Genomic DNA, 56,664 nt, shown 5'->3' with positions numbered 1-56,664 from the left:
CGCACCGGTCCGCGGCTGCCCACGTATCCGAGCTCGGCCACTGATCCGGGCCCGGCGGGGCATCCCCGTCGGGCCCGGGCCTGCCGGGAATCGCCGCCGGTCAGCTCACGGTGACCGTGTGCAGCAGGTTGTTGTAGCCGGTGGACGCCTCCCACGTGCCCTGGTTGGCGAGCCTGATGGAGTACTCCGCCCGCTGCGACAGCTGAGGGTCGGGGAGATTGAGCAGCAGGCTGTAGTCGCCCGCCGGCAGGTTGGCGGGCAGTGTCACGTTCCGGTCGATCGTGGTGGTGGTGCCGGCCGCCCAGGTCCGCGGGTCACCGGTCATCGGGACCCGGTACACCTGGGACGTGGCGGTGTTGCGCAGCACCAGTTCGAGACCGCGGGGATTGAACGGCGCCGCGAATCCGTCGTTCTTGACGGTGAGGTTCACCGGCAGGGAGCCGCCCCGACTCGCCGTGCTCGGGAAGGTCCCGTTCTGAAGGGCGAACCGGTAGCCCAGGTTCCGGGTGATCTCGGGCAGGCAGCCGCCGCTTCGCCATCCGCTGATGACGTTCGGCTCGTAGTCGGTGTTGATGTACGACCAGTGGAACATCTTCAGTTCGGAGAGGGCGGTGGGACAGCTGGTCCGCGGTGCGTTGACCCCGCAGGTCTCGCCGCCCATCGCGAGATAGGTCGTCTCGGCCGCCAGGTAGGGGTATTCGACGGCGGGGTTCTCATAGGTGCCGTAGTCGTCGGCGCTGGCGAGGAAGCAGTCGTTGTGGTGGCCGAGCCGCGCCGACGACGAGCCGTTGTACGCCTGTCCGGCCGGCAGCGGGGTGGTGCCGTACATCGTCCGCTTGTACTTGGGGGTGCGCAGCTGCACCATGCGCGTCGACGGCAGCACGCTGAGCGTCTTGTCGACGACGGCCTTGCGGTTGGCCCAGTCGGCGGTGGTCACATTGCCCGCGTCGCCGAAGTTCTTGGTGTAGTAGCCCTCGCCCCAGGCGCCCACGAAGCCGGCCTGCACGACGTTGATCACATCGCTGTTCGTCTGAAGATACGGCGCCAACTGGTCCAGGTGGGCGAGGACCCGGTCCTTGGGGGCATCGACGCCGTCGGCGGAATCGGTGTAGGCGAACCGGACGATCGTCTTGAGACCCGCGCTCCGTACGGCGTTGAACTGCCGCTGGAGCCGGTCCAGGGCGGTCTGGCTGATGGCACTGTTCTTGAAATCGGCCAGATAGAAGACGCACATCACCAGCGATATGCCCTCGTTGGTGCGGTAACTCCGCAGTGTGGCCGCGTTGAAGTCGTTCTGGTCGCAGCTGTCCGTGTGGTGGTAGAAGCCGCGCTCGGGGTTGGCGAAGGAGTCGGTGGTCTGGGGATACGACACCGAGGCGGCACGCGTGCCGCTCTCCCCGTCCATGCGGGCGACCTGGGCGGACACGGGGGAGGCGCCGACGAGCAGCGTACCCAACAGGCCCATCACGGTGAGCCCCTTGAGGAGCGCCGGGCGGCGGACTGGTCTCTTCATCGTGGTAAGTCCCTTCCTGGAGACCTGTGGAGACCCGGCCGTACGACGGCCGGGAGTGTGAGGGGAGGCATGGGGTTCAGCCCTTCACGCCGGTGTGCGCGATGCCCTGGATGAACTGGCGCTGGAGCAGCACGAAGACGGCGATCATGGGCAGTGAGGCGAGCAGCGAGCCCGCCATCAGCACGGGGTAGTCGGTCTGGAACTGCCTCTGAAGGGCCGTCAGGCCAGCCTAGAGCGTCATCTTCTCCGGATCGGTGTTGACCACCAGAGGTCAGAACAGATCGTTCCACGACCAGAGAAGTGCGAGTTCCCAGCTCCTCCAGCACCTTTTTCTGGTTGATGTCCCCGACCGCGTACGACAGTTCGGTCCTCCCGTCGCCGTTGGCGCCCCCGGAGGCACCTCCACTCGAACAGGCGGAAGCCGTCGGAACCACCCCCAGCACAGCCGCGCAGAGACGCGCCGACCTCTTCCCCATACCCGGACCACCTCCTGTGCGCGGCGCACAAGGCACCGCGCTCAACGGCCGGCCCAGGACAGCAACACACTGCGGGAGCCACAAAGTTGTACTAATAATGGAGACCAGGGAAAGTAAGTCAAGGCTCGATTGAGTCACGGGGGCGGACCTCGGAGTGACCCCGAACTCGCCGTCGGCCCGATCAGCGACGTCCCATCAGAAAGCTCTCGGGCGGAGCTATTTCCCCCGATGTGCTCAGGCCGCGGTCGACATGGTCCAGCGCCAGCCGCAGCGCCCCCAGGGCGACGCCCTCGTCGCCGAAGCCGGAGACCCTGACCTCGGGGGTGCGGAGGCACCAGCGGTCCAGTTCGCGCCGCAGCGGTTCGACGATGAGGTCGGCCGAACGGGAGAACCCGCCCCCGATCACGACCAGTTCGGGATCCAGCGTGAGTACGAGGGCCGAGGTGCCGACGGAGAGGTCGCGGACGTAGCGTCGTACGGCCGTCAGGGCCTTGCGGTCGCCCTCGCGGGCCGCCCTGAAGACATCCTCCGCGGCGGTGTGCGGATCGCCGGCGCCGTCCGTGCGGGGGGAGTCGGCCGGCCAGGAGCGCAGATGCCCGGCGGCCCGCACCCAGCCGGCCGCGGGCAGTGCCCCGATCTCGCCCGCCGCGTTCCCGAACCCCCGGTGGAGCTTCCCGTCGATGATCAGGCCGGTGCCCGTACGCAACCCCGCGAGCAGGAACACCACGTCCTTGGCGTGCCGGGCCACCCCGCGCCAGGACTCGGCCAGCGCCGCGAGCTTGCAGTCGTTCTCGACCAGGACCGGCCCCGACACCAACTCCCCGACATGGGCGGCGACATCGAGCCCCGTCCACTCGGGCAGCGCCTCCGACAGCATGACCCGGCCCGTCCCGTCGACCAGCCCCGTCGTGGCCACCCCGGTCACCCACACCCCGGTGGCGGCCGTGTTCGCCCCGGCCAGCGCCGCGCGGACGGCCTCGTCCACGGCGGCCAGCCGTTCGGTACGCCCCATCGACGGGGTGACGGCCACCCGGGCGCTGTGCTGGACCTCGCCGTCCAGATCCGCCACCAGAGCCAGCACCTTGTGGCCGCCGATGTCGATGCCGAGCACCCGGCCCGCGTCCGCGCGGAAGCGGTAGCGGCGTGCGGGGCGCCCCACTGTGCCCGACGTCGGCGCGGCCTCCACCACCCAGCCGCGCGCCAGTAGTTCCCGCACCACGTCCTCGGTGGACGCCCGCGACAGGCCCGTGCGCCCGGCGATCTCGGTGAGTGTGAGGGCCGGTTCGCCGCGCAGGGCGCCGATCGCGGCCAGCGCGTTGAGCCTGCGGAGCTGGGAGAGATCTCCCCCGCCCGGATTTTCGATCATGACACGCCCTTGAGGTCGACCTCGCGATGGCCAATAATCAGGGATTCCTGTGTAAATTCCGAAGGGGATCCCATGTCTGCGGTGACTCTAGCTCTCGTCGGTTCCGGCCTGCGCGGGCAGTCCTACGCACGTCACGCGGTGGCGTCCGGCATGGGGCGTGTGACCGCCGTGGCCGAACCGGACCCGTACCGCAGGGAGGCCGCCGCAGCCGAATTCGGGGTGCCGGCGGATCAGGTGTACACGGACTGGGCCGAGTTGGCGAAGCACCACCGGACGGCCGACGCGGCGATCATCGCCACCCAGGACCAGCTGCACGTCGAACCCGCCGTGCGACTGGCCGACCTCGGCTACCACATCCTCCTCGAAAAGCCGATGGCCACCGTCGAACGGGACGCCGTCGCGATCGCCGAGGCCGCCGAGCGCAACAAGATCCTGCTGGCCGTCTGCCACGTGCTGCGCTACACCCCGTACACCTGGAAACTGCGCCGACTGCTGGAGACCGGCACCGTCGGCCGTCTCGTCAGCGTCCAGCATCTGGAGCCGGTCGGCTGGTGGCACCACGCCCACTCCTTCGTACGCGGCAACTGGCGACGCCAGGACACCTCGGCCCCCATGCTGCTGACCAAGTCCTGCCATGACATCGACTGGCTGATCCACCTCTTCGGTGAACTGCCCGACCGCGTCGCCTCGTTCGGCGGGCTGACCCACTTCCGCGCGGAGGACCGGCCGGAGGGAGCGGCGGACCGGTGTCTGGACTGCCCGTTGGAGCCCAGCTGCCCGTATTCGGCGAAGAGGCTCTATCTCGGCTGTCTCGGCGACCCCGATCAGGAGTTCTGGCCGCTGTCGGCGGTCACCGAGGAACACACGGAGCGCGCGGTGCTCGACGCGCTCCGCACGGGCCCGTACGGCCGGTGTGTCTATGCCGGCGACAACGACGTGGTCGATCACCAGGTCGTCAACATGGAGTTTCCCTCCGGCGCCACCTGCTCCTTCACCATGAGCGCCTTCACCCCCATGGAGCACCGTCGTACCCGGCTGATGGGCACGCACGGCTTCATCGAGGGGGACGGACACACCCTGCGGGTCGTCGACTTCCGTACCGGCGAGGAATGGACCGTCGATGCCGGCGAGGACGGGGGCGCCACGGCGGGACCGTCCGCCGGGGACGGCCATGGCGGGGGTGACGAAGCCCTGACCGAAGCCTTCCTGACCGCCGTCTCCACCGGTGACGCCTCGACACTGCGCTCGGACGCGGCCGAAAGCCTGGCCACCCACCGGGTGGTGTGGGCCGCGGAACGAGCCAGGGTCACAGGCACGGTCGTCCGACTGGACGACGTCGCCCATCCGACGAGGGCGTGACAGCGCTCGCGCGACGGCCGGTACGGCCCCGGGGTGACGCACGCCCGCCCTCAGCGGGGTGCCTGGAGCAGTGTGGCCAGTAGCCGCCCGAACAATTCGGGTGAGGCGCTCTCCGGGTCGACCAGGTGTTCCAGGCCGAACCCGTTGAACAACGCGATGATCCCGGTGGCCAGTTGGCCGGCCGGCATCGGCAACTCGGTTTCCTCGGACTCCTGGTGTTCCTCCAGGAGTCCGATCACCGTGGCCCGGATCTCCTGACGGTGCGCCATGAAGTGCTCGCGTACGGCCGGGTCGCGAGCCGCGCGCAGCCAGAACTCCATCATCAGCAGATGGAGGTCCGGGCGTTGCCGCAGCGCCTGAGTCATCGACCTGTCGGCCCCCACCGCCCGCTCACGTGCGCTCAGCGCGGGGCGTACCGCATCGCGCAGCTGCCGCAGACGTTCGTTCACCGTCTCCCGGAGCAGAGCCAGGAACAGGTCGTCCTTGCTGGCGAAATTGGAGTAGATCGCGCCGCGCGACAAGCCGGCCGCAGCCGCGACCTGTTCCAGGGAGCTCTGGGCGAAGCCGTGCTCGCCGAAGGTGCGGACGGCGGCGGTCAGCAGGGCGGCGCGAGTGTCGGCGCGCGGTGCTCGGCGGACCCTGGCGGGTGTCGGCTCGGGCGTTGACATGCGACCTCCTCCAATTGGATACTCAAGCGTATTCAGTACCCAGGTGTATCGAATTTAAGGGTGCATTCGCAGCTGTCCAGGTCACAGAGCCTGTGAACGCTCTCGACCGTTGATGGTTCGATCGGTTCGGGCGCGTTGCGAGCGGTGTGCTCACCCGAGTGGGGAGCGGTCCGCTCACGGACCGGCTCACACACCGGTTCCCGCGTCGGTGGCCGGCGGCACAGCTGTAGCCCCTCCAGGATGGAGCCCCGTACATATGACGACCCCGCAGACTCCTCTCCGAGAGGCACGAGAGGCCCTGGTGCGCGAGCACTTCGAGTCCGAGAGCACGCAGGATTTCGATGTCACCCTCGCCACCTTCGACCACCCCCGCTACGAGATAATGACCACCGGTCAGGTCTTCGACGGTCCGGCCGAGGTGATGAGCTACTACAACCTCACACGGGCGGCCTTTCCCGACCAGCGGCACGAAAACGTCCGGCTGCACCACACCGACGACGCCGTCGTCGCCGAGTTCGACCTTCTTGGCACCCACCTCGGTGAGCTCTACGGCAACGCGCCCACCGGGCGCACTTTCCGCTGCCCCGTCGTCGCGTTCTTCTTCTTCGACGGCGAAGAGGGGCAGCGCATCGTCTGCGAGCGGGTCTACTTCGACAGCGGCACCATCGCCTCCCAACTCGGCATCGTCCCCACACTGCCGGCCGCCAAGGCCGACGCCCCCTGACCGGTCCGGCACCGTCGACCGGTGTGCCGCGGGCGTTCTCCGAGCCCGCGGCGCGCGGAGCGGGACACCGCACGTAGCGTGGTGAGGTGTGGCGCCCGCGTGAAGCCGGCCTGCCGCACCCGATCCCGTACCAAGCCCCCCACAACGCCCCTACGAAGCCTCACACGGAGCGGCATGACGATCCATCACCTCGACTGCGCCGGCATGTGCCCGGCCGGCGGCCGCCTGTTGCTCGGCAGCGGGCGACTGCTCACCGGCCGCTTCGTGAGCCACTGCCTGCTCATCGAGTCGGACGACGGTCTGGTTCTCGTCGACACGGGACTGGGAACGGCCGACGTCGCCGACCCCCGACGGCTGGGCCTCGCCTTCCGCGCCACCATGCGGCCCGAACTCGCCCCGGCCCGGACCGCCTTGACGCAGATCCGCGCCATGGGTCTCGACCCGCGCGACGTGCGCGACATCATCCTCACCCACCTCGATCTCGACCACGCCGGAGGGCTGGCCGACTTCCCGCACGCACGGGTCCACGTCCTGGCCGATGAACTGCGTGCCGCCGAAAACCCTCCGACCAGAGGCGAGCGGGTACGTTACCGACCCGTCCAGTGGGCCCACCATCCCCACTGGGTCGAGTACGAGGGCGCCCAGGACGAGTGGTTCGGCTTTCGAGCCGTCCGGCCCACGATGCCCGCGGCCACCCCCGAAATCCTGCTGCTCCCGCTGCCGGGGCACACCCGCGGCCATTGCGCGGTGGCCGTACGGAGCGGCGAGGGCTGGCTCCTGCACTGCGGCGATGCCTTCTTCTCTCCTGCCGATGTCCACCCCGATCGGCCGCCCCGCCCGCCGGGACTCTCCGTGGTCCAACGCCTGCTCGCCACCGACAACTCCGCACGACGGCACAACCGGCGGCGACTGCGGGAGCTGAGCCGCGCCGAGCCGGAACGGATCAGACTGTTCTGTGCCCACGACCCTCACGAGTTTCACCGACTGGCTCAGGCCGGCTGAAGTCCGGCCAGAGCCGCCAGCCGCCGGTAGGAGTCCAGCAGCGCGTCGCTGTCGTACGTACTCGTCGTGACCAGGTACTCGTCGGCCGCGCTGCGTGCGAGCAGTCTCTCCAGTCCGGCCGCCACCTCGTCCTCCGTGCCGTACAGGTGACCGCGCAGCGCGTCCTCGAACAGTGAGCGTTCCCGGTCGGTCATGCCGGTCGCGAGGACGGTGTCGACGGACGGGAGCTCCGGGAACTCCCCGCGCGTACGGGAGTAAGCCGTGGACCAGGCCTCCGGGATCAGCAGCCGGTGGGCCTCCTCGGTGGTGCGGGCCACCGCGACCGTGCCGGAGAGCACCACGTACGGGCGCTCGCCCCAGGCGGACGGGCGGAAGTCGCGGCGGTACTCCTCGATGGCCCGCAGCATCGCGTCCTCGCCCCGTACGGCCGCGATGACCAGCGGCAGGCCGGCCTCGGCGGCGGTCCGCGCGCCCTTCCCGGTGGCCAGGACGAACGCCGGCACGCGCAGGCCCTCGGCCGGGCGGGCGTGGACCTGGGGCTGAGCTGTCCGGGGGCCCTCGAAGTAACCGAGCAGCTCCGCGAGCAGGCGGGGGAAGTCCTCGGCATCCTGCTTGTCCCGGCCCAGGGCCCTGCGTACGCCGTCGGTGAATCCCACGGAGCGGCCCAGCCCCATGTCGATGCGCCCGGGGAAGAGGGACTCCAGCACCCCGAACTGCTCGGCGACGACCAGCGGCTGGTGGTTGGGCAGCATGACACCGCCGGTGCCGACGCGGATCGTGGAGGTCGCGGCGGCGACCGCCGCCGCGAACACGGTCGGCGCGGAGCCAGCCACCCCCGGCACACCGTGATGCTCGGAGACCCAGAAGCGGTGGTAGCCGAGCTCTTCGATCCGCCGGGCGAAGCCGACGGTGTCACGCAGGGCCTGCGGGCCCGCCTGCCCCTCCCGGATACGGGAGCGGTCCAGTACGGAGAATCTGGTCGTCGTCACGGTACTCACATCTACCGCAACACTCCGGCCGCGCCAGGATTCCCGAGCCCCGCGATCACCAATACGCCCCCGGACAGGGCCTAGAAGACTGATGAAGATCTTGTTGAGGGGCCGTCCGGCCTCCGGCCGGACGGCCCTTTTTTGTTATGTGGTGGCTGGGTCGAGGTGCCAGGCGCCGTCGATGTGGGTGAGTCCGAGGTTGATCAGGCGGCGGAGGTTGAGGGCGGCGGCTCGGGTGTGAAGCCAGGTGTCGTTCTTGATGGTGCCGCGGTAGCGGAGTTTTCGGTTGCCGTGGTGGACGAGCCAGGCGACGGCGCGTTCGACCGGTGGCCTCCACCGGCGGTAGTCGGCCTGCCAGTCGGGATCGGTGGCAGCCTGATGGCGGGCGGCGGCTTGGAGGTCGTGGTGCGGGCGGATGGTCAGGATGCGCCCGGCCTTGGCTCTGGTGCACTGCTCACGCAGGGGGCATTCGGTGCATAAGTCCCCGAAGGAGGCTTTGCGTTGCTGGTGCTGCCCGCTGGGGTCGGACAGAGCCACGGTGTGTCCGGCCGGGCAGGTCACGATGGCGGCGGTGGTGTCGATGGTGATGTCGTCGGGGGTGAAGCCGCCGGGGACGGCAGGCCGCAACGGTGCGGGTTTGATGAACAGCCGGTGTCACCGAAGGCGTCCACCGGGGTGTCCTCGTCGGCGAGCAGCTCAAGACCCACAGCGGCCTCATGATGCTCGGGCCCGGCGCCGGGCCGCAGAGCGACGGCGGTGTACAAACAGGTCTCGGGCTCGACGGCCAGGTGGGCCTTGAAGCCGTCCTGCTGGTGACTGCGGGTCTTGTGGCAGTGCCGGGCTTCGGGATCGACGGTGGAGACCGTCCGGTTGGACGCTTATCACCACTGGGTCGGTGCGACTCCCCTCCACAGGTCATCAGGCACACGATCGCTGTCCTCGAATTCTCCGCCCAGGCCGGTACGTTCGCTGTGATTGACTGCCGAGATGTTGCACGAGTCGGTATTCCGCACCATGGATCTGCCTACGGGCGATCGCTTCGAGGCGTGGACACAGCGCGTGGGCCGGACACACGCTCCCCTGGATCTGTCCAGTGACCGTGCGGCGGACTACCACGCTCACCAGCGCCTGATCGAGCTCGGCGATGTGGTGGTGTGGCCGGCGACCTTCGATTCCCTGGTCTTCCGCCGGACACCGAAGCTCGTTCGCCAGTCCGATCCCGAGCTCTACCACCTCTCCCTGCTCCTGCAAGGTGAGGCCGGCGCGACCTGGGACAAGCAGGAGGCCACCTACCGGAACAGCGACATCCACATCAACAGCTCGTCACGGTCGTACGAGATATTCACCGGATCCGACCCGGTCACCATTGTCGGAGTCGAGGTCCCCCGGGCGTTGGTGGCTCTGCCCGGCCGCCGGGCCGACCAGGCGGTCGGGCGGCCTGTGTCAGGCCGAGGGGGAGTCGGCGCGCTGTTGTCGCAGTTCCTCGCCCAGTTCGTCTCGGACACCGGCACGTATCAGCCACAGGAAGCGTCACTGCTGGGAACCGTCGTCGCCGATCTGGTGACCGCGGTCTTCGCGCATATTCTGGACGCCGATCTCCTGATGCCCCCGGAGACCCACAGCCGGACCCTGGTCCTGCGCATCAAGGCATTCATCCGCCGGCATCTGGGAGACCCGGAGCTGACACCCGACCAGATCGCCGCAGCACACCACATCTCGCGCAGCCATCTGTACCGCCTCTTCCAAGCCGATGGCCTCAGTGTGGGCGCGTACATCCGGGAGCAACGGCTCAAGAACGCCCGGCGCGACCTGGCCGACCCCGCTCTGCGCACCATGCCGATCCATGCCGTCGCCGCTCGCTGGGGTTTCCCCCGCCCGGCCGACTTCACGCGCGCGTTCCGCACCCTCTACGGCATTCCGCCGAGCGAGCTCCGCCGAACAGGAGCCGTCGGCGACGCGGTCAGGGATGGGACGCTGCGCTAAGGAGGCGTGGACTGTCCGCCAACGACAAGCCGAGGAGCGCCCGGCACTCTTGTGAGCGCCGCAGCGATGTAGGGGATCCACCACGGGGGTGGGATCCAGACATCGGGACAGACATGCGGCCGGCTCAGCCAATCGATTCGACCTAGCCGGGAGTATCACTCGATGGGAAGCACACTGCGCGACCGCGGAAAAAGCGGCTTGATGAGAAACACGTCTGTACGAGTCGCCCTTACGGGGTCCGCGATACTCGGCCTCATGTTCACGGCGTCCGCCACAGCGTCGGCGGCCGCTACGGGACGGCCGACGGGATGTACCTACCAGGTCGCCGACACCAAGATGACCGTGGCGAAGTGCAGCAGCGCGAACGGTGGCCACTACCGTGCCGTCGCGAACTGCACGGACCCGGACACCGGAGACATCGTGACCTTCGTCGGCGACTGGCGGAACAACGGATCGTGGTCCAAGTCCTACTGCCAGGGCGCGAGCAGGACCATGTCCGCCGGAATCGAAACCAAGGTGACCTGACCTGCGGGCGCCCCGCTTCCGCACACGGCATTCCGCTCGACGACCGCACAGCGAAAGGATCCACTCCAGTGAAGAAATGGCCGGTTCTCGTCATGGGCGGCGCGCTCGCCGCGTTCTCCCTCGGCTTCGGGGGCACCGCCTCCGCTGCACCCGCCGGGGCGACCGCCTGGCCGACGGGCTGCACCTACCAGAGCAACTTCAACAACGGTGCGATGGCCCGCTGCGACCACAGCAACGGCGGCCACTACAAGGCCGGCGTCAACTGCCTGCGCCAGGACGGGGGCGGCATGGTCGTCCTCGACGCCGTCGCCTGGCGCACCAGCGGCTGGTCGAACGTGTACTGTCCGGCGCTGACCGTGTTCCACTCGGCGAGCATCATCACCAAGTCCACGTGACAACCGCTCTTTAGGGAACGTGGGTCGCGCCTTCCCAGAACCGCCTCCGCATCAGCGGAGGCGGTTCTTCGGCGTACGTGCCAGACGCTTCGGTCAGGAGTGGTGGCACCGAGAAGGGCCATGCAGCTGCCCCACAAGGCGTCGAGGCTCTGCGTGTTGTTGTACAGCTTGGCGAAGAGCACCTGACCCTCAAGCTGGGCGACAACGGATCCCGCCGCCTCGTGGGTGTAGGCGACGGTGACCTCTCCGCGGTCGTGGGCTTCGCCGACAACCACGTCGACCATGTCGACCTGGGCGTCGAAGATCTGTTGCAGGCGTTCGCGGATGGCCTCGGTCTGGTTGCTCATCTCCATGGTCAGGTTCCCGAACAGGCAGCCCGAGATGGTGCCGCAGCCCTGCTGCCCGGCACGCTGGTCGGCTTCGGTGGCTCGAACAGCTTCCGCAGCCGCTGAAGGGGCGGGTCGTCGCTGCGCAGATTACGGTTCCAGCCGCTGCGCTGAGCAGACCAGTGCTCGTCGAGTACGGCCAGCAGGAGCTCCTCCTTGGAGCTGAAGAAGTAGTACTGGTCGGCAAGGCGCTCACGCCCGGCGGGCAGCCGTCACCCTCGCATCGCTCCTGATGTGGGCGTGACATTCGAAGACAACTCCTAGGGGAAGGACACCACCGTGGACGGTACCGTCGTCGTCCCCGACGTGGGCGAGCCGATGGCGTTGATGACGTGGTCGTACTGGCCGTTACCGCTGAGCGACACGACGAGCAGGCCGTGGAACTTCACGCCCGGGACAGCGGGTGCCACGAAACCGTGCGCCTGTCGGATCGACGGGTCGACGTTGTAGTAGCAGTAGCTGCCCAGACCCCAGCCCTCGTGTGTGCTCACGCTGTCGGCGACCTTGTAGGCGGCGTAGCCCCGGGTGGCGCCGTTCTGGATCGCGGCCTGGTTGGGGGCGTCGTACGCCTTCTCGTTCTGGAAGAAGATGGTGCGGCCGCGCTGGCCGTTCCACTGGACGTCGTACTTGTTGAAGTGCTCGACGAACAGACCGGTCGCCAGCACGTCGTCGCCGTTCACGACGATGCCGTAGTCCGCGCGGTTGGTCTCCCAGCCCACGCCTTGTCCGTGGTCCGCGCGCCAGACCCAGGTGTGGTCGATGATCGTGTGACGGCTGTTGACGACCATGCTGGTGGTGGCCTTGCCGGGGCCCGCGCCGCCGATCCGGATGAAGACGTCCTGGACGGTGGTCGGATTGGCGGAGTGGTCGGTGGACGCGCCCTGCGGCCCGATCTCCAGCAGGGTGGTGGAGTTGACGGTCCCCGCGTCGATCAGGAAGCCGGCGAGCCGTACTCCGTCGACATCGGCGACCTTCATCGCCGTCGCTCCGTTGTCCGGTACGAGAGTGGCGTAGCCGAGGCCGAGCACCACCGTATTCGCGCGCTCGACGCGGACGGGCTGGTCGACGTGGTAAATGCCGGGCGTGAACAGCAGGTTGAGCCCCTGGGCGAGTGCCTCGTTGAGGGTGGCCGCGGTCACTCCGGGCTTGGCGACGTAGAACTGTGTGAGCGGGATCGACGTCCCCCTGGGCGTGCCGTTTCCCCACGTGGTGCCGCGCGCGTTGGTGCGCAGCTCCGGCAGGAAGACCTTGAAGTCGGCGCCGTCCAGGTAGAGGAAGGGCTTCTCGCGCGAGACGGGGGTGTTGTTCAGCGTGGTGTACGGAGGGTTGGGGAAGCCCTGTGCCGGGGCGCCCTCCACGCCGGAGAAGGTCATGTTCCACACGGCGTTGGTCCAGCCGCCCACCGAGCTGTCGCGTGTGTACCACTGCTGCTGGGAGTACGGCCCGACGGTGCCGTCGATCCTGCTGTCGGCGATGTAGCCGCCGCTGGCCCAGCCGTAGCCGTCGGGGGCGAGGTTGAGGCCGCCTTTGATGTGCATGCGGCGGAAGGGAGCGGCCTGGGCGACGGCCCACCGGTTGGTGCCGTTGACGGGGTTGAGCGCCAGGTTCTCGGCGGAGCGCCAGAAGTTCTGGGTGGCGTTGCCGTTGAACCAGCCGGCGTCCACGGTCACATCACCGTTGAACGTGGTGTTGTCGGGAGAGAGCCCGAGACCCGAGATCGAGGTGTAGAAGCCGATCTGCGCGTTGATGTTGTTGTACGTGCCGGGCTTGAACAGCAGTTGGTAGCGGCCGTTGCCGAACTGCGCCGACTCCTGCTGCCGGAATATCTGGTCGAGCGTGCCCTGGATATTGGGAGTCGACGGATCGAAGATCAATACGTTCGGTCCGAGATCGCCACCGCCGGGCAGGGCCGCGGCGCCGGTCCGCGCGGAAGCGGGCGAGGACGCGGAAGCGGGCGAGGACAGGGCGAGCGTGCTCGGCGCGGCGGCGGCCGCTGCCATGACGCCGAGAACCGTACGACGAGTGGGGGGTGTGGGCATGACGGCTCTCCTTGTTCAGGAAATGAACGACGTGAGGGTGGGGGGAGCGCTCTCTCACTCACGCATGTTCACGGCATGTGAACATCTCGTCAAGAGAAACGACCGGGATCCGGTGTGGGCGCGTGCCCAACTAACCCTCGGATAAGCACATATGGAACTGTTTCGAGCTCATCCGCCGCCCTCGCCGGCGTGTGATTCCGTCTTCACAAAGTGTCGATTCCCTGGGCGGACATCCGCGCGGTGCGGCCCGGTTCCCACCGGCGGACTCACCTGTGCAACGCTCGTTCCCGCGCGCCCATCGCTGATCGAAGGACACATGAGAACTGTCAGCAAGGATCTGGACGTCCCCCGGTACCGCGACGCCTCCGGAGCCGCCCGTATCGCGGGAAGCCCCTACGCCGCGCCCCTCGTGGAACGTCTTGCCCAGGCGGTCACCGAGCGTCACCCGGAGTACCGGTACGCGACGAACCTGGTCAGCACCGAGGCCGCCGTCCCGCTGCTCTGCTTCGGCGGGTCCCTGCTCTCCGTACTGACCAGGCCGTACAACCGCGACGAGCAGGTGCCCTTCAAGAAGATCGTCGGGGTCCCGCCCGCCACGGTCCGCATCGCCCGGATCACTCCCCTCGACATCTACGTGCACGAGAGCAATGCCCTGACCGCCTTGGAGCGGTCGGACACCCCGCGCGTCTTCCTCTCCGGCGATCCGGCAGGCGATCTGGACCTCTGGTCCCAGCTGGGCCTCGGGGGCGCCCTCGGCGCTCAGCGCATCGACACCATCGCGTCGGCCGAGCACCGCCACTTCCTGAGCGGCGGTGTCAAGGCGTCCGGATCGGTCGAACAGGTCGTGCGGCTGACGACCACCACCGCGACCGACCAGCAGACGCTGGACGCGCTGGCGGCGAACCCGGCCGGTATCGCCGTGGCGCCCGCCGGTCTCGGACGGGAGGGTGTACGCCCCGTGGGCCTCGCGGCTGCCTTCCCGCGCCGGCTGCTGCTCGTTCTGCGCCGCCGCCGCGACGGCTTTGCCGAACCGGCCGCCGTGGAGCTGGCCCGGTACGCCCTCTCCGAGGCGGGCCAGGCCGTCGCCGATGAGCTGGCCCCGCGATTCGCCCGCCTCACCGCCGACGACCTCGGCACCGCACGAGCCGAACTGGAAGGGAGGGAGGTCCGATGACGTCCCGGAAACCGCCCGCGTACGAACCCCGTCCGGTCCCCGTGCCGGAGGACCGGCCCTATCTGCTGCCCGACGGCGATGTGCTTTTCGTCGGCAACGACGGCATGGCAGCCCTGCTGGACGAGCTGAACAGCATCTTCACCGAGACCCACCCGGACATCCGGTTCCACGGAGTCTTCGAGGGCTCCTCGACCGGATTCCCCGCCCTGATCAGCGGGGCCACTCCGCTGACCGCCCTCTCGCGCGAGGTATGGCCGGAAGCTCTCGCCGCCTTCCACGCCACCCACGGCTACGAGCCGCGGTCCATCACCTTCGGCTACTCGGGCCACGGCCCCCGGGACAACGGCCGTACCCCGCCGTCGATTTACACGCACCGGGACAATCCCCTGCCAGGCCTCACCATGGAACAGGCCGTACGGATCTTCTCGGACGGCCACCACGACGGATCCCTCGTACGGTGGAGCCAGCTCGGCCTCGAAGGACGCTGGGCGGGGCGCCGTATCCACGCCTACCTGCCGGACGACGGCCTGGGATTCGTCGGCGGATTCCAGGCCCGCTTCTTCGACGGCTTGCCGGTCGCCGCGCGAGCGGAGAACGTGGGCAGCAGGGAGGACGCGGTACTCGCCGTGGCCGACGACCCGTTCGGGATCTGCGTCGTCGGGTGGTGCGCCGCCCGGGAACTGACCGACCAGGTGCGCGAACTCCCGTTGGCCGCGACTGACGGGGAGCCGTACCGCACGGCGTCGAAGGAGGACGTGGCCGCCGGCGCCTATCCCCTGTCGTACCCCCTCAATCTCTACCTGTGGGAGGACCCGGACGGCATCGATCCCCTCGCCTACGAGTACTGCCGCCTCGCGCTCTCCCGGCAGGGCCAGGAAGCCGTTGCGCGTCAGACTCCCACGGAGGAAGGGTATGTCCCGCTCTCGGCCGCCCACTTGGCTGCCCAGCGGGCGAAGCTGGAGAGCTGGGCCGGCGAAGTGGCGTGATCACGAGGCGTCGCGATCACGCCGGGTGGGCTCGGACCTGACCCGTTCGGCCGTCGGCCGAGGACATAGGCGCAGGCCTCACGGGCCGGCGCCCCAACCGGTCTCGTACAGGGGCTCGGTGGCCACCCTCGACCTCTTTGGGGCAGCACCCCTCCCGACGGGCTGTCCCGATGGCTGAAAGGCTCCTGTACGGCCCCGCCGTCCGCCCGGACCATCGGGGGATGGCATGTGAAGGCCGGGCAGGGCCGTTGCCGCCGTGAGACGTACCCGAGGCATCAGCCCAACTGGAGGGTGGACATGGCCACGTCCCGTACGAGCGTACTTTTACCCACTCCCGCCGCGCGTGGCGACCTGCACATGCCGACCGGCCGGACGCTCATGATCCACCCGCCCTACGTCCACGACAACTACCTCGCCCGGGACGCCCCCTTCGCCCCCGACCGGCTGCCGTTCCTGCCCGTCGCCCCGCTGTACGCCGCCGAGTTGCTGGAACGGCGCGGGCTCGCCGACCCCAGCCTCTTCGACTGCCAGCTCGACGACCTGCGCGAGGCCCCTGACCTGGAGGAGTACGACTCCTTCGGCATCGCGGTCATGGGCGCCCAGAACATCGCCCCGGCCGCCCATGTCTTTCAGTACCTCACCGCCGACCGCGGGCTGTCGCCCGGTCGCGTACATATCGGCGGGCAGGGTATAGAACGGCTCTCCGGAGAAGAGTTCGGGCGGATCTTCCCCGGCGCGCACAAGACCGACCGGAACTCACTGGCCGCGTTCCCCGGGGCGATGGACATCGACCTGCGGAGCCAACTGGACAAGATCGGTGAGCCCGCTCTGCGCACCTACCTCGCGCACGAGATGACCCTGCCGTTCAGCCAGGGCTGCATGTTCGGGTGCAGCTTCTGCGGGGCACAGACGCGAGCGCGTGAGACGTTCTTCAACGTCCGGGCCCACCTCGACGCCGCCTGCCGTCTCGCCGAACGCTTCGAGGTCTCCTCGCTGAACCTCTACTGCACCTCACTGGACTTCTTCCAGCAGGCACTGCCGGGCGGCGACCTGGAACTGCTCACCACGCAACTCGAATCCGTCATCGAGATGAAGGAGCGGCACCCGGGCCTGAGCATCGGGCTGCACGCGCTCACCCGCGCCGACTCCTACAACGCCGCGATGCGCTCGGACCATGTGCGCGATCTGGTGCTGCACGCCGGCTTCAACCGCTTCGGCTTCGGCGCCGACGGCGCCGCCTCTGTCGAGGTGCTGCGCGCTATGCGTAAGCACGCCGACACCCTGCGCTCCGACTTGATCACAGCTTTTCAGCACATGGAGGAGAACGGTCTGGTTCCGGAGATCCTCTACGTTTTCGGCGTCCCCGAGGACACCGCGGAGACACTCGCCGAGACACGCGCCCTGTGCGGCCTGCTCCTGGAGACGTTCCCGTCCTCGGAATACCGCGGCTTCCCCGCTAAGAACGAGATCCCCGGCAACGCCAACTGGAACCGCGCGGGCTGGAAGGGCTCACCGGCACACAACCGACTGCTCGATGAGCCCGACCAGTTCCTCAACCTCGGCTTCGAGACGCTTGCCAACGAAATCTCGCACGAGGACCCGGAGATGCGGCTCCTGGTGAATCACTACGCCGTCGACATGAGCCGACACGCACACGAACTGGGGCGTGTCCGCAGCTACCTGACGCTCCCCGTCGCCACACCCGGCGCCCGGATCATGGACGAGGCCACACTGGACGGTTTCCGCGAGATCGCCGCTCACTACGCCCCGGACCTGGCGGCGGACCTGTGCGCCGACAACCTTCCGGAGCGGCGCGCCGCACTCAACTCAGCGATCCCGAAGGACTATTGAGCCAGGCGCCGCATCCCGTGCGACGCCCGTCCCTCGCGACGCGGTTACTACTTGTTGACCCTGACGACGACGGTGCTGCACACCTTGTCCGCGAAGGTCTGGTTCTTGTCGTCCCACAGCGGCCACAGCCAGCCGAGGTAGCAGGCGAAGCTGTCAAGCATATGGGCCAGCTTGCGGACAAAGGCCATTCCGAAGCCGAGCGTGCGACCGTCCGACTCCCGGTGAAGGCTGATCCCGACGACCTTCTTGCCGATGGTCTGGCCCGTGCCGCCTTCCTTGATGAGCTGGAATATGCCCATGCCGAAGGCGTACAGCATGCCGATGAGGCCGAGAACTCCGGGAGTGGAGGGATCGTCGCTGCTCGCGAGATCGATGAAGCCCAGCGCGTACATGGGGCCGACGATGATCAGTCCGTCGAGGAGGCTGGCGCCCACACGCTGGCCCCAGTTGGCCAGCGGCGGCATACCGCCGCCGGGCATGCCCGGCGGCGGGTACGCGCCGTACGGCTGAGGCTGCTGCGGATAACCGGGCTGCTGCTGCGGATAGCCGTACTGCGGAGGCATGCCGGGAGGCGCCTGTTGTGGGTATCCATAACCGGGCTGGTTCTGCGGGGGCTGGCCGTACGGGTTGTTCGGGTCGCCAAAGCTCACGGCGAGTCCCTCCGGTTAATCGTGGTGAGGCGGTCCGAACGGGGGATTCTCCATCTGCCCCCGTGCTACCGCGTTGTGCGAGACACATCGTGGTAGGGGAATCGAATTCTTGTCCAGTCGGTCTCAAAAGGAGTCAGATACGCGACGGCCGGGACGTTGTGATGAGCGAGGGCCGACAGAGGGATGGGGAAGTCCGGGGATGCGCAGGGGGAGTTGAGAGGAACCGTTGACGTCACATGATCCCCTTGGGAATGTGGTGAGTCCTGGTGGTTTCTGTCAGGTTCTTCGGGAGGTGCCATGCGTGGTGTACCCGCACGGAACGAGTCGTACGGACGCAGAAGATTCCTCGGCGGGGCCGCCGCACTCACCGGGGCAGCGGCCCTGAGCGCCTGGCCACACACGGCGAGCGCGGCTGAGGCGGCCGCCTGGGAGGACGTGATCAACGGCTCGTTCGGCAGCTACAGCGCCCTGGAGGCCGAGTGGAACTACCTCTACCCCTGGGGTTCGGATCACAACGGCAGCGCGCGGATGTACGGCAGCGCCAGTGACCACAACCACGTCTACCTGAACTCCGGCGTGCTCACCCTCAAAGCGGCCCGGATCTCATGGGACGAGGGGACGAGCGGCTCCTCGCCGCACCTGCCGATCCGCTACCACTCGGGCGCGGTGCACGCCAAGAACCAGATCGTGGTGACCGATCAGTTCCCGGACTACGAGGTGAAGGGCGAGTTCCAGGCCCCGAGCGCGGCCGGTACCTGGCCCGCGTTCTGGCTGACCGGGGTCAACAGCTGGCCGCCGGAGAGCGACATCCTGGAGTTCAAGGGGAACACCAACAACTGGTTCAACACTTTCCGTACGTCCTCGGATGTGTCGAGCACTGTCGTCGGCGTCCCGTCGCCGGGCTCCTGGCACACGTACCGCGCCTGGATCACCAAGGTGAACGGCACGGATGTGGACATCCACTACTACCTCGACGGCACCTGGAAGGCGGTCCACCGGGGCGCCGGATTCGTCGGGAAGCCGCTCTGGCTCATCATCAACCTTCAGATGGAAGGTTCGTCGGGATCCTCGGGTCCGAGCGGTGACACTCTCTACCACGCACGGAATGTCTATGTTGGCCGTACCCGCGCTTAGACCGACCGGCAATTGGGGGCGGTCTTGGGTTCTTGCGGACAATCGCCGGTGGCGGGGGGAGCGACGAGGCGGGGCGAGCGACGAGGTAAGGCGAGTGACGCGGCAGGGCGAGTGACGCGGCAGGAGTGCGAGGGCAGGAGTGCGAGACCGTCGCCGAGCGCGTGGCGGCATGTTCTCAACGGGCTCTTCTTCGGCTCTCCGTCGAATAGGCTGTTCGCCCGCCCGCTCACAACACGTCAACGGGCGCCTCATCGTTCCTTGTTCATCATCGCGACCGCCCACACAGGAGCGCCCCATGACCGCGGGTACATCGAAGCCGAGACCTCAGGTGGACACCAGCAAGCCGCATCCGGCACGGGTGTACGACTGGCTCTTGGGCGGCAAGGACAACTACGCCGTCGACCAGGCGGTCGGGCAGGCGATCCCGCCGGAAGCCAAGGGAAACGCACGGCGGAACCGGGCCTTCATGCGGCGCGCCGCGGCCTGGGCGGCCCGCCAGGGCATCGATCAGTACCTTGACATCGGTACGGGAATCCCGACCGAGCCGAATCTGCATCAGATCGTCCAGGAGATCGTCCCGGCGTCGCGCGTCGTCTACACGGACAACGATCCCATCGTCCTGCGCCACGCAGAGGCCCTGCTCATCAGCACGCCGGAAGGCAAGACCGACTACGTCCAGGCGGATGTGCGCCGGCCGCGGGAAATCCTCGACCACGCCCGTGGCTTACTGGACTTCAGCCGCCCCATCGCGCTGTCCCTCATCGCGTTGATGCATTTCATACCCGACGAGGACGATCCGTACGGCATCACCCGCACACTGGTGGACGCTCTGCCCTCCGGCAGCTACCTGCTCCTCTCGCACACCACCTTCGACGAACACCCGCAGTACAGGGACACGGTCATGAAGGCGTACAAGGAGGGCGAGATCCCGCTGCGTATGCGCGACCGTGCCGAGGTCGGACGATTCTTCGACGGCCTCGAACTCACCTCTCCCGGGCTGGTGACGGCCACCCACTGGTACAAGGACGAGCCGGCGCCCGCGGATGAACTGAGCGGCTTCTACGCTGGTGTTGCCCGTATTCCGTAGCCAGGTCCCGGAAGCCGCGGGCGTTACCGAGTTCACTGGACCGGCAGTTCACGAGCAGTACGGCGGAAAGCGGGAAACAGAACCATGAAGGTGATCCTCTTCGGCGCGACCGGGATGGTCGGGCAGGGCGTCCTGCGGGAGTGTCTGCGCGACGACACGGTCGACAGCGTCCTGGTGGTCGGCCGCACCACGGTCGGCGTCGAGCACCCAAAGCTGCGCGAGGTCCTCCACGCCGATCTGGCGGGTGTGATGGACCGGCGCGAGGCGGAAGCCGAATTCTCGGGATACGACGCCTGCTTCTTCTGCCTCGGTGTCTCGTCGGTCGGCATGGACGAGGAGGCGTACCGCCGGATCACCTACGACCTCACCCTCACCGTGGCCCGTGCCCTGTCCTCCTGGAATCCGGGGCTCACCTTCGTCTACGTGTCCGGGCAGGGGACGGACACGTCCGAGCGGGGGCGGGTCGCCTGGGCCCGGATCAAGGGGAAGACCGAGAACGACCTGCTGGCGCTGGAGATGGACTCGTACATGTTCCGGCCGGGAATCATCCAGCCGCTGCACGGGATCACGTCGAGGACGAGGCTGTACCGGGTCCTGTACTCGGTGGGTGCCCCGCTCTTCCTCGTACTGAAAAGGCTGGCTCCGGACCAGGTCACCACGACCGAGCGGCTGGGGCGGGCGATGATCGCGGTAGCCGGGGCCAGGCCCGGAGCCGGTGCCGGAGCCGGGGCCGGCTCCCGGGTGCTGGGCACCAAGGAGATCAACAGGGTCGGCGGGTAGACGACGTCCTTGACACCGTCCTGCCGTCAGGACGGTGTCAAGGCCCGCCGGGCCGACGGAAGAGCCGCGTCAAGATCTCCGACCTGGCCGGTCCGGGTGGCGCCCCGGGTGCACGATGGCGGTGTGGCCCCACGAAGGGGCCTGCCACCGGGAACCGGCCGCCGAGGGCCTGGCCCGGCGGTAGGCGTACGAGCCGCTGCGAGGTGGACCCATGGGATACCCGCTCCGTGACCGCATTGCCCTGGCCGTCGCCCTGGTCGCGCCTCTCGTGGTCGCTCTCCTGCTGGTGCCCTTCCGGACGAGTCTGGCGAGTACGAACCTCGCGCTGATCCTGGTGGTGGTCGTGGTGGCCGTCGCCGCCATCGGGAACCGCCTCGCCGGTGCGCTCGCGGCGCTGTCGTCGGCCGTGTGGTTCGACTTCTTCCTCGCGCGGCCCTTCGAACGGTTCGCCATCACCGACACGAACGACATCGGGACGGCCGTCCTGCTGCTGGCCGTGGGGCTCGCCGTATCGCAACTGGCCGCCCGCGCCCGGCGGTTGCATGTCGTCACCATGCTCGACGCCGGACTCCTCGCCCGGATCCATGACACCGCCAAGCTCGCCCAGTCCACTGGCTCTCCCGATGCGGTGGTCGATCAGGTCAGCCGCCACCTGGTCGAGATACTGGGGCTGCGCGGCTGCCGTTTCGAGTACGGCAGTCTGCTCGGGCACCCCGCACGCCTGGAGCAGGACGGCAGCGTCGTCCTCGACCGGAAGCCCTGGGACCTGGAGGAACGCGGCTGGCCCCAGGGCGAGATCGAACTCCGGGCCGCGAACAACGGCCACTACGTGGGGCGGTTCATGCTCCGGCCCACTCCCGGGCTCGTTCCGTCCCGGCAGGTGCGGGTGGTCGCGGTGACGCTCGCCGACGACGCGGGCGCGGCGCTCGGCACCGCCGGACCGGTCCTGGACGGATGACGGCCCGGCGTCTTCGTCATACGACGTGGGCGGTCCGTCACCGTTCGAGTCCGGCCTTTCCGGGCCGGTTTCCATCGGAATCCGGAGCTGGGACGGCCCGGCGGACGGCACTGCTTGGCTCGTACAGGTTCGTCGTCCATACTGCCGGACGTGGAGCAGCGCATAGATCCAAATATCTGGCCCGAGTACGCCGTGGGGAAAGACCCGGCGTACGTCCCAGGCCTTGTGCCCCCCGCAGGGACAGAGAAGGACGATGTCCCGGAGGAGGCCGAGGACCGTACGCCTGGCGACGCCGTCCCTCAGGAAGTCCTCGCGGAGGACGCCCCGGAGGATGAGCCCGCCCCCGAGGAGAAAGGTGCTCTCGGCGCGGAGAAAGTGGAAGCGGCAGAGGTGGCGGAGGAGGGTGCCCCCGTCTTCGAGGCGGCCGACCGCCGCGGCTCGATCACCGCGGACAAGAAGGGCATCCGATTCCGGCTGGACGACCAGGAGGCCGACTTCTGGTGGGACGAGATCGGTGCGGTCGAGGTGAAGCCCGCGCGATTCGGGCGCCGGCTCACGGTCACGGTGCATGTGTCGACCCGCCGGTGGTTCGACGCTGAGGTCGAGGCGGAGAACAGGACGCGGCTGAAGGAATGGACGTCGGAGCTCGACGCCGTCCTGGACGTCTATTTCGAGGACGCCTGACCGGTTGTCCGACGGATCAGGGTCAGGTCGTCCAACGTTTCGGCCGGTCGCGCGCACGAGGTGACGCGACCGGCCGAACGTGTGGGCCTGGCTGTACGGATGTTGAGGCCGCGCGGATCGCCAGGATCCCCGGCCGCCGACCTCGTGGCTCAGTCCTCGCCCGCGCTCGCCTCCAGCATCGCCTCACGGGCGACGATCTTCACGCGCTCGCGTTCCTGTGCCACGCCGAGTGCCTTTTCGGCGGCGTCCAGACGCTGCCAGCCGTTCCACGTCGTGTACGACACCCCCTTGTCCCGCAGGAACGTGGGCACCGCCTCTTCGGCGGGGGCGGTGGGTTCGTGCAGTCGGCCGTTGCCGTGGTCGTCGAGCAGTTTGGCGACCGTCTCGTTGGCGTCGCCCTTGGTGTGCCCGATGAGGCCGACGGGGCCCCGCTTGATCCACCCGGTCACATACGTCGACTGGAGGTGTTCGCCACCCTCGATGACCCGGCCGCCGTCGTTCGGCACGGTGCCGGACACGAAGTCGAAGGGGAGCTTGGGGAGTTCGTCGGACAGGTAGCCGACCGCCCGGTACACCGCCCCGACGTCCCAGGTACGGCTCTCGCCCGTACCGACGACGTTGCCCGTGCCGTCCAGCTGTGTCCGCTCGGTGCGCAGCCCCACGACTTCGCCGTCCTCGCCGACGATTTCCGTCGGGGACTCGAAGAAGTGCAGGAACAGCTTGTGGGGCCGCTCGCCGACATCGCGGATCGCCCAGTTCTCCAGGGTGGAGGCGACCATGTTGACCTGCTTGTCGGCCCGCCGGGCGGCGATGCTGCCCTCGTCGTAGTCGATGTCCTCGGGGGCGACGACGACCTCGATGGTGGGGGAGTGGTCGAGTTCCCGCAGCTCCATCGGGGTGAACTTGGCCTGCGCGGGACCACGCCGCCCGAACACATGGACTTCGAGAGCCTTGTTGGCGGCCAGTCCCTCGTACACGTTCGCCGGTATTTCCGTGGGCAGCAGTTCGTCCGCGGTCTTCGCGAGAATACGGGCCACGTCCAGGGCCACATTGCCGACGCCGAGGACGGCCACCTTCTCCGCATCGAGCGGCCAGGTGCGCGGCACGTCCGGGTGGCCGTCGTACCAGGACACGAAGTCGGCCGCACCGTAGGACCCGTCGAGGTCCACGCCGGGTATGTCGAGCATCCGGTCGGCGCTCGCGCCCGTGGAGAAGATGACGGCGTCGTAGAACGCGCGCAGGTCGTCGAGGCTGATGTCCGACGGATAGTCGACATTGCCGAAGAGCCGGATCTGAGGCTTGTCGAGTACCCGGTGGAGGGCGGTGACGATGCCCTTGATGCGGGGATGGTCGGGGGCGACGCCATAGCGGATCAGCCCGAACGGCGCCGGCGCCCGCTCGAAGAGGTCGATGGAGACGCCGGGCTCGGCGGCTGCCTCGGACTTCAGCAGAGCGTCAGCGGCGTAGATCCCGGCGGGGCCGGCACCGACGATCGCGACCCGCAGGGGGCGAGGCATGACAAGTTCCCTTCGAGCGAGGTTCACCGGTAAACGCACCGGTGGGAGCAACGGAAAGCGGCGACGCGACCTGGTGGCGCGTGCTGCGACAGCGTCTCATCCGCCAGCCTTGCAACAACAATCCGGTCCTGGTACCTGCCCTGGATCTATGACCTCATAAGCGCGGCTTATGAGCTGGATCCGGCCGGGGTCCGCCGTGACGCCCCGGGCGAATCTCATCCACGAGAGCCGGAAAGAATCTCGGACGGTGATGTCGAGAACTCGTGGCCGGCTCCGTCCCCGCAGTGAACGCGACCAGAATGGGTCGCACCAGCACCGAGGAGACACACGATGGCCAAGTACTTGCTGCTCAAGCACTACCGGGGCGCCCCGGCCGCGGTCAACGACGTACCCATGGACCAGTGGACGCCGGAGGAGATCTCGGCCCACGTGCAGTACATGCAGGACTTCGCGGACCGGCTCGAGGGGACCGGCGAGTTCGTCGACGGTCAGGCGCTGGCCCCCGAGGGGACGTTCGTGCGGTACGACGGCGAGGGGCGCCCGCCGGTCACCGACGGACCGTTCGCCGAGACCAAGGACCTCATCGCCGGCTGGATGGTGATCGACGTCGACAGCTACGAGCGCGCCGTCGAGCTGGCCGGGGAGCTGTCGGCCGCCCCCGGGGCGGGCGGGAAGCCGATCCACGAGTGGCTCGAGCTGCGCCCGTTCCTGACCGCGCCGCCCACCATCACGGAATGACCCCTGAGGTGAACGAGGTCCTGTTCCGGAGCCTCACACCGAGCGTGATCGGGATCCTCGTCCGCCGCGGAGCCGACTTCGCGGCGGCCGAGGACGCCGTGCAGGACGCGCTGGTCGAGGCGGTCCGCGTCTGGCGGGCCGCCCCCTCCTCAAGCTCTTCGAGCGGCGGATACCCCATGCGGGACCCGAAGGGCTGGCTGGTCACGGTGGCCTGGCGCCGGTTCCTCGACGCGACCCGGGCGGACACAGCCCGCCGTCGGCGTGAGGACCGCGTCGACGAGGAGCCGGCTCCCGGACCCGCGCCCGCGGTGGACGACACGCTCCAGCTCTACTTCCTGTGCGCCCACCCGTCGCTGACACCGTCGTCGGCGGTCGCGCTCACGCTGCGCGCCGTCGGCGGGCTGACCACCCGCCAGATCGCCCAGGCCTACCTGGTGCCCGAGGCGACCATGGCGCAGCGCATCAGCCGGGCCAAGCGCACCGTCTCCGGCGTACGGTTCGACCGGCCCGGCGACGTCGCCACCGTGCTGCGCGTCCTCTACCTGGTCTTCAACGAGGGCTACTCCGGCGATGTCGACCTCGCCGACGAGGCCATCCGGCTCACCCGGCAACTCGCGGCCGCGATCGACCACCCCGAGGTGGCGGGGCTGCTCGCCCTCATGCTGCTCCACCACGCCCGGCGCGCCGCCCGGACCGCGTCCGACGGCAGCCTGGTGCCGCTCGCCGAGCAGGACCGCGGCCGGTGGGACACCGAGTCGATCGCCGAGGGCGTCGAGATCCTGCAGGCGGCCCTCGCCCGTGACCGGCTGGGCGAGTTCCAGGCCCAGGCCGCCATCGCGGCACTCCACGCCGACGCGCCCACCGCCGGGGAGACCGACTGGGTGCAGATCGTCGAGTGGTACGACGAACTCGCGCGCCTGACCGACAGCCCGGTCGTCCGGCTCAACCGCGTGGTGGCGGTCGGCGAGGCCGAGGGACCGCGCGCCGGCCTGGCGGCGCTCAGGGCGCTGGACGACTCCTCCCCAGGCTCTTCGAGCAGGGGAAACCCCGTGCCCCGCCACGCCGCGGTGGCGGCGTACCTCCACGAACGCGACGGCGACCTGGCGACGGCGGCACGGCTGTACGCCGAGGCGGCCCGAAAGGCCCCCAACCTCGCCGAGCGCGACCACCTGACGCGCCAGGCCGCCCGGCTCAACGCACGCGGGCGCCGTTGACGGGACGAGTCCGGGCGCGCCGGACGACCGTTGGGTCGGGCAGAGCGAAGCCTTCATCCGTAAGCGTGAAAAATCCGCCAGCGCGGCATAATTGCCTCTTCTTGACCTGAGAGACTGACCCGGTGCTGATCCGATACCTTCTCTCGCACGCGCTGTCCCTGTTCGGGAACACCGTCGCGGCGATCGCCCTGCCCTGGCTGGTGCTCGTACGCACCGGTGACGCCGCGGCGGCCGGACTGATCGCCGCCGTGAGCGCGCTCCCCATGCTGGTTGCCGCCGTGGCCGGAGGAATCCTCATCGACCGGGTGGGCCGGCGTCGGCTGTCGGTGGGCGCCGACCTCGCCTCCGCCGCGTGCGTCGCGGCACTGCCGATCGTCGACCGGGCCTCCGGGCTCACGATCGCCTGGTTCATCGTTCTCGGTGTCGCCGGCGCGGTCTTCGACGTGCCGGGCATGACCGCGAGGGAAGCGCTGGCGCCCGACATCGCGGCCGCGGCCGGGGTCGGTATGGAACGGCTGGCCGGACTGCGGGAGGGCATCGGCGGCGTCGTGGTGATCGTCGGCCCCGCCGTCGCCGGCGGGCTCCTCGCGATCATCGATCCCACGACGGTGCTGTGGCTCACAGCAGGGTGCTCGGCCGCCGCCGCGCTCGTCACGGTGACGCTCCCGAAGGGCGTCGGCGGCCAGTCCGAAAGCCCGTCCGAGAACCGCGGTGTCAGGGGCGATCTCGTACGAGGCTTCGGCGTGCTCCGCGGCGACCGGGTGCTCGGCACGATCACGCTGGTCTCGGCGGGAAGCGTGGCCGTCCTCGCGCCGCTGCAGAATCTTGTCCTACCGGTGCACCTGGTGGCCAAGAACTCGCCCGGGGGCTTCGGCCTGGTCGTGTCCTTCCTGGCCGTGGGCGGGATCGCGGGGGCCAGTCTGTACGCGGCGATGGGCGCCCGCTGGTCACGGCGCACCGTCTTCGTGGCGGCACAGATCACGACCACACTGGGCATCGTGGGTCTCGCCGTGCTCCCGCCGACGCCGCTGATGCTGGCTGCGGCGGCGCTCGCGGGGTTCGGATCCGGACCGTTGCCCGCGCTGCTCCTCGTCCTGGTCACGGAACGTATCCCGGACGAGGTCCGGGGCCGGGTGCTGGGGCTGCAGAACGCCGCGACCATGACGGCGATTCCGCTGGGGACACTCGGGGCAGGGCTGCTCGTCGAGTCGATCGGGCTCCGGCAGACGGGAATGCTCCTGGCGGTCGTCTGGGGAGTGATGGCGTCGGTGACGCTGCTTCTCCCGGCGCTGCGACGGCTGGACAGTGTCCAGAAGGCCGAACCGGTCGAGACGGCCGACGCCGGTGAGGCCGGTTCCTCGGGGGCCGCGGTGGCCGGAAGGTGACATCGGGCTCTGGTCCCGTCCCGGCCGGCCGGGACGGGAGCGGGTTGCGAGAGGCCCGCCCGGCCCGCGACGCCCGGTAGGCGCACTCGAGCATGGTCAGTGTCGATTCGACGTCTTGCCGTGCCCATCAGCACGCGGCCGGGGCCCGAAATAAGAAGCCACACATCCTGAAAAGAGGAGACCGCCCCTGCACCACCGCTCCGACGAAGGACTCTGACGGTCCCGGGGCGGTCTGACCTGCAAGATCCACCTCGCCGGTGAGGGAGGATGCTCCGCCCATGATCCGTCGGATGGAACTCAGGGGTGCATGACGATCTTTCCCACGTGCTCCCTGCGGGAGAGTTCTTCCTGCGCCTGAGCGGCCTGATCCAGTGGGAAGGTCGCGGCGATCACGGGCTGGACCTCGGCCCGACGGGCCAGGTCCATGAGGAGGTCGAAGTGTGTGGGCGTGTGCATCGCGGACCCGATGACCTGAGCGTTGTGCAGGTAGAGACGGCGCACGTCAAAGGTCACCTCGTAGCCACCGAGTGCGCCGGCGATGACCCACCGGCCCCCTTCGCGCAGCAGCGGCAGCCCCTCGCTGACCAGTTCGCCGGCCACGACGTCGAGTGCGACGTCGATGCCCTCCGGAGCGGCGGCGCGGATATGCCCGGTGATGTCTCCTGCGCGGTCGATGACTTCGTGCGCGCCTGCTTCGCGCACCGCGTGGATCTTGGGTCCACTACTGATGGCGAGCACCTTTGCGCCGCGTGCACGGGCGATCTGCATGAGCGCGAGGCCGACGCCGCCGGACGCTCCCGAGACCAGGGCGGTTTCCCCCTGCCGCAGCCGGCCTCGCTCGATCATGCCCAGCGCCGTGCCGTAGGCGGTCGGCAACGTCGCGAGCTGCTCGTCCGTGAGCGGCGATTCCGTCATGTCGTGCACACGCTCCACCGGCGCCGTCACGTACTCGGCGTATCCGCCGTCGCGTTCGCTCCCCATCAGGCCCACCGGGTGGGCGTCCGGCCCTTCGGTGTCGTAGATCGCGGGGTCGACGACCACCCGGCGTCCTACGAGGCCCCCCGTTACGCCAGTCCCGACGGCCACGACCCGGCCGGCCACGTCGGCGCCCTGGATACGCGGGAAGTCGATCGGGCCTCGCCAGCCCGACATCGCCTCCGGGTCTCCCGGACGGCCGTAGGCGCCCTCCCGGGTCCACAGGTCGGTGTTGTTCAGCGCTACCGCGCTGACCTGAACCAGTACCTCTCCCGCCTGAGGGGCGGGGACGGCGACCTCCGTCAGCTCAAGGACCTCCGGTCCTCCGTGCCCTGTGATTCGCACCGCTCGCATGAACTGGGACGCACTCATCGCTTGGACTTCCTCGCAGGTATACTGATCTGTGAACGTCTCCCACCGTACACCGATCTGTGAAGGGGTGCCCGTCATGCAGGAAGCGCGGCCTATGACGCCGGCCGGCCGCCGCATCGTGGAGGCCGCCGAGGATCTGTTCTACAACCGCGGCATCACGGCGGTCGGCGTGGATCTGATCGCTGAGCGCTCAGGGGTGACCAAGCGGACCCTGTACAACCAGTTCGGTTCGAAAGACCACCTCGTGGCGACCTATCTCACGGGCCGCGACCAGCGCTGGCGGTCACTTGTCCGTGCCGCCGTCGACGCCAGTGACACTCCCGCCGAGGCCGTCACCGCACCCTTCGAGGCACTGCGGACCTGGAGCGAGACCAACAGTCGCGGATGCGCCTTCATCAACGCACTCGCCGAACTCCCGGACCCCTCGCATCCCGCACACCGCATCGCCGCGAACCAGAAGCTCTGGCTGCTGAACCTGTTCAAGGAACTCGCCGTCACAGCAGGCTGCTCGCACCCGGCCAGCCTCGCCACCCAACTCCTCGTGCTGCATGAGGGTGCTGTCGCCACGCAGTCCCTCTCGCTCGACAGCCTTCCGGAGAGCACTGACCTGGCACGAGCCCTGGTCCAAGCCAGCACATCGCCCCGCCACTAGAGCGTTTTCGACAAGGTGCTGCCGTTCGGCCAGGCTGGACGGCGCCCGGTGCCTGCGATCGCAAGGCGGAGGATCGTCCTCGTACGGGGTGTACGGAGGTAATCCCGATAACAGGGCGAGGTACGCGTGCTAGCTAGTCCCCTACGAGCCGAATGCGTACCGGGAGATGTGCCCGATCCGCCGCAGCACCGGCAGCCGCGAAAGGAACTCGACCTCGAACCGGAGCCGGAAGCGGATCGCACGCGGCAGGTGTTCCAGGTCGGCCCGGTCGGCGGTGTCGAACGCCTTGGCCGCCTCGATCAGCCGTAGTCCCGGCACGGCACGCTCCAGATCGCGCGGATCGTCGATACCCCAGTTGAGCCGGGCCCCGGTCTGCCGGAACACCGGCAGGGGCCGCGTCAGCCGTACGGCGAACCGTGAATAGGAGTCGAACACCATCTCGCCCTGCGGGAAGTGACCGACGAGATTCCGCAGCATGCGGGGTCCCTCATCGGCCGGCAGGTACATCGTGAGGCCCTCGGCCACCACCAGGACCGGGAGATCCCGGGGCACTTGGACCAACCAGTCCGAGTCGGTGACCGACGCCGCGATCGTACGGTGGCCCGGTCGCGGCGCGTAGAGCCGCGCACGCAGATCGATCACCTCCGGCTGGTCCACGTCGAACCAGTTCACCCCCGGACCGGGGTCGACCCGCTGCACCCGGCTGTCCAGGCCGCACCCCAGGTGCAGCACGGTGGCGTCCGGGTGAGCGGCGAGGAACTCCTGTGTACGGCGGTCGAGGAACCGGGCACGCAGCGCGACGCCGATCGCGGTGGCCGGCCGGATACCCAGGCGGCCGAAGTCGTAGTCGAGACTGTCCAGCAACGTGGCCGCGGTCGGGTCCGCGAGCAGCGGGTGGGCGGACCGGGCGTCCACGGCGCGCGCGTAGAGAGGCGCGAGCAGTGTCTCCGCCGCTCCTGTGAGTGTGACCTTCATGGCGCGTCCCCTCGACCGGAATCCGCGGGTTCGTCGGCGGTGTGTGTCGCGATTATCGCCATGTAAAGTCCGCCCGCGCTATCGAACGGCGGCGCATATTATTTATCGCGTCAGCACCGGCCGGTATTTATCAATTTTCGCCCGCGCGTGGGCATTGTTTGTCAGAGTGTCGCCTCTTTGAGTCATTCGGATAATCTGAATATCAACTTTAAATCCACTTGCGCCATTGCCCCCTATGTTTTACGCCAAATTGAATGCGGTCTTGACGGAAACGCCATGTCCGTCTCAGCATGGAGAAGTCCTTGCACTACGTCTCCGGGGGAGATGGTTCCGTGCTCAAGGTTCGAAGCGTCTCTCTCGTGTCGATGCCGTGGAACAGTGTAATGCGGCCCTCGATTCAGGTAGGAACTCTGCGCTCCGTCGCCGAGGCCGAAGGCTGGCAGGTCGACTCGCGCTACGCCTACCTCGATTTCTATTCCCTCGGGCAACAGATGCTCGGCTTCAACCACGCGGACTGGGCGGATGCCTATGAGCTGGTTTCCGAGAAGCTGTATCACCTGTCGGTCGGCGATTGGATCTACTCGCTCCGGCACGGCGAATCCCGAGAACGCAAAGAGTATTTCGATCTCTTGCGTTCCAAGCGTGTGGACGAGGCGACGATTTCGTTGATCGACGCCTTACGCGAGGTCGCCGACCGGCATGTGGAGGAGACGACGGCGTCGCTGCTCGAAGCCGCGCCGGATGTCATCGGGTTCACCACGATGTTCAGTCAGAACGGCGCGACCCTCGCGGTGGCCGACCGGCTGCGCGCCGCGGGATTCGCCGGGACGATCGTGCTCGGCGGCAGCAACTGCGAAGGGCCCATGGGACGGGCGCTGTTGGCCAACTTTCCCGCGGTGGACGCCATCGTGGACGGACCGGGGGAGGAAGCATTCGTCGCGCTGCTGAGACAAGTGGCCGCGGATGTGCCGGTGGGATCGGCGGGCCGGCTGATCACGAGACGGGACGGTGTCCCCGCACAGCAGGGAGACGGGATCTCCGCGGATCTGCTGAGTGTGCCGATGCCGAATTACGACGGATTCTTCGAGCAGTTGCGGGCGGCCGGACTGCACGAGCTGGAAGCGGACATCAGCCTGCCGGTCGAGTTCTCCCGCGGCTGCTGGTGGGGGGCGAAGACCCATTGCACATTCTGTGGTCTCAACGGGGCGACGCTGGGCTATCGCAGCAAGCATCCCGATTCGGTGGCCGGTGAACTCAGCTACCTGATGGATCGCTACGGTGTGCTCGATTTTTTCGCCGTCGACAACATCCTCGACCTCAAGTACCTCGAAACCGCGCTGCCGCAGGTCGAGGAGTTGCGTACGGATCATTCCCTGTTCTTCGAGGTGAAGGCGAACATGGAATGGGCCGACATTCGAGGAATGCGCCGGGCCGGCGTCCGCTCCGTACAGCCGGGCATCGAAAGCCTGAGCACCGAAGGCCTGCGCGTACTGAGGAAGGGCGCCACCGCCTACCAGAACGTACGATTCCTGCTCGGCTGCGCCGAGTTCGGAGTCCGGGCCGACTGGAACATCCTCACCGGCTATCCGAACGAGACGCCGGAGTCGATTCTCGCGCAGCTCGACCTCGTCGCATCGCTCTCGCACCTCACACCACCGCACATCACACTGATCCGGTTCGACCGGTTCAGCCCGTACGTGGAATCACCGGAGTCGTTCGGGCTCGAATTGTCGAGGCCCTTCCCCGGCTACCGGTACGCGTATCCCGGTATGCCGGCGGAGGATCTCTGGAACATCGCCTACCATTTCGAGGGCGATTTCACCGATGACAGTCGTAATGCCGAGGTCAGACGGCGTCTGGCGGCCCGGGTGAGGTTGTGGCGGACGCATCATGAGGCGGCCGGTTTCACCTACCGGCTGGGTTTCGCCTCCGTGGTCCTCCGTGACCGGCGGCCGGGACTTCCGCGGCAGGAGGTCACTCTGCGCGGCGACGAGGCCCGGCTGTTCCGGGCGGTCATCGGCGGTACCAGATTCCGTGACCTGCAAGCCCAGGGATGGGACGGGCCGCGATGGGAGTCCGCGCTCGACACCCTGCGGAGCTGGCAGCGCCGCCGATGGGTGTTCATCGAGGGAACCAAAGCCATCGCACTCGCGGTCCGTCACCAGCCGTCCGCCTACCGTTCCCCGCCGGCCAAAGGCACCCCCAGACGTGCCCGCACCCCCGTACCACTCACCCTCACCAGCCGCGACTGAAGGGAGGTTGCCCTATTCCCGACAACGCACCACGGCACGACGTCGAAGCACTGACAACAGCGAAAGGACGATCACGATGGGCCCCGTAGTCGTATTCGACTGCATGACAGCGGATTTCCTCAACGACGACCCCAACAACGCCGAGCTGAGCGCACTCGAGTTGACCGAACTCGAGTCGTGGGGCACCTGGTCCGAGGACTCGGACCCGAGCGCCTGACGCCCCACCCCGCGTAGACGCCTGGAGAAGCAGGCGAAGCAGGAGAAGAAAGTCGGCGAGGCGGGCGTACAGGGAAGAAGGGACCATGACCGAGGCATCGGTGGCCAGTTGCGTGCTACGGGACGTCGCCTACCGTTCGTATCCGTCGGATCGAACGGTGACGGTCCGGTGCACGGTGGTGCCCGAAACGGGCACCGCGCCGGCCGATGGTTACGGGACCGCGAAGGCCGAGGCCGTCGCACGGAAGAAGGCACTGTCCGAGGCCGTCGAACGGCTCGTGGCGTGCACACCCTTCGCCCTGGTCGCCCGCCCGCCCACGACACGAGCCGGCCGGGGCACGGCACCCCATCCGCTGTCGGACGGAGTGCGTACGGTGCCCGACGGCTGCCTCGTGCGCCGTTACCGTTCGCTCACCGGAGGCTCTCCGGAGCAGGTGCCGATGTTCTGGTCGTCACCGTGGGTGGCCGGCCAGGAGCTGCGGTCGGCGGAGCTCACTGCGCAGGAGGCGCGCCTGTCCAGCACGATCGGGTGGGCCGTCGCGCCGTCGCCCGACGAGGCCCTGCGGGGCGCCCTCTTCGAGTTGACCGAGCTGCTGAACTACGGCGCCTTTCTCTACCGGTGCCTGACCGGCCCCTCGGGGTGCCCGTCCGACGACGTGTCCGGGCGGGGTTTCCGAGACCACGACGACACCGTCGTTCAGACCGTTCCCATCGATTTCGCCGCCCGGACGCCGACCGTCCTCGCCCTGTCGAGACGCGGTGGACGGCTGATGCCCGCCACCGGCGTCGGCTGCGCCTCCACCACGGCCGAGGCGACGGCCCGCGCCATGCTCGAACTCGCCCAGGCCGAAACGCTCTGGCGGTCCAACACGACCGCCGGGCCGGCCGAGCGCTTCTTCGTACGCCGCTTCGACCGGTGGCCGTTGCTGAAGCGCTGCGTCACCCTCGACTTCGACCCGATACCCCATGCCGCGCCGCCCGGTGCCGCCCCGTGTCCCTCCCCTCTGGAGGAACTGGCGGCCCGCTCCATCGCGACCTGGGCCGACTCCGGTGCGATCGACATATCCGGTCCCGGCACCGAAGACACCCGCCTCTATTTCGCCCATGTGGTGTCACATCCACAGCCGCTCCTGGGCCTCGTCCGCGCAGGCATTCCCGTCTTCGATACGGGGGAAGTGAGGAAGATCCTTGACCGATCACGTCGATCACGACCTTCTGACCGCAGCCCTACTGAGCGGATCCCTCAAGGAGGACATCCCGCCGGAACGTGAAACACCCATCGGGACGGCGCTCGCCGCCGTCGGTGACTGGCTGACCGCCGAGCGGCTGACACCCGACATCTGGAAATACGGCCTCGACAACGCACCGACGTACGAGGTCCAACTGAAGGACGCCGAGGGCAACTTGTGCTCGCGCAGCTCCGGCAAGGGCCTGGGGCACCGCAGCATGGCGAGCGCGCTCTTCGAGAGCGCCGAGCACTACCACCTCGACTGGCGGCGCGACCCCGGGGCCCGCGACGCCGCGTTCCTCTCCGGTCGTGAGATCGCCGGCCAGCCGACGGCGCGGCGGTCGGCGCTGTTGCAGCGGCTCGGCGACATCGCCCCGGACGCACCGATCCTCGCCCGCGCCTACCGTCCGGTCGCCGCGGCCTTCGGCGAGCCCGTGGACGAGGCGGCCTCACACCATCAGCCCGTCTTCCTCCGCGACGGCGGCTACCGCAACTGGCCGCATCCGGCCGACGACGGATCGTTCAGGACGCTCTGGCACTACACGTCCAGCGCCGGATACGCGGCCGGGGCCACGCTCTTCGAAGCGCTCGTCCACGCGGTCAACGAACTGATCGAGCGCGACGCCTGGTCGTACCAACTCGCGCGGTCGTACTTCGGTATGACCGACGGTGACACCGGCCTGCGCGTCATCGATCAGGACAGCCTCCCCGCCGACCTGAAGGAGCTGGCCGACTGCGTCGAGACGGCGCGCGGAGCTCCGGTCCTCATCGTCTCGATCACCTGCGACACCGGCGTGCCCGCCTATGTGGTGTGCGACGCCGCGAGTCACGAGGAGGTCCGGCTGATCGGCAGCGGAGCGTCGCCCGTACAGACCTACGCCCTGCAACGGGCGCTGCTCGAATACCTCCAGGTGCGCACCATGTTCGAGCACGGGCCCGTCGACCAGGACCGGGAGGCCAACCAGATCGTCACGGCCCTGAGCCGCTACCCCCGCCACCTGGCCGCCGCACGCTTCGATGTCCACCGGCTCTCCCACGAGCGGCACCCGTTCCGCGCCGACGAGGGCCTACCGGTCACCGCCACGCCGGAACAGCTCCTGCGACACCTCGTCGACCAGCTGCGTGGCGTGGGCGTCGACGTCCACTACCGCGTCCTGACCAGGCCGGGCGCCATCACGGTCGTGGACGTCGTCGCCCCCGGACTGGAGATGCTCGACAAGGCGCGCGCGGGCTACCCGGTGCTGCCCACCGGACGGCTCGGCGCGGTTCTGCGGCGACAGAGGAGCGGGCGGACATGAAGCTCGTCCTCGTAGCGCCGCCGTGGAACAGCCTGTACCGCCCGTCGATCCAGATCGCCGCACTCGTGGCGCTGGGCACGGAGGGCAGCGGAGACCCGATCACGTCCGAGTACGTCTACCTGGACTGGTTCGAGTTCGCCATCGAGTCGTTGAACTGTGACCCGGCGCGGTTCGTCACCGTCTACGACACCATCGGCGAGGAGCTGTACGGCCTCGGCGTCGGTGACTGGATCTTCGGCGGCGCGCTTCCTCTGGTCGGCGACAGCGACGAGACGTCCACGCGTGACCGGTACGCGGCGTTCCTCCACGAACACGGGGTCTCGGCCGACCTGGTGACCTGTGTTCTCTCGCTGCGCGAGGCCGCTCCCCGCTTCACCGCGGCGCTGGCCGACCGTCTTGTCGCGACCGACGCCGACTGTTTCGGGTTCACCACCTCGTTCAGCCAGCTGGTGCCCGCTCTGGCCATCGCCGCCGCCATCAAGGACCGGGCACCCGACCGGCTCGTCTTCCTCGGCGGCGCGAACTGCGACCGCCCGATGGGCGAGGCCGTGATGCGCGCCTATCCGTTCGTCGACGGGGTCGTGCAGGGCGAGGGCGAGGGGGCGGTGACCGCGATCAGTACCGCCAAGAGCGCGGACGAGTTGGTGTCCGCCCCCGGGATCGTCCTGCGGGAAGAGGGAGCCCTGCGCGTCTCGTTGCCCGTGGTCCAGTCGGTCGAGGCCACACCCGTACCCCGGTACGACGAGTACTTCCGCCGCCTGCGCCGGCTCCCTTGGAGCGACCTGATCACGCCCCATGTGGCCCTGCCCTTCCAGATGTCCCGAGGATGCTGGTGGGGCGAGAAAATGCAGTGCACCTTCTGCGGCGAGAACGGCAGCGGTATGCCCTACCGGAGCAAGCCGGGACGGCAACTCGTGCACACCCTGAGAGAGCTGACGGAGAGTCAGGGAATTCTCGACACATACGCCGTCGACACGATCCTGGCCAAGAGTGACAACGGCCTGTCCGCGCTGGCCGATGCGGAGGTCGACATCACCACATTCTTCGAGGTGAAGGCCAACCTCGGACCCAGGGAGCTGGGAGAGCTGCGCGCGGCGGGCGTCACCATGGTGCAGCCCGGCATCGAAAGCCTCAGTACCGGCTCGCTGAAGCTGCTGCGCAAAGGCGCGACGGGATTTCACAATCTGCGCTTCCTCGTCCTCTGCCAGGAGTTGGGCATCGACGCCCAGTGGAATCTGCTGTCCGCGATGCCCGGCGAGTCTCCCGGGATGCTGGAGGAGCAGCTCCGGCTGATCCCCTTCATCTCGCACCTGGCGCCACCGTCGACGGTGAGCAAGGTCCGCGTCGACCGCTACAGCCCGTACTTCGAACGGCCCGCTGAATTCGGCATCGAGCTGCGCGGCCCCGAGAAGAAGTACGAGTTCATCCACCCGGGCAGGGACGAGGAGCGGACAGCGCTCGCCTACTCGTTCGAGCACGAGCAGACCGTCCAACAGGCCGACCACGAGACGATGCTGACCCTGCGCCGCCGCCTCGGCGCGCGGGTGGGGCTGTGGAAGAAGCTCCATGAGCAGTCCCGCTTCTCCTATCGGTTCGGGCCGGGCGTCACGATCGTCCATGACCACCGGCCCCATGTGGGCACGGGCCGGCACGTGTTGCGGGGGTGGGCCGACGGACTGTTCCGCTCGCTCGTCCACGGCGGGCGCGTGGGCCAGGCCATCGGCGTCGTCAGCGAGAAGACCGGCACGCCGGAGGCGGATGTGCGGAGCGGGTTGCGTGAGTGGACGGCGTGCGGCTGGGTCCACGTCGAGGGCATGCGCGCTCTGGTGCTCGCCGTACACGACAGCAGGCGCGATGAGTTGGGCCGTGCGGCCGCGCTGGGAGGCCGCAGTGCGGAGCGGTGACGGCGTCGGCGGCCCGGAGCGCTTCGAGGCGGTGTCGAGCGACGGCGCGCGTGTCCGCGGCATCCGCAGACCCGGGCCGGGCGAGACTCTCGTCCTCGTGCACGGCGTCGCCATGGACACGCGTATCTGGGGAGAATCGGGATTCCTCGACGCCCTGCCGGACGTCGATGTCGTCGCACTCGACCTCCGGGGCCGCGGCGAGAGCGAGCACGTCGGCAGCGCAGCACGCCACGCGGTGGACCGCTATGTCGAGGACGTCCAGGCGGTCCTCGACCTGTTCCCCCGGCAGCGGTACAGCGTGTTCGGCACCTACTTCGGCGGGCGCGTCGCCCTCCAGGCCGCCGCGGTGGATGACCGGGTGGCCCGGGCGTTCTCGTTCTGCGCGCACGGCGAGGCGGTCGACATCCCCGCGGGGGCCGTCGAGGAAGAGGCCTCGGCCATCGAGGGGCCGGACGGTCACGCCTACCTGCGCGACCACTTCACCGAGGTGGGCGCCCCGCCCTGGATGGTCGAGGCCTGCGACCGGGTCGATCAGGGCGAGTTGGCGGCGGCGACCCGTGGGCTGCTGTACGGATCGGGCCGCGGCGTCGAGCGCCGCCACAGCGCCCAGGATCTCGTGCTGGTCACCGCGGACGGTGACTCCGACCTGACCACGTTCCGTACCAGCGAGAAACGGCTCGGCGCACGGCTGTGGCTCGTGGACAGCCCGTCGAGGGTGCGGGCCGCCGCCCGGCTCGCGGAGGTCGGCCGCCGGGTGGCGGACACACTCGACGCCCCGGTCGACGCCTCGCCCGGCACCGTCCGCACGGCCGGAAGGGAGGGCGGATGACAGCGACCGAGGACGCCCTCTGGCAGCACCGGACGGGGTTGCTGCCCGCCGGCGTCCCGCTCGTCTCCGCGCTGGAGGAGATGGCGGGGCGCAGCCGCAGCCATGTCGTCCGCGCCATCGGGCTGATCGATGTGGCGACAGGCGACGTCTCGCCACCGCGCGACCTGGAGGTGGTCGACGGGACGGTCGTCGGCTGGAGTCCGACGCGGCCCGTCGGCGGCCGGGCCACACCGTACGCGTGGTTCGCGGCGCCGGGACTCGTCGATGCCCACGCGCATGTGTCGTCGGTCTCCGACCTCGTCGGCCTCCTCGTGTACGGAGTGACCGCGTACCGCCAGATGTGGGGCGAGCCCGCACACCGCTACACGGCGGGTGTGTACCGGGCCCGGCATGCCGTCGTACCGCGGCCGTGGGTCGCGACCGGGGTGGTCGACGGCCCACGCTCCCGCGTGCCGCACGCGGCCACGATCGTGGACGGCACACGGGCGGTACGGCAGGTGATCGACGAGGCGATCGCGTTCGGGTTCGACGGGATCAAGGTCTATGACGATCTTGAGGAGCCGGTGTTCGCGAACCTGGCCGGTGAGGCGGAACGCGCGGGTCTCCCCGTCGTCGGGCATGTCCCGGAGCGGGTTCCGCTCGATCTGGCGCGCCACGGCATGAGGTCGACCGAGCACCTCTACGGCATCGTGCCGAACGTGTTCCGGCTGCCCCCGGCCGAGCGTTGGCGCGCCCTGGCCCGGGAGCTGGGCCGGAACGAGGACGAGGCGTACGCCGTCGCGGCGGACTTCGCCGGCCACTTCGTGTGCCCCACGCTCACCGCCTGGCGGGCACGGACCGGGGAACGCCGCTTCACCCGGCCGTCCGGAGTGACCATCCAGGTGGCGACCCCCAGCCGGCGCGGGGCATGGAGCAGCGCCGCTCGGGACGCCCTCAGGACCGACCGCACCGAGGCGAGGGAGCGCAGCGCGCTGGTGGACCGGCTCGGTGATGTAGCCCGCGCGCTCGCCGACGAGGGCGCACGGCTGCTCGTCGGCACCGACTGCGGGAACCCGTTCGTCGTGGCAGGGCCCTCGTACCACAAGGAGTTGGCCGAGCTCTCCCGGGCGGGACTCGGCCTCGGCGCGATCCTGCGTGCGGCCACCGTCGACGCCCACGAGGCCATGGGGTGGGGCGAACCGCCCGGCGACGCATCCGCCGTGGGCCGGGCGAATCTGGTCTTCTACCGTCGGCCTCCCGTCGAGGGCATCGGAGCCCTCGCCCGGCCCGACGGTGTGATGGTCGACGGCGTCTTCCTCGACGGGGACGACCTCGACCACCTCTGGGGCCTGCGGCTCGCGGCGGCGGGGCTCGACGCCCGCGCATGGCCCCGCGGCGAACTCGACCCGCCGGTTACCGGCGCTCAACGCGAGAAGGAGACTGCTGGTGCAGGCTGACAACTGTCCGGAGGCGACGGGGACGACCGGGGTGACGGAGCGGGCCGGGGGGACGGAGCCGACTGGGGGGACGGAGCCGACCGGGGGGACGCGGACGGCGGAAGTTACGAGTACGGCGGAAGCGACGGGGGCGACCCGGGCGCCTGTGCGCGCCGAGGCGGAAGCCGTCGACTTCGAGTTCTTCAACGCCCCCGCGGAGTACCGCCGGGTGGCGGCCGAGCATGCCCGCGACGGTGCGTTCTACAGCGGTCGGGGCGCCGGGTTCTGGGTGTTCACCACCTACGAGGCCATCTGTAAGGCGTTCAAGGACGAGGACCAGTTCACCGTCGGGCACGTCAGCGCCGCCGAGGGCGCCGAGGAGGAGCGCTGGATCCCGCTGACCGTCGAAGGCAGCCCGCACGCGGAATGGCGCAGGAAGCTGGCCGCGTGGTTCACGCCCGGCCGGGTGCGCGAACTGGAGCCGATGATCCGCCGGAACGCCCGGCAGCGGATCGAGCGGTTCGTCGAGCACGGCGAGGTGTCGTTCAACGAGGACTTCGCCCGGCCGTATGTGCTGGAGAACCTGATGATGGCCGTCGGCTGGCCCGTCGAGGACCTCGACCACCTCCTCAGGATCAACCGCGCGATGATCGCGGCACGGTCCGCCCCCGACCCACGAGAGGCCTCCTACTCCGACGTGGGCCTCCCGGCGCTCGAAAGGTACGTCCGCGAACACGTCGGGCGTCGACACGCCGAGCCTGCCGACGACCTCACCACCGCGACGTTCACCTGGGAGGTCGACGGCGCCCCCGTCACCGACGAGGACCGGGTCTCGCTGCTGTCCGTGCTCTTCCTCGCCGGGGTCGACTCCACCGTCAACCACATGGCCAACGCCGTACAGCACCTCGCGTGTCACGAAGAGGACCGGCAGCGGTATCTCGCCGAGAGGGACGTCCGACCGGCGGCGGTGGAGGAGTTCCTCCGGGCGTTCTCCTGCATGTACCCCGGGCGGATGGCCGCGCGTGACGGGGCGGGCAGCGTCGCGGACCGGGGGCAGACGGTGCTCCTGCCGCTGGCTCTCGCCAACCACGATCCCGACGTTTTCCCCGAGCCGGGGCGGATCCACTTCGACCGGGAGCGGAACCCGCACATCGCGTTCGGCACCGGGCATCACCAGTGTCTGGGCGCCGCCTTCGCGCGGACCCAGATCCTTACGGCCATGGACGAGTGGCACGCGCGCATCCCCCGGTATCGGCTGCCCGAGGCGTCCGGGCCGTCGGCGGCCCGGACGGGGGGAGCCGGCCCGTCGGAGCCGCCGTTCCTGCGCAACGCCTACGACCTGAGGCTCGTCTGGTGAGCGCGCCATGAGCGAAGCCGGGCGCATGAGTGAAGCCGGGGGAGTGGGTAAAGCCAGGGGGGTGGGCAAAGCCGGGCGAGTGACGCTCGTGTCCATGCCGTGGAACAACGTGGCGCGGCCCTCGATCCAGGTGGGGACCCTGCGTTCCGTCGCCGAGGCCGAAGGCTGGCAGGTCGTCTCGGACTATGCCTACCTCGACTTCTACGCCCTCGCGCAGCGGATGCTCGGCTTCAACCACGCGGACTGGGCGGACGCCTACGAACTCGTTTCCGAAAAGCTCTATCACCTGTCGGTCGGGGACTGGATCTACTCGCTCCGCCGGGGCGATGCGACGGAACGCGGCGCGTATTTCGATCTGTTGCGCTCCAAGGACGTCGCCGAGGCGACGATTTCGCTGATCGACGCCCTGCGCGAGGTCGCCGACCGGCATGTGGAGGAGACGACGGCGTCGCTGCTCGAAGCCGCGCCGGATGTCATCGGGTTCACCACGACATTCAGCCAGAACGGCCCGACTCTCGCGGTGGCCGACCGGCTGCGCGCCGCGGGGTTCACCGGGACGATCGTGCTCGGCGGCAGCAACTGCGAAGGGCCCATGGGACGGGCGCTGTTGGCCAACTTTCCCGCGGTGGACGCCATCGTGGACGGACCGGGGGAGGAGGCGTTCGTCGCGCTGCTGAGGCAGGTGGCCGCGGGCGCGCCCGTCGCATCGGTGGGCCGGCTGATCGCGAGGCGGCACGAGGGGCCCGTACCTCAGGTCGAGGCGCCTGCCACGGATCTGCTGAGTGTGCCGATGCCGAATTACGACGGATTCTTCGAGCAGTTGCGGGCGGCCGGGTTGCACAAGCTGGAAGCGGACATCACGCTGCCGGTCGAGTTCTCCCGCGGCTGCTGGTGGGGCGAGAAAGCCCATTGCACATTCTGTGGTCTCAACGGGGCGACGCTCGGCTATCGCAGCAAGCATCCCGATTCGGTGGCCGGTGAACTCAGCTACCTGATGGATCGCTACGGTGTGCTCGATTTTTTCGCCGTCGACAACATCCTCGACCTCAAGTACCTCGAAACCGCGCTGCCGCAGGTCGAGGAGTTGCGTACGGATCATTCCCTGTTCTTCGAGGTGAAGGCGAACATGGAATGGGCAGACATTCGAGGAATGCGCCGGGCCGGCGTCCGCTCCGTACAGCCGGGCATCGAAAGTCTGAGTACCGAAGGGCTGCGCGTACTGAAGAAAGGCGCCACCGCCTACCAGAACGTACGATTCCTGCTCGGCTGCGCAGAGTTCGGAGTCCGGCCCGTCTGGAACATTCTCACCGGATTCCCGAACGAGACGCCGGAGTCGATCCTCACCCAACTCGACACCGTCCCCTCCCTCAGTCATCTCGAACCGCCGGACACCGACATCCTGGCCGTACACTTCGACCGGTTCAGTCCCTATGTGGAATCACCGGAGACCTACGGACTCGAATTGTCGCGCCCTTTCCCCGGCTACCGGTTCGTCTACCCCGGCGTATCGGCCGAGGACCTCTGGGACATCGCCTACCACTTCGAGGGTGATTTCACCGAAGACAGCCGCAACGCCGAGCTCAGACGGCGGCTGGCGGCCCAGGTACGGATCTGGCGGACCCGCCACGCGGCGGCCGCCTTCACCTATCGGCTGGGTTTCGCCTGTGTGGTCCTCAGTGACCGGCGCCCGGGACTTACGCGCCAGGAGACCACACTGCGCGGCGACGAGGCCCGGCTGTTCCGTGCGGTCATCGGCGGCACCAGATTCCGTGACCTGCAAGCCCAGGGATGGGACGGGCCGCGATGGGAATACGCATGCGAAATCTTGCGGAACTGGCAGCTCCGTCGGTGGGTATTCATCGAGGGAACCAAAGTCATCGCACTCGCGGTCCGTCACCAGCCGTCCGCCTACCGTTCGCCGCCGGCGAAGGGCACACCGAAACGTGCCCGAACTTCCGTACCCCTCACGCTCGGTGCTCCGCCACTGTCCCGGCGGCCTGGCTGAAAATGGGACGCTCACCGCGGCCGTAGGTCCGTTTCTTCTCGATACCCTACGGGCGACCCGATGACCCCCATGACAATCCCGAAGGTGGACCACGTGGACACGACCAATACCGAGGAGCGTCCGCCCTCCTGTGGCGACCTGGTCGGCACCCTCGCCCAACCGGACCGGCGCTCCGCCTACGCGGCTCTCGTGCTCGGCGCGACTTCTCTGGCGGAGGTCGCCGAACTCGCGAAGCTCCGTCCCCCGGCGGCGGCCGCCGCATTGCAGAAGCTGGTGGACGGCCGAATCGCCGTTCTCGACCGCGAAACGAATACATATCGGCTGGTGGAGGACGCATTCCAGAAGGCCATCCAGGCGGAAGTGCGGGTGACCGGCCGAAGCGGCGGTGACGGGGCGGGTGCCTACTTCCGCCGTGGCCGGCTGAAGGCCATTCCAGGCGATTCGGCGGTACGCGCACGTGTGCTGCCCGTCGTGGCGGACTCATTTCAGCCCGGCGAAGTCTATTCCGAGGCCAAGGTCAACGCGTTGTGCGGCGAGTGGTTCGACGACTGGGTGAGCCTGCGCCGTGCCCTGGTGGACGAGGGGCTGCTCCGCAGGGACCAGACGTGCACGACCTACGAGCGCGTCTGACGGGTGGTCCGCGTCTCGGCCGATGACGTCCGCCGGCCGGCGGACGTCATCGCGCTCCCCTGGCACTCCGGCATGCCGACGAGCGCCTACAGCCGTCGGCGCGGCTTTCTGGCCCGCCCCGGCCAGGTCGTCGCCGAGCCGTCCTCCGACGGCCGCGCGGTCGTACTCAACGTCGGTCTGGGGCAGGCCCGTTCGGCCACGACGGCCACGTTCCGCAGGGCGGCTGCCGCCGCCGTCCGCGCCGCGGGCCCCGCGCGTACGCTGCGCCTCGACCTCGCCGTGCTCGACGACAGTGACGTTCCGGCGGCCGACCGTGCCCGCGCGGTGACGGAGGGCGCGGCCCTCGCCTCGTACCGCTACGACGCGTACAGGTCGAACCGGCCGGCAGGGACGCTGACCGAGATCGTCGTGGTCACCGCCGAACACGAGGCAGTCGCCGAGGCGTTGGCCGTCTGCGAGGGAACATGCCTGGCCCGCGATCTCGTCAACTGCCCCGGTGGTGAACTGACACCGCCGGAATTCGCCGACCGCATCCGGCGCCTTGCGGAACGGCACGGGCTCGACTGCGTGGTCCACGAGGGATCGCGCCTCGACGGACTGGGCCTCGCGGGGCTCGCCGCCGTCAGCCGGGGGTCCCGGCAACCGGCGCGGTTCGTGGAGGTGGAGTACACGCCCCCGGCCGCGCCGTCGGGCACGCCCCCGACCGAGCCCCCGGCGCTCACGGTCGGTCTCGTCGGAAAGGGCATCACGTTCGACTCCGGCGGGCTGTCCCTCAAGCCGTCCGTGGAGATGCGGTCGATGAAGTCCGACATGGGAGGCGCGGCCGCGGTCGTCGGGGCGCTCGTCGCCCTGCCCCGGCTCGGTCTGCCGGTACGCGTCCGTGCCCATCTGCCGCTGGCCGAGAACATGCCGGACGGCGACGCCCTCCGTATCGGTGATGTCGTACGGCACCTCGACGGGACGACCACCGAGATCGTCAACACCGACAACGAGGGGCGCGTGGTCCTGGCGGACGTCCTCACCTACGCGTCGCGCCCCGGGCCGCGCGGGGCCGACATCGTGGTCGACGTGGCCACCCTCACCTCGGCCGTCGCCCACGCGCTCGGGACACGGACGGGGGCACTGTTCTCCACCGACGACCGGCTCGCCGACGCGGTGCTGGAGGGCGCGGCCCTGGCGGGCGAGTCGCTCTGCCGCCTGCCTCTGCTCAATGACGAGCGCAGGCACCTTCACTCGGCCGTCGCCGATCGGGTGAACTGCTCCAACCGCTACGGCGACACCGTCCAAGCGGCCCTGTTCCTCAGGGACTTCGTCGCCGCGGGGAAGCCCTGGGCGCACCTGGACATCGCAGCGGCCGCCTTCAACGACGACGGCCCCTACGACGAGGTTCCGCACGGTGGGACGGGATTCGGTGTACGTACGTTGATCGAGACCCTGAAGATCATGTCGGCGGGCGGCACCCTCGCACGGTGACCACCGCTGACCCGACCGGGGGACAGCAAAGCGCGGGCGCGCCCCGCAGGGGACCCGGGCGACCGCCGTACGGTCCAGCACGACGCGCGGCCGCCCCTGGGCAGGGCTGCAATGGACGGGTGACCGCGCTTCCGGACGACTGCCTCGCGCGCAACGAGTGGATCTGCGGCGCCTATCTCTCCAGCCGCCGCGGGATCCTTTGGGACGCGGTGCTCCAGCACCTCCAGCTGACCTTCGCCGCAGTGCTGCTCGGCCTGGTGATCGCCGTCCCCCTCGCGCTGGCGGCACGCCACTGGAACTGGGCGTCGGGTCCCGTGCTCGGGGTCACGACCGTCCTCTACACCGTCCCGTCGCTCGCGATGTTCTCCCTTCTGCTGCCGCTGTACGGACTCTCCGCCTCGCTCGTCGTCGCCGGCCTCGTCCTGTACTCGCTGACCCTGCTCGTACGGAACATCCTGGCCGGACTGCGGGCGGTGCCCGAGGAGACCCGGCAGGCCGCACGCGGTATGGGATACGGTCCGGTCCGGCTGCTGCTCGCCGTCGAGCTGCCGCTCGCGCTGCCCGCCGCCATGGCGGGGCTGCGCATCGCGACCGTCTCCGCCGTCTCCCTCGTCACCATCGGGGCGATCGTCGGCTACGGCGGCCTCGGCAATCTCATCTACGCCGGGATGAACACCTTCTTCAAGGCGCAGGTGTTCACCGCCTCCGTCCTCTGTGTCCTCATCGCGGTCATCGCCGATCTGCTGCTGCTCGGACTCCAGCGGCTGCTCACGCCCTGGACGAGGGAACGCGGGAAGGACCGGACGAGGAAGAGCACGAGTGACCGCACGAGGAAAGACACGAGAGAACGCACGAGCGAGGACACGACTGACCGCACGCGGGAGGTGCGCGGATGAACACACTCTCCGCCGCCTGGTCCTGGCTCACCGACGCCTCCCACTGGGCGGGTCCCGACGGGATCTGGAACCGGCTCGGGCAGCATCTCTTCCTCACCGTCGTCTGCCTTGTCATCAGCTGCGCCATCGCGCTGCCCGTGGCCCTGATCCTCGGCCACCTGGGCAAGGGCGGCGCCCTGGCCGTCAATATCTCCAACGTCGGCCGGGCCGTTCCCACCTTCGCCGTCCTCGTACTGCTGCTCCTCACCCCGCTCGGTTCGTACGGACAGTGGCCGACGATCGTCGCGCTCGTCCTGTTCGCGATCCCGCCGCTGCTCACCAATGCCTACGTCGGTATGCGGGGCGTGGACGGCGATGTCGTACAGGCCGCACGCGGAATGGGCATGACGGACAGTCAGTTGGTGCGGCGGGTCGAAGTGCCGCTCGCCCTGCCGCTGATCCTCACCGGCGTACGGATCGCGGCCGTCCAACTCGTCGCGACCGCGACGATCGCGGCACTGGTCGGCGGCGGCGGTCTCGGCCGGATCATCACCGCCGGATTCAATCTCGCTGACACCGCGCAGGTGGTCGCGGGGGCGGTGCTGGTCGCCGTGTTCGCGCTGCTGGTGGAGGGGGTGTTCGAGGTGGTGCAACGGCTGGCCCCGCAGTGGGGGAGGGGCGGCGCCGGATGAGACGGCTCGGCGCTGCTCCCGGCGGGCCCGGCCGCATCCCCCGTGCTGCCGGGCGCGCCCGTTCCGTCCGTCGTGCCGTCGGTGTCGCCATGAGTTCCGTCCGTCGTGCCGTCGGTGTCGCCATGAGTTCCGTCCGTCGTGCCCTCGGTGTCGCTGTGAGCATCGCCCTGCCTCTCGCGGCCACCGCCTGTTCCACCGGGCCGTCCCTGGAGAACCGGGGCGAGGTCATCGCGCCACCGGGCGACAGCAGGCATCTGACCATCGGCTCCGCCGGATTCACCGAGAGCGATCTGCTCGCCCAGATGTACGCCCTCCTGCTGAACCGGGCCGGGTACCACACCAAGATCCTCGCGGTCACCAACCGGGAGATCTACGAACCGGCCCTGGAGAGCGGCCAGATCGATGTCGTACCCGAATACGCGGCGACCTTCGCGGACTGGCTGAACGCCAAGGCCAACGGAGCCGCCGCCAAGCCCGTCGGCTCACCGGATCTGGCCACCACCATGAAGTCGCTGCGCTCATTGGCGGCGGCGCGTGGACTCACCGTCCTCGATCCGGGCCGGGCCGTCGACCAGAACGCCTTCGCCGTCGCCGCCGGCTACGCCCGGAAGCATCACCTCAGGACGCTGAGCGACCTGGGCGGATCCGGGCTCCCGGTGAGGCTGGCAGCGGGTGACGAATGTGTACGGCGCCCCTACTGCGCGCCCGGGTTGAAGAAGACGTACGGCGTCGACATCACCGGCATCGACCCCAAAGGCGTCGGCACCACCCCGGCCAAACAGGCCGTGGAGAGGGGGCAGGACCAGATGGTGCTGACCACGACGACCGACGCGACACTCGGCCGGTTCGGTCTGGTACTGCTCGCGGACGACAGGCATCTCCAGAACGCGGACTACCTCGTTCCCGTCGTCAACCGCGCACGCGCCGGGAGCAGGGGAGTCACCAGGGCGCTGGACAAACTGAACACCGTGCTGACAACAAAGGACCTGGCCCTGATGAACCAGCAGGTCGACAGCCGGCGCCGACTGCCCGAGGACGTGTCCCGGGCCTACCTGGAGTCGAAGGGGCTGATCCCGTTGTCCGGTTGAGACACGGGGCTCAATGTGCCGGTTGAGACGCGGGACTCGGTGTGCCGGTTGAGACGCGGGCCCCAGTGTGCCGGACTACGCGGCTACGCGTCCGACACCGAGTCGAAGTCGACCTCGTCCCGCCCGATGCCGTGGGCGTCCGCGTCGACCGAGCGGCGCAGCGCCTCGTGGAGTTTCGCCGGGGTCAGCACCCCCAGAAAGTGCGCCCCGTCGAGCACCGCCACCCACCCCGCGTCCTGCTGGAGCATCTCGCTGAACGCCTGCTTCAGCGGTGAGCCCAGCGGTACCCAGGCCTCCATCCGCCGCGCCAGATCGCCCACCGCGCCGTGCTCCCCGGCACCCGTCAACGCGTCGGTGGAGACCCAGCCGTGCAGTTCGCCGTCGCCGTTCAGCACCACGGCCCAGCGGGCCCCCTCGGCGCGCATCCGCGCCGCCGCGTCCCGCGCGGGCTCGCGGGTCCTGGCGACCGGCGGCTCCTCCAGGTCGGCCGGTTCGACGGCGGTGACCGACAGCCGCTTCAACCCCCGGTCCGCACCCACGAATTGGGCCACGTAGTCAGTGGCCGGAGTGCCGAGGACGGCGGCCGGGCTGTCGTACTGCTCGATGCGGCCCTCCCCGTACACCGCGATACGGTCGCCCATCCGTACCGCCTCCTCGATGTCGTGCGTCACCAGCAGCACCGTTTTGCGCACCGTCGCCTGGAGCCTGAGGAACTCGTTCTGCAACCGCTCGCGCACCACCGGGTCCACCGCGCCGAACGGCTCGTCCATCAGCAGCACCGGCGGATCGGCGGCCAGGGCGCGCGCCACTCCCACCCGCTGCCGCTGCCCGCCCGACAGCTGCGCCGGATAGCGCGGACCGTACGTCGCGGGGTCGAGCCCCACCAGTTCCAGCAGCTCAGCGGCGCGCGCGCGGGCCTTCGCCCTCTTCCAGCCGACCAGCGAGGGCACGGTCGCGGTGTTGTCGAGGACCGTGCGGTGCGGGAAGAGCCCGACCTGCTGGATGACGTAGCCGATCCGGCGGCGCAGCGCGACCGGGTCCACGCCGGAGATGTCCCGGCCCTCGACGTGAATACGTCCCGACGTGGGCTCGATCAGCCGGTTCACCATCATCATGGTGGTCGTCTTGCCGCAGCCGGAGGGCCCCACGAGGGTCACCAGTTCCCCCTCACCCACCTCGAAGGACAGGTCGTTCACGGCGGCCGTACCGTCCGGGTAGACCTTGCTGACCTGCTCGAACCGGATCATGGCCTCACGCTAGGAGGGTGCCGCTCCCCGCGCACACGGGCCGGGACTGTCCGAGTCGTCGTACGCGCTGAACGGGCCCTGCGACTCCGCGCGTCGGGACAGCGAAAGACCCAGGAACGGTACGGGCGCTGAACGCGTCCTGTGCCCGGTCCGTATCCATTCGTGCGCAGCGGGGTGGGTTCCGCCGGTCGCGGGCCCGTGTGCTGAACTGTCCCCGCGTGACCGCCCCGAAGGGGGCGAACGAGAACAGGAGCACCCTTGACCAGCTATCGCCAGCCCGGCGTCGTCCTCACCGACCACCGCTTCGAGGTCCCGCTGGATCACGGCGATCCGTCGGGGGAGCGGATCGAGCTGTACGCACGCGAGGCCGTCGCCGGTGCCAAGGCGGACGCGGACCTGCCGTGGCTGGTGTATCTGGAGGGCGGTCCCGGCTTCGGCGCCCGTCGGTTCATCGGCCGGCAGGCCTGGCTGGGCCGGGCGCTCCAGGAATTCCGGGTGCTCTTCCTCGACCAGCGCGGCACCGGACTCTCCACTCCGGCCAACCGGCAGACCCTGCCGCTGCGCGGCGGACCGCGCCAACAGGCCGACTATCTGGCGCACTTCCGCGCCGATTCGATCGTCCGCGACTGCGAGAGCATCCGGCCGCGACTGACCGGCGGCGCCCCCTGGACCGTGCTCGGCCAGAGCTTCGGCGGGTTCTGCGCCACCCACTATCTCGCCGCCGCGCCCGAAGGGCTGGAGACCGTACTGATCACCGGCGGCCTGCCCTCCCTCGACGCCACGGCGGACGAGGTCTACCGCGCCGCGTACCCGCGCATCGCGCGCAAGGTCGAGGCCCACTACCACCGCTATCCGCAGGACATCGGCCGGGCCCGCCGGATCGTCGGGCACCTGGCCGAACACCGGCCCGTCCTCCCCTCCGGACACATCCTCACGCCCGAGGCCTTCCAGTCCCTCGGCATCCTGCTCGGCGGCAGCGACGGAAGCCATCAGCTGCACTATCTGCTGGAGAACGCCTTCGTATCCACGCCGGACGGACCGGCGCTCTCCGACACTTTCCAGGAGAACGTGGCGTCGTCCCTCTCGTATGCCGGGCATCCGCTGTACGCCGTGCTCCACGAGGCGATCTACGCACAGGGCGAGCGGCCCACGGCCTGGGCCGCCGAGCGGGTACGCGGCGAGTTCGCGCGGTTCGACGCGGCCACGACCCTGGCCGGGGAAGGCCCGTTGTACTTCACCGGCGAGAGCATCCACCCCTGGCACTTCGACACCGATCCGGCGCTGCGCCCCCTGCGCGAGACCGCCGAACTGCTCGCCGGCCGTACCGACTGGGCTCCGCTGTACGACACCGCCCGGCTCGCCGCCAACGAGGTGCCGGTCGCCGCCGCCGTCTACCACGACGACATGTATGTCGACACGGCACACTCGCTGCGCACCGCGCGCGCGATTCGCGGGCTGCGCACCTGGGTGACGGACGAGTTCGAGCACGACGGGGTACGGGCGGGCGGGCCGCGCGTCCTGGACCGGCTGCTCGCGCTCGCGCGGGACGAGGACTGACACCGTACCGAGGAGGACTGACACCGTACCGAGGAGGACTGACAGCCGTACCGAGGAGCACTGACACCGTACCGAGGAGGACTGACGACCGCACGGCCACCGCTCCACCCTCGCACCGCCCGGCCGACCCGTCGTACGCTGCGGACATGACCGAGCAGCTGGAACCGATGCCGTCCGACTGGCAGCGCGCCCTGGCCGTTGTCGCGCATCCCGACGACCTGGAGTACGGCTGCGCCGCCGCCGTCGCGGCCTGGACCGACGAGGGCCGCGAGGTCGGCTATCTCCTCGCCACCCGTGGGGAGGCCGGCATCGACACCATCGCCCCGGCCGAGAGCGGTCCGGTTCGCGAGCGTGAACAGCGGGCGAGCGCCGCGGTGGTCGGGGTCCGGACGGTCGAGTTCCTCGGTCACCGGGACGGCACGATCGAGTACGGGAACGGGCTGCGCCGGGACATCGCGGCGGCGATCCGCCGCCACCGGCCCGAACTGGTCATCACGCTCAACCACCGTGACACCTGGGGCGGCGTCGCCTGGAACACCCCCGATCACCGGGCCGTGGGGCGGGCCACGCTGGACGCGGCCGGAGACGCGGGAAACCGCTGGATCTTCCCCGAGCTGACGGAGCAGGGCGTCGAACCCTGGGACGGGGTCCGCTGGGTGGCCGTCGCGGGTTCCGCGACCCCCACGCACGCCGTTGACGCGACGGCAGGCCTGGAGCGTTCCGTACGCTCGCTCCTTCAGCACCGCACCTATATCGAGGCGCTGACCGACGAGGATCCGGAGACCTACTGCCGAACGTTTCTCACCGGCAACGCGCGGGCCGCGGCGGAGCGGTTCGGCGGCCGGCCCGCCGTGACCTTCGAGGTCTTCGCCCGCTGAACCCGGCACGTCCGCTCCGGCCCCTCGGCCACACTTCTTCGGCCGCCGCGCCTCGACGAGCGGATGCGGGGGCGCCGGGGGACAATGGTCGCCGGGGACCGATGTCGAGCTGCGCGCGGTGCCGGGTCCGCCCCACGCCGACCTCGCGATCCAGGCGTACGGAACCCCTGGGTGAGCCGGCGGTACTCCGATGCGGGAGGTGGTTCACATGCTGCTGCCGGACAGACATCTGGTCGCCGACCTGCTGGGCCGCTATCGGGCCTGGGAGCGGCTGGTGCTCGCCGATCCCTTCGACGAGACCACACGCGGACGGTTCGAGGACGTGGCGTACACCCTCTGTGTCCTGATGGGGCGGCGCACCGCGCGCGAGGCGATCTGGCAGGCGGAGGCGTATCTGCGCCGGATGAGGCCTGTTCCGGTCTTCCCGGACGGAGAGAGTCCGGTCGGGCGGTCGGACGGGAAAGCGTCGGTCGGGCCGGGAGTCCGCCGCGACTGACCCGCCGGAACCGAGGGGTCCGTCGACCGGGCTCCGCCCTCGGACCGATGCCGCACCGATGCCGTACCGATCCATGAAGACGACGTGAGTGGGCTGTTCCCACAGCGACAAGCGACCGCTTAGTATCCGACGAGCGGTACTGCCCATCGTGTGTGGAGGCCCCGAAATGCAGGCATGGCGAGTGCACCGGAACGGCGAGCCGGGCGAGGTGATGCGGCTCGAAGAAGTGGAGCGTCCCGTGCCCGGCGACGGGCAGGTCCGACTGCTGGTCCGCGCCGCGAACATCAACTTCCCGGACGCCCTGCTCTGCCGGGGCCAGTACCAGGTGCGCCCGCCCCTGCCCTTCACCCCGGGCGTCGAGATCTGCGGGGAGACGGCGGACGGGCGCCGGGTCATCGCCAACCCCGCGCTGCCGTACGGCGGCCTCTCCCAGTACGCCGTCGCTGACGAGGCGGCTCTCCTGCCCGCGCCCGAGGCGCTGGACGACGCCGAGGCGGCGGCCCTCCATATCGGGTACCAGACAGGCTGGTTCGGCCTGCACCGGCGGGCGCGCCTCCAGCCGGGAGAGACTGTGCTGGTCCACGCGGCGGCCGGCGGCGTCGGCAGCGCCGCCGTACAGCTCGGCAAGGCGGCCGGGGCCACCGTCATCGGTGTCGTCGGAGGCCAGAACAAGGCTCGCGTCGCCCGGGAACTGGGCTGTGACGTGGTGATCGACCGTCGTGCGGACGACATCGTCGCCGCGGTGAAGGAAGCCACCGGCGGCCGGGGCGCGGATGTCGTGTACGACCCGGTGGGCGGCGACGCCTACACGAAGTCGGCGAAGTGCGTGGCCTTCGAGGGGCGCATCGTGGTCGTGGGTTTCGCGAGCGGCACGATCCCCAGCCCGGCCCTCAACCACGCGCTGGTCAAGAACTACACGATCATGGGCCTGCATTGGGGCCTCTACAACACCAAGGATCCGGCGGCGGTGCTCCGTTGTCACGAGGAGCTGACCGAGCTCGCGGCCCGGGGCGCCGTCAAGCCGCTCATCAGCGAGCGGGTGCCGATGACGGGTGCCGCGGACGCTGTCCAGCGGGTCGCCGACGGCACCACCACCGGACGGGTCGTCGTCCTCCCGCAAGGGGACGCCGGATGACCGACGCCGCCGAACTCCGCTCGCTGACCGGGAAGTTGCTGGCCGACCACCCGCCGGCCGACACCGACCGCACCGCATTCCTCAAGGCCCGCTTCGACGCCGGACTCGCCTGGGTGCACTACCCGGCGGGGCTCGGCGGACTCGACGCGCCGCGCTCGCTCCAGGCCGTCGTGGACGCCGAACTGTCCGCCGCGGGCGCCCCCGACAACGACCCGCGCCGGATCGGTATCGGCCTCGGCATGGCCGCGCCGACCATCCTGCGCTTCGGCACCCGGGAACAGAAGGAGCGCTTCCTGCGGCCGCTGTGGGTCGGCGAGGAGGTGTGGTGCCAGCTGTTCAGCGAGCCCGGCGCCGGCTCGGACCTCGCCGCGCTCGCCACCCGCGCGGTGCGCGAGGACGGTTCCGGCGACTGGATCGTCAACGGGCAGAAGGTGTGGACATCCAGCGCCCACCTCGCCCGCTGGGCCATCCTCATCGCCCGCACCGACCCGGACCTGCCCAAACACGAGGGCATCAGCTACTTCCTCTGCGACATGACCGACCCGGGTGTCGAGGTACGGCCGTTGCGCCAGATCACCGGCGAGGCCGAGTTCAACGAGGTCTTCCTCACGGACGTACGTATCCCCGACGCGCACCGCCTCGGCGCGGTCGGCGAGGGCTGGAAGGTCGCCCGGACCACCCTGATGAACGAGCGGGTGTCCATCGGCGGCGCCAGGATCCCGCGCGAGGGCGGCATGATCGGCCCGATCGCCCGCACCTGGCGCGAACGGCCCGGACTGCGCACCCACGATCTGCACCAACGGCTCGTCACACTCTGGGTGGAGGCCGAGGTCGCCCGGCTGACCGGGGAGCGGCTGCGCCAGCAACTCGTCGCCGGACAGCCGGGCCCGGAGGGCAGCGGCATGAAGCTCGCCTTCGCCCGCCTCAACCAGGAGATCAGCGGCCTGGAGGTCGAACTCCTCGGTGATGAAGGCCTGTTGTACTCCGACTGGACCATGCGCCGGCCCGAGCTGGTCGACTTCACCGGGCGCGACGCGGGCTACCGCTATCTGCGGTCGAAGGGCAACTCCATCGAGGGCGGTACGAGCGAGGTACTGCTGAACATCGTCGCCGAACGCGTCCTCGGCCTGCCGTCCGAGCCGCGCAACGACAAGGACGTCGCCTGGAAGGACCTGTCCCGATGACCACGCAGCCCGACGCTTCCCCCGATCTGCTCTACTCGGACACGGAGACCGATCTGCGCGCCGCCGTACGGTCGTTGCTCACCGACCGGGGCGACGTGCCGGCGGCGCTCCGGCGTGCCGAGTCCGGCGATCCGTACGATCCCGAGCTGTGGACCTCGCTCGCCGCCGGGATCGGCGCGGCGGGGCTGCTGGTCCCGGAGAAGCTCGGCGGCCAGGGTGCGGGCCCCCGCGAGGCCGCTGTCGTACTGGAGGAACTGGGCCGGGGCGTCACCGCGGCCCCCTACCTCACCAGTTCCGTGACGGCCACCGAGACGCTCCTCGCCTGCGACGGCGAGAGCATGGAGAACACGGATGTCGCGGGGCTGCTGACCGCGCTGGCCAACGGCCACCGGGTCGCGGTGCTCGCGCTGCCGCTCTCCACCGCCCCGGACGCGCCGCTCCCCACCGGGCCGGGCGACAGCGGTGCGATCACGATCACCGGGGTCGCCGACGCCGTACGCGCCGATGTCCTGCTCGTCCTGAAGGACGACGGTCTGTACGCGGTCGAGACGGCGTCGCCCGGCGTCACCGTCGAACCGCTGACCCCGCTCGATCTGACCCGCCCCCTCGCCACGGTCACCGTCGACGGCGAAGCCGGGCTCCGGATCGCCGAGGCGCCCGCCGCGGAGGCCGCCGTACGCCGAGGGCTGCTGGCCGGGGCCGGACTGCTCGCCTCCGAACAGCTCGGTCTCGCCGAGTGGTGCCTGGAGGAGACCGTCCGGCACACCCGCGACCGGCATCAGTTCAACCGGCCCATCGGTTCGTTTCAGGCGCTCAAACACCGGATGGCGCAGCTGTGGCTGGAGGTTGTCTCGGCCCGCGCCGCCGCCCGCAACGCGGCCGACGCGCTGGCCACCGGCAGCCCCGACGCCCCGCTCGCGGTGGCCGTCGCGCAGGCCTTCTGCGGGCGGGTCGCCGTCCACGCGGCCGAGGAGTGCGTCCAGCTGCACGGTGGGATCGGGATGACCTGGGAGCACCCCGCGCATCTCTACCTCAAGCGCGCCAAGTCCGATGAGATCGCGCTGGGTTCGACGGGCCGGCACAAGGAGGCGGTGGCCGCTCTGGCCGGTCTGCCGGGCCCCCGGTAACGGTCCCGCCGGTCACGCGGGCGGGCGTGGCGGGCGTCGCGGCCGGGCGTGGCTCCTGGAACACGGACCGGGTGGCCGGTGCCGGGACTGTCTGAATCACGGATGGCGCGTCGGCGAACTCTGTGCGGGACGGTCCCGGTTGTGCCGGTACGCGGCGGATACTCACGTGGACCGCGCCCCACCGCGCCCCACTCTGTCCCCCGGAGGCATCATGGCCCTCACCACCCGCCGCGGAGCCGTCAGCACACTCGTCGCCGCGCTCGCCGGAACCGTCGCGGCTCCCGCGTACGCCCAGGCCGCGTCGCGGACGGAGCGCAAGGGCGGCCCCGGCCCCCGCCCGCTGCGCCAGGCCCACGCCCACAACGACTACCTGCACCCCCGCCCCCTCCTCGACGCCCTCTCCCACGGATTCACCAGCGTGGAGGCCGATGTCTTCCTGGTGGACGGCGACCTGCTGGTCGCGCACGAGGCCGCCGATCTCGACCCGGCCCGCACGCTCCGCGCGCTCTACCTCGACCCGCTGCACGCGCTCGTACGGGCCAACCACGGCTCCGTACACCCGGGTTACCGCCGGCCCGTACAGCTGCTCATCGACATCAAGACGGACGGCGCAGCCGCCTACGCCGAACTCCACCGCCAACTGGCCGTCCACCGCTCGATACTGAGCAGCTGCACGGACGGCTCCGTACGTCTCGGCGCCGTCACCCCCGTCATCTCCGGCGACCGCGCGGCCCGGGCCCCGATGGAGGCGCAGCGGGTGCGGTACGCCTTCTACGACGGGCGGCTCGACGACCTGGGGACCACGGCCCCGGCGTCCTTCGTCCCGCTCATCAGCGCCAACTGGACGGACACCTTCGGCTGGCTGGGCGTGGGCGAGTTCCCGGCCGCCGAACGTGCCGAGCTGCGCCGCATCACCGCCACCGCGCACGGACGCGGGCAGCGCGTGCGCTTCTGGGCGACTCCCGATCTGGCGGGCCCCGCGCGGGACGCCGTCTGGGCCGAACTGGTGGACGCCGGTGTCGACCACATCAACACCGACGACCTCGCGGGCCTCGAACAGTTCCTGCGCGACCGGCGCGTCTGAGACCGACCGGCCGGTCCGAAGCGCCGTCCGACGACAACCACCCGTACGGCGGACGTGCCAGTCAGCCGTACGGGCCTCCTCCTCCGCCACACTGGCGGCCGAATGCCGCGATTCCGGTGCGGCGGCGGAGGAGGTTG

General features: G+C 69.5%; 50 protein-coding genes and 2 pseudogenes. 40 read left to right on the top strand and 12 right to left on the bottom strand.

Going from position 1 to position 56,664, the window contains the following annotated elements; genetic code table 11:
- Positions 1–100 precede the first annotated feature (100 nt).
- Together ACIQD6_RS10235 and ACIQD6_RS10230 are read right to left on the bottom strand one after the other, a co-directional pair.
- On the bottom strand, positions 101–1,513 hold the full coding sequence (locus tag ACIQD6_RS10235; RefSeq protein WP_401880379.1) for a DUF4832 domain-containing protein: 1,413 nt from the start codon (positions 1,511–1,513) through the stop codon (positions 101–103).
- A 657-nt stretch (positions 1,514–2,170) separates the two neighbouring features.
- The gene (locus tag ACIQD6_RS10230) at positions 2,171–3,355 is read right to left on the bottom strand and encodes an ROK family protein (RefSeq protein WP_401880377.1); all 1,185 of its coding nucleotides are present in this window, start codon (positions 3,353–3,355) and stop codon (positions 2,171–2,173) included.
- Positions 3,356–3,427: 72 nt separating this feature from the next.
- On the opposite strand from ACIQD6_RS10230, the gene ACIQD6_RS10225 reads away from it, so the two are divergent.
- Positions 3,428–4,714 (top strand): Gfo/Idh/MocA family protein, encoded by a 1,287-nt coding sequence (locus ACIQD6_RS10225; protein WP_401880375.1) that lies wholly within the window; start codon positions 3,428–3,430, stop codon positions 4,712–4,714.
- Positions 4,715–4,764: 50 nt separating this feature from the next.
- On the opposite strand, the gene ACIQD6_RS10220 is transcribed toward ACIQD6_RS10225, so the two are convergent.
- A complete protein-coding gene (locus tag ACIQD6_RS10220; protein WP_401880373.1) occupies positions 4,765–5,382 on the bottom strand; it encodes a TetR/AcrR family transcriptional regulator in 618 nt (205 codons plus the stop codon).
- A 256-nt stretch (positions 5,383–5,638) separates the two neighbouring features.
- Here ACIQD6_RS10220 and ACIQD6_RS10215 point away from each other — a divergent pair, with 256 nt between their 5' ends.
- Together ACIQD6_RS10215 and ACIQD6_RS10210 are read left to right on the top strand one after the other, a co-directional pair.
- Complete coding sequence (locus ACIQD6_RS10215; protein WP_401880371.1) at positions 5,639–6,106, top strand: ester cyclase; 468 nt, start codon at positions 5,639–5,641, stop codon at positions 6,104–6,106.
- Between the two features lie 174 nt (positions 6,107–6,280).
- On the top strand, positions 6,281–7,108 hold the full coding sequence (locus ACIQD6_RS10210; protein WP_401880369.1) for an MBL fold metallo-hydrolase: 828 nt from the start codon (positions 6,281–6,283) through the stop codon (positions 7,106–7,108).
- Here ACIQD6_RS10210 and ACIQD6_RS10205 read toward each other — a convergent pair.
- Complete coding sequence (locus ACIQD6_RS10205; protein ID WP_401880367.1) at positions 7,096–8,106, bottom strand: LLM class flavin-dependent oxidoreductase; 1,011 nt, start codon at positions 8,104–8,106, stop codon at positions 7,096–7,098. The two genes, ACIQD6_RS10210 and ACIQD6_RS10205, sit on opposite strands and share 13 nt — an antisense overlap.
- 135 nt (positions 8,107–8,241) lie before the next feature.
- A complete protein-coding gene (locus ACIQD6_RS10200; RefSeq protein WP_401880365.1) occupies positions 8,242–8,724 on the bottom strand; it encodes a transposase in 483 nt (160 codons plus the stop codon).
- Between the two features lie 360 nt (positions 8,725–9,084).
- Between ACIQD6_RS10200 and ACIQD6_RS10195 the strand changes: the two genes are divergently transcribed.
- From ACIQD6_RS10195 to ACIQD6_RS10185, 3 genes are all read left to right on the top strand, one after another.
- Positions 9,085–10,080, top strand: coding sequence for a helix-turn-helix domain-containing protein (locus tag ACIQD6_RS10195; protein WP_401880790.1), 996 nt, complete (start codon positions 9,085–9,087; stop codon positions 10,078–10,080).
- Between the two features lie 255 nt (positions 10,081–10,335).
- A complete protein-coding gene (locus tag ACIQD6_RS10190; RefSeq protein ID WP_401880364.1) occupies positions 10,336–10,605 on the top strand; it encodes a hypothetical protein in 270 nt (89 codons plus the stop codon).
- Positions 10,606–10,673: 68 nt separating this feature from the next.
- Complete coding sequence (locus tag ACIQD6_RS10185) at positions 10,674–11,000, top strand: hypothetical protein (RefSeq protein ID WP_401880362.1); 327 nt, start codon at positions 10,674–10,676, stop codon at positions 10,998–11,000.
- A gap of 101 nt (positions 11,001–11,101) precedes the next feature.
- Here the strand turns inward: ACIQD6_RS10185 and ACIQD6_RS10180 are convergent.
- Positions 11,102–11,595 (bottom strand): annotated as a pseudogene (locus ACIQD6_RS10180) (TetR family transcriptional regulator C-terminal domain-containing protein); the annotation flags it as partial.
- A gap of 51 nt (positions 11,596–11,646) precedes the next feature.
- Positions 11,647–13,425, bottom strand: a complete 1,779-nt coding sequence (locus ACIQD6_RS10175; RefSeq protein WP_401880360.1) for a coagulation factor 5/8 type domain-containing protein — start codon at positions 13,423–13,425, stop codon at positions 11,647–11,649.
- A 316-nt stretch (positions 13,426–13,741) separates the two neighbouring features.
- On the opposite strand from ACIQD6_RS10175, the gene ACIQD6_RS10170 reads away from it, so the two are divergent.
- From ACIQD6_RS10170 to ACIQD6_RS10160, 3 genes are all read left to right on the top strand, one after another.
- A complete protein-coding gene (locus ACIQD6_RS10170) occupies positions 13,742–14,599 on the top strand; it encodes a hypothetical protein (RefSeq protein WP_401880358.1) in 858 nt (285 codons plus the stop codon).
- Entirely contained in the window at positions 14,596–15,585 is a 990-nt protein-coding gene (locus tag ACIQD6_RS10165; protein WP_401880357.1) for a PstS family phosphate ABC transporter substrate-binding protein, read from the top strand. The genes ACIQD6_RS10170 and ACIQD6_RS10165 overlap by 4 nt, the downstream gene beginning before the upstream one ends.
- Before the next feature lie 357 nt (positions 15,586–15,942).
- Positions 15,943–17,436, top strand: coding sequence for a hypothetical protein (locus tag ACIQD6_RS10160; RefSeq protein WP_401880355.1), 1,494 nt, complete (start codon positions 15,943–15,945; stop codon positions 17,434–17,436).
- A gap of 47 nt (positions 17,437–17,483) precedes the next feature.
- Here the strand turns inward: ACIQD6_RS10160 and ACIQD6_RS10155 are convergent, their stop codons facing one another.
- A complete protein-coding gene (locus ACIQD6_RS10155; RefSeq protein WP_401880353.1) occupies positions 17,484–18,086 on the bottom strand; it encodes an RDD family protein in 603 nt (200 codons plus the stop codon).
- Positions 18,087–18,383: 297 nt separating this feature from the next.
- Here ACIQD6_RS10155 and ACIQD6_RS10150 point away from each other — a divergent pair, with 297 nt between their 5' ends.
- From ACIQD6_RS10150 to ACIQD6_RS10130, 5 genes are all read left to right on the top strand, one after another.
- Entirely contained in the window at positions 18,384–19,220 is an 837-nt protein-coding gene (locus tag ACIQD6_RS10150) for a twin-arginine translocation signal domain-containing protein (protein ID WP_401880351.1), read from the top strand.
- Between the two features lie 295 nt (positions 19,221–19,515).
- Entirely contained in the window at positions 19,516–20,307 is a 792-nt protein-coding gene (locus ACIQD6_RS10145; RefSeq protein WP_401880349.1) for an SAM-dependent methyltransferase, read from the top strand.
- Between the two features lie 84 nt (positions 20,308–20,391).
- On the top strand, positions 20,392–21,087 hold the full coding sequence (locus tag ACIQD6_RS10140) for an NAD-dependent epimerase/dehydratase family protein (RefSeq protein ID WP_401880347.1): 696 nt from the start codon (positions 20,392–20,394) through the stop codon (positions 21,085–21,087).
- A gap of 211 nt (positions 21,088–21,298) precedes the next feature.
- Complete coding sequence (locus ACIQD6_RS10135) at positions 21,299–22,045, top strand: DUF4118 domain-containing protein (RefSeq protein WP_401880346.1); 747 nt, start codon at positions 21,299–21,301, stop codon at positions 22,043–22,045.
- 150 nt (positions 22,046–22,195) lie between these two features.
- Positions 22,196–22,729 (top strand): hypothetical protein, encoded by a 534-nt coding sequence (locus ACIQD6_RS10130; protein WP_401880344.1) that lies wholly within the window; start codon positions 22,196–22,198, stop codon positions 22,727–22,729.
- A gap of 149 nt (positions 22,730–22,878) precedes the next feature.
- Here the strand turns inward: ACIQD6_RS10130 and ACIQD6_RS10125 are convergent, their stop codons facing one another.
- The gene (locus ACIQD6_RS10125) at positions 22,879–24,246 is read right to left on the bottom strand and encodes an FAD-dependent oxidoreductase (protein ID WP_401880342.1); all 1,368 of its coding nucleotides are present in this window, start codon (positions 24,244–24,246) and stop codon (positions 22,879–22,881) included.
- A 330-nt stretch (positions 24,247–24,576) separates the two neighbouring features.
- On the opposite strand from ACIQD6_RS10125, the gene ACIQD6_RS10120 reads away from it, so the two are divergent.
- The 4 genes and pseudogenes from ACIQD6_RS10120 to ACIQD6_RS10105 all read left to right on the top strand — a co-directional run.
- Positions 24,577–24,984 (top strand): YciI family protein, encoded by a 408-nt coding sequence (locus ACIQD6_RS10120; RefSeq protein ID WP_401880340.1) that lies wholly within the window; start codon positions 24,577–24,579, stop codon positions 24,982–24,984.
- Between the two features lie 8 nt (positions 24,985–24,992).
- Positions 24,993–26,198 carry an RNA polymerase sigma factor gene (locus ACIQD6_RS10115; protein WP_401880788.1) on the top strand — a complete coding sequence of 402 codons (1,206 nt, stop codon included), beginning with the start codon at positions 24,993–24,995 and terminating at the stop codon, positions 26,196–26,198.
- A 122-nt stretch (positions 26,199–26,320) separates the two neighbouring features.
- Positions 26,321–27,583 carry an MFS transporter gene (locus ACIQD6_RS10110; protein ID WP_401880338.1) on the top strand — a complete coding sequence of 421 codons (1,263 nt, stop codon included), beginning with the start codon at positions 26,321–26,323 and terminating at the stop codon, positions 27,581–27,583.
- Positions 27,584–27,672: 89 nt separating this feature from the next.
- Positions 27,673–27,797 (top strand): annotated as a pseudogene (locus tag ACIQD6_RS10105) (IS5/IS1182 family transposase); the annotation flags it as partial.
- Between the two features lie 83 nt (positions 27,798–27,880).
- Here the strand turns inward: ACIQD6_RS10105 and ACIQD6_RS10100 are convergent.
- Positions 27,881–28,930, bottom strand: a complete 1,050-nt coding sequence (locus ACIQD6_RS10100; RefSeq protein WP_401880336.1) for a zinc-binding dehydrogenase — start codon at positions 28,928–28,930, stop codon at positions 27,881–27,883.
- A gap of 94 nt (positions 28,931–29,024) precedes the next feature.
- Here ACIQD6_RS10100 and ACIQD6_RS10095 point away from each other — a divergent pair, with 94 nt between their 5' ends.
- Positions 29,025–29,582, top strand: coding sequence for a TetR/AcrR family transcriptional regulator (locus tag ACIQD6_RS10095; RefSeq protein WP_401880334.1), 558 nt, complete (start codon positions 29,025–29,027; stop codon positions 29,580–29,582).
- 141 nt (positions 29,583–29,723) lie between these two features.
- On the opposite strand, the gene ACIQD6_RS10090 is transcribed toward ACIQD6_RS10095, so the two are convergent.
- Positions 29,724–30,557, bottom strand: a complete 834-nt coding sequence (locus ACIQD6_RS10090) for a class I SAM-dependent methyltransferase (protein WP_401880332.1) — start codon at positions 30,555–30,557, stop codon at positions 29,724–29,726.
- 290 nt (positions 30,558–30,847) lie between these two features.
- On the opposite strand from ACIQD6_RS10090, the gene ACIQD6_RS10085 reads away from it, so the two are divergent.
- The 14 genes from ACIQD6_RS10085 (at position 30,848) to ACIQD6_RS10020 (ending at position 47,819) form a co-directional block, all read left to right on the top strand.
- On the top strand, positions 30,848–32,809 hold the full coding sequence (locus ACIQD6_RS10085; RefSeq protein WP_401880330.1) for a RiPP maturation radical SAM C-methyltransferase: 1,962 nt from the start codon (positions 30,848–30,850) through the stop codon (positions 32,807–32,809).
- A gap of 76 nt (positions 32,810–32,885) precedes the next feature.
- Complete coding sequence (botA, locus tag ACIQD6_RS10080; protein ID WP_401880328.1) at positions 32,886–33,026, top strand: bottromycin family RiPP peptide; 141 nt, start codon at positions 32,886–32,888, stop codon at positions 33,024–33,026.
- A gap of 85 nt (positions 33,027–33,111) precedes the next feature.
- Entirely contained in the window at positions 33,112–34,296 is a 1,185-nt protein-coding gene (locus tag ACIQD6_RS10075) for a YcaO-like family protein (protein ID WP_401880326.1), read from the top strand.
- A complete protein-coding gene (locus tag ACIQD6_RS10070) occupies positions 34,214–35,551 on the top strand; it encodes a YcaO-like family protein (protein WP_401880324.1) in 1,338 nt (445 codons plus the stop codon). The genes ACIQD6_RS10075 and ACIQD6_RS10070 overlap by 83 nt, the downstream gene beginning before the upstream one ends.
- Complete coding sequence (locus ACIQD6_RS10065) at positions 35,548–37,455, top strand: RiPP maturation radical SAM C-methyltransferase (RefSeq protein WP_401880322.1); 1,908 nt, start codon at positions 35,548–35,550, stop codon at positions 37,453–37,455. The genes ACIQD6_RS10070 and ACIQD6_RS10065 overlap by 4 nt, the downstream gene beginning before the upstream one ends.
- Positions 37,442–38,284, top strand: coding sequence for an alpha/beta fold hydrolase (locus tag ACIQD6_RS10060; RefSeq protein WP_401880321.1), 843 nt, complete (start codon positions 37,442–37,444; stop codon positions 38,282–38,284). The genes ACIQD6_RS10065 and ACIQD6_RS10060 overlap by 14 nt, the downstream gene beginning before the upstream one ends.
- On the top strand, positions 38,281–39,720 hold the full coding sequence (locus tag ACIQD6_RS10055) for an amidohydrolase (RefSeq protein ID WP_401880319.1): 1,440 nt from the start codon (positions 38,281–38,283) through the stop codon (positions 39,718–39,720). Before ACIQD6_RS10060 ends, ACIQD6_RS10055 begins: the two co-directional genes overlap by 4 nt.
- Positions 39,721–39,865: 145 nt before the next feature.
- The gene (locus ACIQD6_RS10050; protein ID WP_401880318.1) at positions 39,866–41,056 is read left to right on the top strand and encodes a cytochrome P450; all 1,191 of its coding nucleotides are present in this window, start codon (positions 39,866–39,868) and stop codon (positions 41,054–41,056) included.
- 25 nt (positions 41,057–41,081) lie between these two features.
- The gene (locus ACIQD6_RS10045; RefSeq protein ID WP_401880316.1) at positions 41,082–43,061 is read left to right on the top strand and encodes a RiPP maturation radical SAM C-methyltransferase; all 1,980 of its coding nucleotides are present in this window, start codon (positions 41,082–41,084) and stop codon (positions 43,059–43,061) included.
- A gap of 69 nt (positions 43,062–43,130) precedes the next feature.
- Complete coding sequence (locus ACIQD6_RS10040; RefSeq protein ID WP_401880314.1) at positions 43,131–43,691, top strand: DUF2087 domain-containing protein; 561 nt, start codon at positions 43,131–43,133, stop codon at positions 43,689–43,691.
- 3 nt (positions 43,692–43,694) lie between these two features.
- Positions 43,695–45,164, top strand: coding sequence for a leucyl aminopeptidase family protein (locus ACIQD6_RS10035; protein ID WP_401880312.1), 1,470 nt, complete (start codon positions 43,695–43,697; stop codon positions 45,162–45,164).
- 119 nt (positions 45,165–45,283) lie between these two features.
- Positions 45,284–46,060 carry an ABC transporter permease gene (locus ACIQD6_RS10030; protein ID WP_401880310.1) on the top strand — a complete coding sequence of 259 codons (777 nt, stop codon included), beginning with the start codon at positions 45,284–45,286 and terminating at the stop codon, positions 46,058–46,060.
- A complete protein-coding gene (locus tag ACIQD6_RS10025) occupies positions 46,057–46,731 on the top strand; it encodes an ABC transporter permease (protein ID WP_401880308.1) in 675 nt (224 codons plus the stop codon). The genes ACIQD6_RS10030 and ACIQD6_RS10025 overlap by 4 nt, the downstream gene beginning before the upstream one ends.
- 122 nt (positions 46,732–46,853) lie before the next feature.
- On the top strand, positions 46,854–47,819 hold the full coding sequence (locus ACIQD6_RS10020; protein ID WP_401880786.1) for an ABC transporter substrate-binding protein: 966 nt from the start codon (positions 46,854–46,856) through the stop codon (positions 47,817–47,819).
- Between the two features lie 83 nt (positions 47,820–47,902).
- Here the strand turns inward: ACIQD6_RS10020 and ACIQD6_RS10015 are convergent, their stop codons facing one another.
- The gene (locus ACIQD6_RS10015; protein ID WP_401880306.1) at positions 47,903–49,066 is read right to left on the bottom strand and encodes an ABC transporter ATP-binding protein; all 1,164 of its coding nucleotides are present in this window, start codon (positions 49,064–49,066) and stop codon (positions 47,903–47,905) included.
- A gap of 258 nt (positions 49,067–49,324) precedes the next feature.
- On the opposite strand from ACIQD6_RS10015, the gene ACIQD6_RS10010 reads away from it, so the two are divergent.
- The 7 genes from ACIQD6_RS10010 (at position 49,325) to ACIQD6_RS09980 (ending at position 56,527) form a co-directional block, all read left to right on the top strand.
- Positions 49,325–50,623: an alpha/beta fold hydrolase gene (locus ACIQD6_RS10010; protein ID WP_401880304.1), complete on the top strand. Its 1,299-nt coding sequence runs from the start codon at positions 49,325–49,327 to the stop codon at positions 50,621–50,623.
- Positions 50,624–50,769: 146 nt separating this feature from the next.
- The gene (locus ACIQD6_RS10005; protein WP_401880303.1) at positions 50,770–51,501 is read left to right on the top strand and encodes a PIG-L deacetylase family protein; all 732 of its coding nucleotides are present in this window, start codon (positions 50,770–50,772) and stop codon (positions 51,499–51,501) included.
- A gap of 208 nt (positions 51,502–51,709) precedes the next feature.
- Positions 51,710–51,997 carry a DUF5133 domain-containing protein gene (locus tag ACIQD6_RS10000; protein WP_401880301.1) on the top strand — a complete coding sequence of 96 codons (288 nt, stop codon included), beginning with the start codon at positions 51,710–51,712 and terminating at the stop codon, positions 51,995–51,997.
- A gap of 166 nt (positions 51,998–52,163) precedes the next feature.
- Positions 52,164–53,132 (top strand): NADPH:quinone oxidoreductase family protein, encoded by a 969-nt coding sequence (locus ACIQD6_RS09995; protein ID WP_401880300.1) that lies wholly within the window; start codon positions 52,164–52,166, stop codon positions 53,130–53,132.
- On the top strand, positions 53,129–54,316 hold the full coding sequence (locus tag ACIQD6_RS09990) for an acyl-CoA dehydrogenase family protein (protein ID WP_401880299.1): 1,188 nt from the start codon (positions 53,129–53,131) through the stop codon (positions 54,314–54,316). The genes ACIQD6_RS09995 and ACIQD6_RS09990 overlap by 4 nt, the downstream gene beginning before the upstream one ends.
- Positions 54,313–55,443: an acyl-CoA dehydrogenase family protein gene (locus ACIQD6_RS09985; RefSeq protein WP_401880298.1), complete on the top strand. Its 1,131-nt coding sequence runs from the start codon at positions 54,313–54,315 to the stop codon at positions 55,441–55,443. Before ACIQD6_RS09990 ends, ACIQD6_RS09985 begins: the two co-directional genes overlap by 4 nt.
- 211 nt (positions 55,444–55,654) lie before the next feature.
- A complete protein-coding gene (locus ACIQD6_RS09980) occupies positions 55,655–56,527 on the top strand; it encodes a phosphatidylinositol-specific phospholipase C/glycerophosphodiester phosphodiesterase family protein (protein WP_401880297.1) in 873 nt (290 codons plus the stop codon).
- Positions 56,528–56,664 lie beyond the last annotated feature (137 nt).

Source organism: Streptomyces sp. NPDC088400, from assembly GCF_044753355.1.
Classification (GTDB): domain Bacteria; phylum Actinomycetota; class Actinomycetes; order Streptomycetales; family Streptomycetaceae; genus Streptomyces.
Note: the sequence above shows the minus strand (reverse complement) of the source record. Positions and strands in the feature narration are given on the sequence as shown.

Excerpts from the sequence above, each read along its gene's own strand:
- ACIQD6_RS10235 (WP_401880379.1), bottom strand. The coding sequence starts at position 1,513 with ATGAAGAGACCAGTCCGCCGCCCGGCGCTCCTCAAGGGGCTCACCGTG.
- ACIQD6_RS10230 (WP_401880377.1), bottom strand. The coding sequence starts at position 3,355 with ATGATCGAAAATCCGGGCGGGGGAGATCTCTCCCAGCTCCGCAGGCTC.
- ACIQD6_RS10225 (WP_401880375.1), top strand. The coding sequence starts at position 3,428 with ATGTCTGCGGTGACTCTAGCTCTCGTCGGTTCCGGCCTGCGCGGGCAG.
- ACIQD6_RS10220 (WP_401880373.1), bottom strand. The coding sequence starts at position 5,382 with ATGTCAACGCCCGAGCCGACACCCGCCAGGGTCCGCCGAGCACCGCGC.
- ACIQD6_RS10215 (WP_401880371.1), top strand. The coding sequence starts at position 5,639 with ATGACGACCCCGCAGACTCCTCTCCGAGAGGCACGAGAGGCCCTGGTG.
- ACIQD6_RS10210 (WP_401880369.1), top strand. The coding sequence starts at position 6,281 with ATGACGATCCATCACCTCGACTGCGCCGGCATGTGCCCGGCCGGCGGC.
- ACIQD6_RS10195 (WP_401880790.1), top strand. The coding sequence starts at position 9,085 with ATGTTGCACGAGTCGGTATTCCGCACCATGGATCTGCCTACGGGCGAT.
- ACIQD6_RS10190 (WP_401880364.1), top strand. The coding sequence starts at position 10,336 with ATGTTCACGGCGTCCGCCACAGCGTCGGCGGCCGCTACGGGACGGCCG.
- ACIQD6_RS10175 (WP_401880360.1), bottom strand. The coding sequence starts at position 13,425 with ATGCCCACACCCCCCACTCGTCGTACGGTTCTCGGCGTCATGGCAGCG.
- ACIQD6_RS10170 (WP_401880358.1), top strand. The coding sequence starts at position 13,742 with ATGAGAACTGTCAGCAAGGATCTGGACGTCCCCCGGTACCGCGACGCC.
- ACIQD6_RS10165 (WP_401880357.1), top strand. The coding sequence starts at position 14,596 with ATGACGTCCCGGAAACCGCCCGCGTACGAACCCCGTCCGGTCCCCGTG.
- ACIQD6_RS10160 (WP_401880355.1), top strand. The coding sequence starts at position 15,943 with ATGCCGACCGGCCGGACGCTCATGATCCACCCGCCCTACGTCCACGAC.
- ACIQD6_RS10150 (WP_401880351.1), top strand. The coding sequence starts at position 18,384 with ATGCGTGGTGTACCCGCACGGAACGAGTCGTACGGACGCAGAAGATTC.
- ACIQD6_RS10145 (WP_401880349.1), top strand. The coding sequence starts at position 19,516 with ATGACCGCGGGTACATCGAAGCCGAGACCTCAGGTGGACACCAGCAAG.
- ACIQD6_RS10140 (WP_401880347.1), top strand. The coding sequence starts at position 20,392 with ATGAAGGTGATCCTCTTCGGCGCGACCGGGATGGTCGGGCAGGGCGTC.
- ACIQD6_RS10135 (WP_401880346.1), top strand. The coding sequence starts at position 21,299 with ATGGGATACCCGCTCCGTGACCGCATTGCCCTGGCCGTCGCCCTGGTC.
- ACIQD6_RS10125 (WP_401880342.1), bottom strand. The coding sequence starts at position 24,246 with ATGCCTCGCCCCCTGCGGGTCGCGATCGTCGGTGCCGGCCCCGCCGGG.
- ACIQD6_RS10120 (WP_401880340.1), top strand. The coding sequence starts at position 24,577 with ATGGCCAAGTACTTGCTGCTCAAGCACTACCGGGGCGCCCCGGCCGCG.
- ACIQD6_RS10100 (WP_401880336.1), bottom strand. The coding sequence starts at position 28,930 with ATGAGTGCGTCCCAGTTCATGCGAGCGGTGCGAATCACAGGGCACGGA.
- ACIQD6_RS10095 (WP_401880334.1), top strand. The coding sequence starts at position 29,025 with ATGACGCCGGCCGGCCGCCGCATCGTGGAGGCCGCCGAGGATCTGTTC.
- ACIQD6_RS10090 (WP_401880332.1), bottom strand. The coding sequence starts at position 30,557 with ATGAAGGTCACACTCACAGGAGCGGCGGAGACACTGCTCGCGCCTCTC.
- ACIQD6_RS10085 (WP_401880330.1), top strand. The coding sequence starts at position 30,848 with ATGGAGAAGTCCTTGCACTACGTCTCCGGGGGAGATGGTTCCGTGCTC.
- botA (WP_401880328.1), top strand. The coding sequence starts at position 32,886 with ATGGGCCCCGTAGTCGTATTCGACTGCATGACAGCGGATTTCCTCAAC.
- ACIQD6_RS10075 (WP_401880326.1), top strand. The coding sequence starts at position 33,112 with ATGACCGAGGCATCGGTGGCCAGTTGCGTGCTACGGGACGTCGCCTAC.
- ACIQD6_RS10065 (WP_401880322.1), top strand. The coding sequence starts at position 35,548 with ATGAAGCTCGTCCTCGTAGCGCCGCCGTGGAACAGCCTGTACCGCCCG.
- ACIQD6_RS10055 (WP_401880319.1), top strand. The coding sequence starts at position 38,281 with ATGACAGCGACCGAGGACGCCCTCTGGCAGCACCGGACGGGGTTGCTG.
- ACIQD6_RS10045 (WP_401880316.1), top strand. The coding sequence starts at position 41,082 with ATGAGTGAAGCCGGGGGAGTGGGTAAAGCCAGGGGGGTGGGCAAAGCC.
- ACIQD6_RS10040 (WP_401880314.1), top strand. The coding sequence starts at position 43,131 with ATGACAATCCCGAAGGTGGACCACGTGGACACGACCAATACCGAGGAG.
- ACIQD6_RS10025 (WP_401880308.1), top strand. The coding sequence starts at position 46,057 with ATGAACACACTCTCCGCCGCCTGGTCCTGGCTCACCGACGCCTCCCAC.
- ACIQD6_RS10020 (WP_401880786.1), top strand. The coding sequence starts at position 46,854 with ATGAGTTCCGTCCGTCGTGCCCTCGGTGTCGCTGTGAGCATCGCCCTG.
- ACIQD6_RS10015 (WP_401880306.1), bottom strand. The coding sequence starts at position 49,066 with ATGATCCGGTTCGAGCAGGTCAGCAAGGTCTACCCGGACGGTACGGCC.
- ACIQD6_RS10005 (WP_401880303.1), top strand. The coding sequence starts at position 50,770 with ATGACCGAGCAGCTGGAACCGATGCCGTCCGACTGGCAGCGCGCCCTG.
- ACIQD6_RS10000 (WP_401880301.1), top strand. The coding sequence starts at position 51,710 with ATGCTGCTGCCGGACAGACATCTGGTCGCCGACCTGCTGGGCCGCTAT.
- ACIQD6_RS09995 (WP_401880300.1), top strand. The coding sequence starts at position 52,164 with ATGCAGGCATGGCGAGTGCACCGGAACGGCGAGCCGGGCGAGGTGATG.
- ACIQD6_RS09990 (WP_401880299.1), top strand. The coding sequence starts at position 53,129 with ATGACCGACGCCGCCGAACTCCGCTCGCTGACCGGGAAGTTGCTGGCC.
- ACIQD6_RS09985 (WP_401880298.1), top strand. The coding sequence starts at position 54,313 with ATGACCACGCAGCCCGACGCTTCCCCCGATCTGCTCTACTCGGACACG.
- ACIQD6_RS09980 (WP_401880297.1), top strand. The coding sequence starts at position 55,655 with ATGGCCCTCACCACCCGCCGCGGAGCCGTCAGCACACTCGTCGCCGCG.